A 57671-nucleotide genomic window follows, 5' to 3' on the forward strand; every position below is an offset into this window, starting at 1 on the left:
CACCTACGGGTGCTTTTTTTGTGCCTGTAAAACCCCTATGGCCTAAGGTTTATCGTGCTATGCTGCCAGGTATCAACGGGTGCAGCTGGCACTGTTAAGTTACCTTAGGCGGAGTATCAGAATGAAATATCGTTATAGCCTTATTTGGCTGCTGATGCTTGGCTTGGCAGGATGTGCCAGCAAGCCGGAACCTGCTACTGTCGACAACGGTAGTCAGAAGGCCAGTGTCAGCGAAGTTGTTCAGGATGGCAGTGCTGACGAGAACAAAGCGAAGTCAAAGACTGAGCGCGAACAAGTTAGTGCGGCAAAGCAGTTATCTGCTGGCAAGACGACCCGGATCACCACCTCACAAGGCACTATCGATATTGAGCCAACCGTGGTGGATATGGAGCCGTTGGCTGAGGATGCAGAATCTGGAGCTGATCCCACCTCGCTGTATCATGATCCACTTGAAGGCTGGAACCGGGCGGTTTTCAGCTTTAACCATGTGTCTTATACCTATGCTTTAATTCCCTTGGCTAAAGGGTACGAGACCGTGCTGCCAGCACCGGTGCGTGATAAGGTCGGTAATGCCTTTGCTAATATTCGTGAGCCACTCAACCTGGTAAATAACACCCTTAGCGGCGAAATGAAAGGGGCTGGGGCGAATTTCAGCCGTTTTGTGATCAATTCCACCATTGGCATTTTTGGTTTGTTTGACCCGGCGACGGCCTGGTTTGATATCAATAAATCAAAACGAAGCATTGCCGATACACTTGGTCACTACAACGTTGGGCATGGTCCTTATATCGTGCTGCCTATCTTAGGCCAAAGCGATTTGCGTGGAGCCACCTCTGTGGTCGGTGAGGCGGTATTTCACCCGCTGAATCAGCTGGTTACTACGCCGGATATTTATTACCTGCAAGGGGTCAATATTATTAATACCTTCTCGGACCGTGCTGACCTTTATCAAACCTTGTATGAGCAGGCGGAAGACCCTTACATTTATTTTCGTAACCAGCATGTGCAAGGCATAAAACGGGATCAAGCTTTTGTTAAGCCAGACTAAGCAAAGCGGTATTACTCAATCTTTAGCAGCGGTCATCGTACGCTGCCGCTGGGCCATTATTGTGTTGTTTGTGCTGTTGATTGCACTACTCAGTGCATTTTTATCGCAGTTTCGCATTGATGCCTCTGCCGACACCCTGCTGGTTAAAAACAATCCTCTTTTTATAAAAAGCCAGCTGGCAAATCAGCGTTTTTCACCCGATGAATTTATCCTGGTCGCCTACCAGCCGAAAGATGGTGAGCTATTCTCAGAGCAAACCTTTGCCGATATCACGGCCTTAAGTGCCGACTTTGCCAGTTTAGAGCGGGTCAGCTCAGTCACCTCCATGTTAACGGTGCCATTGCTATCGGATGCCAGCGTGTTTACGTCTGGTACCGATGTCGCCAGCCTGACCTGGCAGCAACAGCAGTACTCACCTGCGCAGATGCGCCAGTTGTTGACCGACCACCCCATTTTTACTGATTTATTGCTGAATAAAGCACAAACTGCGGCCGGTATTCAGATTGTGTTTGCGCCTGATGACAAGCTTACCGAGCTGGAGCAACAGATACTGGCAATTCAGCAGATCACGTTAAGCCAGGAGCTTACTAAAAGTGAACAGGCTGAGCTTGATAAGCTGCAACAAAAGGCGGATCCGCTCAGGCAGCAACTGACCGAACAGCGCCAGCAGGAGATTGAGCAAATTGCTCAGTTTACCCGGCAGGTCAGCGAGCGGGCGGATACCTATACCGGTGGGGCCTATGTGGTGGGCCAGCACCTGATCACGATGATCAAAAGTGATTTAATCACCTTCGGTCTGGCGATAGCGATGATTATTGCGTTATTACTGCTGGTGATTTATCGCAGTTGGCGGTGGGTGTTTTTCCCGTTATTCAGTTGCGCAGTCAGCGTGCTGCTCACCTGTGGTTTGTTTGGGCTGCTGGATATTCGTACCACCGTTATTTCGGCCAATTTTATTGCGTTGCAACTTATTTTAACTCTGGCCGTGATGATCCATCTGTTGGGAGCTTACCGGGAGGTCGCCCGCGATAATCCAGACTTTACCCAGCAGCAGCGGGTAAGCGGTATGCTGGAGCAAAAGATTTCGCCGTGTTTCTATGCCACCCTAACGACATCCGTTGGCTTTGGCTCCCTTATTTTCAGCGGTATCCAGCCAGTGGCTGACTTTGGCTTTATGATGCTTATAGCTATGTTGATCACCATGAGTGTCAGCTTACTGTTATTTCCGGCACTGCTAAGTTTATTGAAAGCTCGCACGGAAACCTCTGAGTTTGGCTGGTTACAGCAAGGTTTGCAGCAAGCTGCGATGTTAGTTAAGCGTGCGCCTTACTTCATCATGCTCACGGTGATGCTGGTGTTTTGTGTTATGGCCACGGGCATCAGCCGGTTAAACGTAGAAAATAGTTTCATTCATTATTTTGCCAAAGACACTCTGGTGCACCAAGAGTTGGCGTTTATCGACCAGCACTTCGGCGGTTCTACTCCACTGGATATAGTCATTACACTGGACCCGGCAAAATCGAAGCCTGATTTGGTGATCAGTGCGGAGCAGCTTAATCAATTGCACCTGGCCCATGCAGCAGTGAACGCCTTTGAAGCAAGCGGTAGCGTTACCTCGTTGATAAACTTTACTACACTGGCCAGGCAGTTAAACCAGGATCGGCCACTTACCGAGTACGAGCTGGACACGATTTATAAACTGCTCAGTACTGAAGTCACCGAGCAACTGGTGGGCGCCTATTTAGCTGAGTCACCTGAACAGGTCAGAATCGCCACCCGTATTCAGGATACGACTGAGGATTTAAATCGTGAGCAGTTGATGCAGCAACTGAACTCTGATCTGCAAAGTGTTGGTTTAGCGGCTGAGGATTATCAGCTGACTAATTTATTTGTGCTGTATCAGGATATTTTATCCCGTTTAGTTGATTCACAGGTCATCACCCTGGGTCTGGTCTATCTGGTGCTAGGCTTGGTATTGCTGTTTATTTTCCGCTCGCTGAAAATTGCGCTGATTGCACTGGTACCCAATGTACTGACCACACTGGGGATTATCGGCTTAATTGGTTGGTTGAATATTCCGCTGGATTTAATGACCATTACCATTGCAGCCATCGCCATGGGCATAGCGGTGGATGATACCATTCACTTTCTTCATACCTATCTGCAGCAGCCAGCTGAGGATGCGATTAGTACCACTTTTCAGCATACCGGCCTGGCCATCGTCTATACCTCGGTGATTATTGCCACTGGCTTCGCAGTCTTTGGTTTTTCAGATTTTCTACCCAGTGTTTATTTTGGCATTCTGACAGCCGCGGCGATGTTAATGGCGTTATGTACCAATATCAGCATTTTACCGGCCATGTTGCAGCGTTTTGTGCTTGTAGCAAAGCAGCCAGATGCCGGCCAATAATGTGGATGCCCTTGCTGCTATACGTATGAGGGGGTAATCACTTCTTCGTTTTACTTTTTGCGCCAGTTTTCTTCTTGGTGGCTACTTTTTTCTTTTTCACCGGTACTTTGGCTTCTTTGTGCTTTGGCCGTAAGCCTTCGATAAAACGTCGTTTTAACTTTTGTTCGGTATAGCGTTCGATTTTGGCCAGTACCGCCATATCGTGGGCTTCGATCAGTGAAATTGCGATACCTTTTTTACCGGCCCGGCCGGTACGGCCAATACGGTGCACATAGATATCAGCGGTGCGGGGCAGATCGTAGTTAATCACGTGGCTAATATCATCGATATCCAGACCGCGCGCTGCGACGTCGGTGGCAATCAAAACCGGCGACTGACCTTGTTGAAAGCGAAAAATCGCTTGTTGGCGTTTATCCAGTGGCATGTCACCTTGCAGCCAGCAATTGCGAATGCCTGCGGTTTGCAGTTGACCTGTCAGTTGAGCCAGCCGCTCTTTCGTTTTAACAAAGACGATGGCTTTTTGCACATCTTCTTGTTTTAACAGATGAATCAATAACGCTAATTTGTGCTCGGTGTCATCAGCCAGATGAACCCACTGAGTGATTTTGCCGCGCTCACGCCGTGGTGGCTCGGCTTCAATGCGCTCTGGGTTGTTGAGTGAATGACCGGCAAAACGTTCCAGATTCGAGCCTTCTAAGGTGGCAGAAAACAGCATAGTTTGCTTTCGGAGCTTGGCTTCCAGCACGATGCGATTCATTTCACCAATAAAACCCATATCCAGCATACGATCGGCTTCATCGAGGATCAGCACTTCTACATGCTCGGCCTGAAAGGTTTCTTTATCCAGGTATTCGGTTAGGCGGCCCGGAGTCGCTACTAACAAATCATTGTTTTTGGTGAGCACTTCATCATGGCTGCCATAATTGATACCACCCGTGATCACCCCTGCATTTAAATCGGTAAACTGAATGAGTTTTTGAATTTCTTGATGCGTTTGATAGGCCAGCTCGCGAGTTGGCGTCATAATTAACACTCGGGCAAAACCAGGTGAGCGGCGAGGGAAGTCCAGCAAATACTGAATTGCGGGCAACAGAAACGCTAGCGTTTTACCAGTGCCAGTCGGTGCGCTTGCCATAATATCGCGCGCTTCTAAAGCGATGGGCAACACCAACTCCTGAATTTGAGTGGCTTGCTTGAAGTCGGCTTTTTGCAGGGCTCGTAACAGTGCTGGGTCTAAATCAAATTCATCAAATTGCATGGGACGCTCTATCGGTTTAATCACCCGGCTTGGAGTGACAAGTTCACTGCTGCCATTTACACTTCGCACTGGAGGTTGCCATGACAGCAGGGTTTCAATGTAAACAATTTTTTATCGCTCATCAGCATTGTGCGATGAAAGTCGGTACGGATGCCATGCTGCTTGGTGCCTGGGCTCAGCTGCCAACGCAAGGTGCTGTGTTGGATATCGGCTGTGGCAGCGGCATTCTTAGTTTGATGCTAGCACAGCGTAGTCATGGTCAACTTCGTATCGATGCACTGGATCTGGATGATGGCGCTGTACTGCAAACGCAGCTTAATGCGCAGGTTTCACCGTGGCCATCCGCCATTCGAGTACTGAAACAAGATATTCTAACCTATCAGCCGACAGAACGTTACTCTTTGCTGATCTCGAACCCGCCTTATTTTCATCAAGCCTTGCCTGCGGCAAACCCTGCCCGGCATCGAGCGCGCCATAGTGAGCAAATGCCTTGGCCGGATTTGTTGCAGCATGCCGCTCAGTTGATTGATGTCGAAGGGTCTTTTGATCTGGTTATCCCGTTTGAAGCCGCCTCTTCGCTGATATCGCTGGCTGCTGAGCACGGCTGGCAGCCGGTGCGAATGACTCAAGTACAAAGCAAAGCAGGCCGACCGCCGATCCGATGCTTGTTGAGTTTGCAGCGATTGTCATCGCAAACAGCTCTGAATGGTTCGGTCACTTCGTTGTGCATTACCGATGCTAATGGTGACTACACGGCGGACTACCGTCGTTTGTTGCATGATTTTTATCTGAAGTTTTAGAGCTGTTCTAATTCTGCCAGTAACTGAGCGACCCACTGTTGTAAGCGCTCATCAGTGAGTTCGTACTGGCTCTCGTCATCGAGTGCTAAGCCATAAAACCACTCGCCATCCTCGGTCAGTGCTTTGGAGGCTTCAAACTCATAGCCTTGATTGGGCCAGAAACCAATCCGGTCACAGCGGTTGTGAGCAATTGCATGGTGCAGCATGCCCAGTGCATCCTGAAACCATTCGGTGTAGCCGACTTGATCACCCATGCCATAGAGCGCTATAACGGTATCGTTAAGATCAAGCGCACTGATTTCAGGCCAGCGAGCCTCCCAGTCTTCTTGCAGTTCACCAAAGTCCCAGGTGGAAATGCCTAAGATCAGGATGTCATAATCTTGCATCCGTTCCAGTGGCGTATCTTTTAAATTGTGCAGTTGTACTAAATCAGCACCGAGTAGCTGCTGAATTTTTTCTGCCACCATTTCGGTATAGCAGGTACTGGAGCCATAAAAGAGCCCAATGTGCATGGCTAAACTCATCATTATTTCGAGGGCGAAGGGTTGGAATTGTAACAGATGCCTGACGGAGGAAAAAGCATCGCCTCACTGAGTTAAGCGGCAATGCGCTATGACATTGCTTTCAGTTCGCGGTAAGATAGCAACGTATTTGTGTAGAGAGACATTATGGCCGGCATTCCCCCAGCGGATCAGCAATTAATAGCACAGTTTCTGGACCAACTCTGGCTGGACTCTGGCGCGAGCAAGAATACGCTGATGGCCTATGGCACAGATCTTAAAAAGTTCGCCCTATTTTTGCATGCCAATCAAGCAGCTGACGAGACGTTACTGCCTGCGGATAGCCAAGCCATTGAATACTTTCTGGCCTGGCGTCAGGATAAAGCCTACAGTCCGCGTAGCACGTCCCGAATGTTGAGTAGCCTGCGCCGTTTCTATGGCTGGCTGCAACAGTCCGGGCAGCGGCCGGATCATCCGGTGCAGCATACCCATAATCCTAAAGCAGGGCGGGCTTTACCGAAAACCTTATCGGAAGCTGAGGTCGATGCGTTGCTGGCGGCTCCTGATTGCAATGAGGTTATTGGGCTGCGGGATAAAGTGATGCTGGAAGTGCTTTATGCGGCAGGTCTGCGGGTCAGCGAGTTGGTTGGTTTGACCCTGGGTCAGGTGAATCTGCGGCAGGGAGTGCTGATGGTGCAAGGTAAAGGCGGTAAGCAACGGCTGGTGCCGATTGGTGAAGAAGCGCAGGACTGGCTGCAGCGCTATCTGCAGTATGGTCGGGCCGACTTGCTGCATCGTCCTTTGGATGTGGTATTTCCAAGTAGTCGCGGCCAGCCAATGACCCGGCAAACCTTCTGGCATCGTATTAAGTTCTACGCTAAGGTTGCCGGTATTCAGAGCCAGTTGTCGCCTCATACCTTGCGACATGCTTTTGCCACGCACTTGCTGAACCATGGTGCCGACTTACGAGTTGTACAAATGTTGCTAGGTCATAGTGATCTGTCAACGACGCAAATTTATACGCATATAGCGCAGGCTCGATTAAAAAGCTTGCATCAACAACATCATCCCAGGGGCTAAGCTGGGCGAGAAGGAAATGACGACATGACACTGTTAAGACTACGACTAATCCCATTGCTTGCTGCATGTGTGCTATCTATTGGAGGCCTGCAGGCAGAAACTGCATCTGATTTTGACGAGGCAGTGATTACTCAGCAGCTGACGCAACTGGGATTGCAGGTCAATAGCGTCTCTGCATCGCCGGTGAAAGGATTGGCACAAGTATTCACCAACCGTGGCTTGTTTTTTATTAGTAATGACGGTGCTTATTTCTTTGAAGGGAGTGTGTTTGATATCCAGAATCGTCAACTGGTCAATGAGCAGCAAATGCGGCCATTTCGTCAGCAGGAACTGGAACTGCACAAGGATTATATTGAGTACAAGGCCAAAGACGAACAGCATGTGGTGACTATTTTTACGGACCCGAGTTGTGGTTATTGCCGCCGTTTACACAATGATATGAAAGATTACAATAACGCAGGGATCACGGTGCGGTATCTGGCCTTTCCTCGTGGTGGCTTGCAGTCTGAAACCAATGATGAGTTGGAAGCAATCTGGTGCGCGCGTGATAAAAACAGCTCGATGGACCGTGCCAAGGCAGGCCGTTCGGTCAGTTCGATAGATTGCCGTAACCCGGTAGCCAATCATTACGCCTTGGGGCAGTCGTTTGGTGTCACGGGCACACCAGCCATCGTATTGCCTAGTGGGCAGTTAATCCCTGGCTATCAGCCAGCGAATGCGTTACTTCAGCAGCTGAATAATTAATCGGATGGAAACCACCTTACGCCAACGCGATGTTCCCGATGCGCAATTGCCTGCAGCGATACACCCAGTGTTGCAGCGTTTGTATGCCAGTCGGGGCATTCAGTCTGAACTGCAATTAGCCCGTTCTGCAGCGCATTTATTGCCTTGGCAGCAATTGAAAGGGATCGACAGCGCTGCTGAGTTGTTGGTGACTGCGTTGCATGAGCAGCAACATATTGTCATCGTAGGTGATTTTGATGCGGATGGTGCGACCAGCACCGCCGTATTGATGGCTGGCCTGAGAGCCTTTGGTTTTAAGCATCTGGAGTATTTGGTGCCGAACCGTTTTGAATACGGCTATGGCCTGACTCCGGAAATCGCCGAATTGGCGGTGGCGCAAGGCGCTGAGTTGATCATTACTGTCGACAACGGCATTTCTGCCATTGAAGGCGTTGCTTTTGCTAAAGCGGCGGGTGTACGGGTATTGGTGACTGACCACCATCTGGCTGGTAATGAGTTGCCTGCCGCCGATGCCATTGTCAACCCAAATCAACCTGGGTGTCCTTTCCCTAGTAAGGCGTTAGCGGGTGTGGGCGTAGCGTTTTATTTGCTATTGGCGCTTCGAGCCTACCTGCGCGAACAAGAGTATTTTACCCAGCAAGATCGAGCCATGCCTAATTTGGCTGAGTTGTTGGATTTAGTGGCACTCGGCACCGTTGCCGATGTGGTGCCCCTCGATAGCAATAATCGTATCTTGGTGCATCAGGGCTTGCAGCGGATCCGCAGTGGCAAGTGCCGGCCGGGTATTCAGGCTTTAATTGATGTAGCCAACCGCTCTGCCAGCCGGTTAACCGCAAGTGACTTTGGCTTTGCTTTGGCGCCGCGCTTAAATGCGGCCGGCCGGCTGGATGATATGGCGCTGGGGATCAGCTGTTTGTTGGCCACAGATTTATCTTTTGGACGGGAAATCGCTGCTCGGTTGGATGAACTTAATGTCGAGCGTCGTGCTATAGAGCAGAGTATGCAGGTTGAAGCACAGCGGTTTTTGCGGGATTTAAGCTTAGACCCTGCAGAGTTGCCTAGTTGTTTATGCTTGTATCAGGCGGATTGGCACCAAGGGGTGATCGGTATTTTGGCAGGTCGGCTAAAAGAACAGTTTCACCGGCCTGTTATTGTATTTGCTCAGGGGGATGCTGGTGAGCTAAAAGGCTCAGCGCGTTCGATCCCTGGTTTGCATATTCGAGATTTGCTGGAAGAAATTTCCAGCCAGTACCCCGGCTTAGTCAAAAAGTTCGGTGGCCATGCCATGGCTGCGGGATTAACCATTGATGAAGACCGGCTGGATACCTTTCAACTGGCATTGGATTTTATCGCAAAGCGCCGAATCAGCGCCGATTTACTGATGGCCGAGCTTCTGACCGATGGTGAGTTGCCGGCGGATTGCTTTGCTTTGGAGTTTGCTGAATTACTACAGCAATCAGGGCCTTGGGGGCAGGCTTTCCCTGAGCCAGTGTTTGAAGGCGAGTTTAAGTTAGTGCAACAAAAAATGCTGGCCGATAAACATTTAAAATTGATGCTGCAACACCCCAATGGTCAGTTGTTTGATGCGATTTGGTTTAATGCCGATCGCAAAAGCTGGCCGGATGTTAACATTCAGCAGGTCAAGCTGGCGTATCAGCTGGATATTAATGAATTTCGTCAGCAGCAAAACCTGCAATTATTGGTGCGATACATGGTAGCCGTATAAACGGCGAAAACTACTGCCCCTTGGCGTGGAAATTTGCTACAATCCACGCCAATTTTTGATGCAGTGCAAGGTTCGAGTTATCCATGTTTGAAGTCAATCCAGTTCATCAGAGTATTAAAGATGTTACCGAGCGCACTGCGGTGCTTCGGGGGTATCTTTGACTACGATACCAAGCAAGAACGGTTAGAAGAAGTTTCCCGCGAATTAGAAGATCCTGCCATCTGGAACACGCCAGACAAAGCACAAGCTCTCGGTAAAGAGCGCTCAGCTCTGGAGTTGGTGGTTGGTACTATCGACAAGCTGGAGCAAGGGGTCGAAGATGTGGCTGGCTTGGTTGAGCTCGCGGTCGAAGCGGAAGATGAAGAAACCTTTGATGAGGCGAAAACCGAGCTAAATGGGTTGGTGCAGCAACTGGAAAAACTGGAGTTTCGCCGCATGTTTTCTGGTTCGCACGATGCGTCCGATTGCTACCTGGATATTCAGTCGGGTTCGGGCGGCACTGAGGCGCAGGATTGGGCCAGCATGTTGATGCGAATGTATTTGCGCTGGGGTGAAGATAAAGGCTTTAAACCAGAGCTATACGAAGTGACTGATGGCGATGTCGCTGGCATTAAAGGCTGTACCATCAAGTTTAGTGGCGAATACGCCTATGGTTGGCTGCGCACCGAAACCGGCGTGCATCGCCTGGTTCGCAAAAGCCCGTTCGATTCCGGTAATCGACGTCATACCTCCTTTGCTTCGGTGTTTGTGGCGCCAGAAGTCGACGATGATATTGAGATCGAGATCAATCCGGCAGATCTACGGATCGACACCTATCGCGCTTCAGGCGCGGGTGGTCAACACGTCAACCGAACTGATTCAGCCATTCGTATCACCCATTTACCGACCAATACCGTGGTGCAATGTCAGAATGACCGTTCACAGCATAAAAACCGAGATAATGCATTTAAGCAATTACGTGCCAAGCTGTATGAGCTGGAGTTGCAAAAGCAAAATGCTGAGAAACAAGCGCTGGAAGATACCAAATCGGATATCGGCTGGGGCAGTCAGATCCGTTCTTATGTATTGGATGATTCGCGTATTAAAGACTTGCGCACCGGCATTGAAACCCGCAATACCCAAGCGGTGCTGGATGGCAATCTGGACAAATTTATTGAGGCCAGCTTAAAAGCTGGATTGTAATTGACGACACGGCATGGAGGCCGTGTCACGACAGCAACTAATCAACTTTATCGCAGGAATACTGAGCATGTCAGAGCAGAATACCCCAGAGCAAGCCGTACCAGACGTCAATAAACTGATCGCTGAGCGAAAAAGTAAGCTGGCCGCCTTGCGTGAGCAGGGGCAGCCTTTTCCGAACGATTTTCGTCGTGACAGCTTGTCTAGTGATGTGCTGGCAAAATACGATGCGCTGAGTAAAGAAGAGCTGGAAGCCAAGGCCGTTAAGGTTAGCCTGGCTGGGCGAATGATGACCCGCCGTATCATGGGTAAGGCTAGCTTTGCCACCATCATGGATATGGGCGGTAAAGTGCAGGTGTATGTAGCACGCGATAGCCTGGCTGAAGGCTTTTACAACGAGCAATTTAAAAAGTGGGATCTGGGTGATATCGTTGGGCTCACGGGGACGTTATTTAAAACTCAAACGGGCGAGTTGACGGTTTGGGCCAGCGACATTCGCTTGTTGACCAAGGCACTGCGTCCATTGCCAGATAAGTTCCATGGTTTGAGCGATCAGGAAGCCTGCTATCGTCAGCGTTACCTTGACCTTATTGCCAATGAGCAGTCGCGCAAGACTTTCCTGATCCGCAGCAAAGCGGTGGCTTATATCCGCCAGTTTTTTGCCACGCGGGATTTTCTCGAGGTGGAAACTCCGATGCTGCAAACCATTCCTGGTGGCGCTTCGGCTCGTCCTTTTATGACGCACCACAATGCGCTTGACCTGCAAATGTACTTGCGTATTGCGCCTGAGTTGTATTTAAAGCGTCTGGTGGTTGGTGGTTTTGAAAAAGTATTTGAAATCAACCGCAACTTCCGCAATGAAGGATTATCGACCCGGCATAACCCGGAATTCACCATGCTGGAGTTCTACTGGGCCTATGCCGATTACCGCGACTTGATGGATCTCACTGAAGAGTTGTTCCGAGGTCTGGCGCTTAGTGTGCTTGGCCAAACTGAGGTACCTTATCAAGGTGAGGTGTACGACTTTGGCCAGCCTTTTGCCCGTTTATCGGTGACGGATGCCATTTTAAAGTACAACCCTACGGTGACCGCTGAGCAACTGGCGACCCGGGAAGCAGCGGTTATCGTAGCGAAAGGTTTAGGCATTGAAATCAAAGACAGCTATGGTCATGGCCGGGTGTTGATTGAAATCTTTGAAGAGACCGCAGAACACCAGTTAAAGCAACCAACCTTTATTACTGAGTATCCGGCTGAAGTATCACCGCTGGCGCGTCGTAACGATGACAACCCGGAAATCACTGACCGTTTCGAGTTCTTTATCGGTGGTCGTGAGTTAGCCAATGGCTTTAGCGAGCTGAATGATGCCGAAGATCAGGCTGAGCGTTTTCGTGAACAAGTGAAACAAAAAGATGCCGGTGATGACGAGGCCATGTTTTACGATGATGATTTCGTCACTGCCCTTGAGCATGGCTTACCGCCGACGGCAGGGCAGGGTATTGGTATCGATCGCTTGGTGATGTTACTGGCAGATACACCATCGATCCGTGATGTCATCCTGTTTCCGCATATGCGACCGGAAGGCAAGTAAGCACTGAACCTAAAAAAACCAGCAATCAGCTGGTTTTTTTAGGGGCAATTGATATGGCCTTTTTTAGCTTGAGCGGCCAATCGATAGTTCAGCCAGCTGGTGCAAAGCCTCTTTGTAGGGAGAGTCTGGCAAAATAGCTAACGCTTGCTTGGCTTTATCTGCTTCTTGTTCTGCTTTATTTCTGCTGTAATCAAAAGCACCAGTTTCATGCATGGCAGCCATAATGGCATCGAGATGTTGCAGACCATTGTTTTCAGTGATGGCTTGGCGGATTAACGCTTGTTGCTCGTTAGTGCCATGTTTCAGGGCATGGATCAGAGGCAGAGTGGGTTTGCCTTCGGCTAGATCATCGCCAATATTCTTGCCAAGCTCCGCACTATCCGCCTGATAATCAAGTACATCATCAATTAACTGAAAAGCTGTGCCTAAATGCACGCCATAAGCTTTCATAGCGTCGATTACTTCTACGGACTGATCAGCCAGAATAGCAGCCAGTTGAGTCGCTGCTTCAAAGAGTTTGGCTGTTTTGCAGTAGATCACCTGCATATAATTCTCTTCAGAAGTGTCGGCATCATGCACATTCATCAGCTGGAGTACTTCACCTTCAGCAATTTTGTTGGTGGCATCGGCTAAAATTTCCATTACTTCCATGCGTTCGAGCGACACCATCAGCTGAAATGCACGGGTATATAGGAAATCACCAACCAGCACACTGGCCTGGTTGCCAAATACGGCATTGGCTGTTTCTTTACCACGGCGCAAGGTGGATTCGTCGACCACATCATCATGCAACAGGGTCGCGGTATGGATAAACTCGATAATGGTGGCCAGGGTAATATGTTGCTGGCCTTGGTAGCCAACCGCTCTGGCTGCAAGAGTGGTGAGGAGTGGGCGCAGCCGCTTACCACCACTATTGACAATATAGATGCCTAGTTGATTGATTAAAGCAACATCCGATGTCAGCTGTGAAAATATATGTTGGTTGACTGCAGTCATGTCATCCTGACTTAACTGCCGGATCTGCTCTGGTAACATCAAAAAGCCATTACGAATAAGGTGGTATGGTGGCGCAATTCTACACCAAGGTAGGGTGCTTCTAAAAGCAAAACGGGATCCTTTTACCATCGGGTTGATCTTTTTCTAATTTGTACTTGCGGGGCTAGGGGAAATTGCGTACAATTCGCGCCCTGTGAATTGAATTAACACGCCTCTTTATTATGCACAGGCGTGCTTTGTACGGAGTTAATTATGTACGCGGTTTTCCAAAGTGGTGGTAAACAGCACCGTGTGACTGAAGGTCAGACTCTGCGTCTGGAGAAACTGGATTTAGAAACCGGCGCCACAGTCGAGTTTTTGCCTTTGATGGTTGCTAATGGTGAAGAAATCAGCATTGGTACCCCAGTAGTCGAAGGTAGCAAAGTGGTTGCGGAAGTGGTCAGTCATGGCCGTCACGATAAAATCAAAATCGTGAAGTTCCGTCGTCGTAAGCATTCACGTAAGCAGATGGGCCACCGCCAGTGGTTCACTGAAGTGAAAATTACCAGCATCAGCGCGTAAACGAGGAGTACTAAACCATGGCAAGTAAAAAAGGTGTAGGTAGTACCCGTAACGGACGCGACTCAGAAGCGAAACGCCTTGGTGTGAAACGCTTCGGTGGTGAATCTGTATTAGCGGGTAACATCATTGTTCGTCAACGTGGAACCAAATTCCACGCAGGTAACAACGTAGGTATGGGTCGTGATCATACTTTGTTTGCCTTGACTGACGGCAAAGTACAGTTTGAAGTGAAAGGTGAACACAACCGTAAATACATTAGTATTGTCGGCGAGTAAGCTTCAACTCTGTATCAAAACCCCGCCTTGTTGCGGGGTTTTTTGTATCTATAGCGTTTCCTCTTCAGCAGTTAGGTACCCTGGCCAGCACTAAGCAGCTGAGCTGACTGCCGTTTCGGGCCGTTTGGGTATATACTGAGTCTTAGTTTGTTGCAGGTGTGACAGGCGGCATTGTTTTAATCAGGTATTCATACATGAAATTTGTAGATGAAGCCGAGATCCGGGTTGAAGCCGGTGACGGTGGTAACGGAATAATCAGCTTTTTACGTGAAAAATTTATTGCCAAAGGTGGCCCAAATGGCGGCGATGGTGGGGATGGTGGTGATGTCTATCTGATCGCAGACACCAATCTGAACACCTTGGTCGATTATCAGTTTGAGCGCTTTCACCGGGCTGAACGTGGCCAGAATGGTATGAGTAAAAACTGTACCGGCAAGCAGGGTGAAGATCTTGAACTACGGGTACCAGTTGGTACAAGAGCCATTGATGTGGATACCAATGAAGTAATTGGTGATTTGACCGCGGCTGGACAGCGCTTACGGGTTGCTAAAGGCGGCTGGCATGGCTTGGGCAATGCCCGCTTTACCAGCAGCACCAATCGGGCTCCGCGCAAGAAAACCAATGGCACTCCGGGTGAAATTCGTAACTTGCGACTAGAGCTGATGTTGTTGGCGGATGTTGGCTTGTTGGGTTTGCCAAATGCAGGTAAATCAACGCTCATCCGTGCGGTATCGGCAGCTAAGCCAAAGGTGGCTGATTATCCATTTACTACTTTAGTCCCTAATCTTGGTGTGGTGCGTGTTGAATCCTACCGCTCCTTTGTGATTGCGGACATTCCCGGTTTGATTTCCGGTGCTTCAGAAGGAGCAGGCTTAGGCATTCAGTTCTTACGTCACCTTGAGCGTTGTCGCTTGTTATTGCATCTAGTGGATGTCTTGCCGGCGGACGGTTCTGACCCGGCCGAGAATGCGCAAGTGATCGTACAAGAACTGGAAAAATACAATCAAAAACTGGCTGCTAAGCCACGCTGGCTAGTGTTTAATAAATCTGATCTGGTGCTGGAGGATGAGCTGGAAGAGACCATTGCGCAAGTGACGGCCGCATTAGATTGGCAAGGTCCCGTCTTTACCATTGCTGCAGCCAGCAGCACCGGAACGGCTGATCTCGCTAAAGCGGTACTTGAGTATCTGGATCAGTTGCCAAAAGAAGATGCACAGGCCGATATTGCCAACCCAGAGCAGTTCAAGTGGCACGATGATGAGCCAACTAAGCCTATACCTCGTCGGCGCCCTGATGAAGACGAGAATGACGACGATGATGATGAAGACGATGATGATTATGATGTTGAAGTTATTTATCAGCGTTGAGGTGGTATTGGCATGAAGATATCTATGATTGCCGCCATGGCGGCCAACCGCGTTATTGGGCTTGATAATCAAATGCCTTGGCATCTGCCAGCCGATTTGCAGCATTTTAAACGTCTGACCAGCGGTAAAACGGTATTGATGGGACGCAAAACCTATCAATCGATAGGAAAAGCCTTACCCAACCGCCGTAATCTGGTGATTAGCCGTCAGCCAGAACCCGAGCAGAGCGATGCTGAATGGTTTGATAGTCTGGACGCTGCTTTAGCTCAGGTGACGCCAGATGAAGAATTAATGGTGATGGGTGGCGCTGATATTTATCGCCAATGTCTAGCAAAGGCACAGCGTTTGTACCTGACCTTTATTGATGCCGATGTGGAAGGTGATACCTGGTTTCCTGATTATGAAACTGAAGCCGATTGGCAGTTGGTTGATGAAGCAAAGCACCTACCTGATGAGAAAAATCCATATAATTATCGCTTTGTTACATTAGAGCGAGTGGCAAGTCAGTAGATTATTTGCGCAGGGTGCAACATATTGCTACTATGATTTAATAGCGTTATTGATTAAGGAGAAGTAGATGAAGTTGTTACCTTCAATTGTCTGTGGGGCTGTTGTCGCCGGAGCGCTTTTGCTGGCTCCACCAGCTGTTGCAGATCAGCAGTTAGCTGCTTCCATGTGTGACTACGTTGCTGCCGATGACCGAAATCGTTTTCGTAAAGTATTAAGTGATTACCGTTTACGGTTGCGTAATATTTATGATGGCGTTATTTGCAATGGGGAAAGCTTGGTACGCCATGCTTTTCGAAGTGGAGCCAATGATGTTGGTGAGTTTATTATCCGTCAGTTACCAGGCTCACAGTTAGCTGATTCGGGTGATGTAGAATGGGCTCAAGCCAATGGTTTTGCAGAGACTGATTTATTTGCTTCATTACAAGATCGCGCTGGTAGCTAGTTTATTTCAGACATAAAAAAATCCGCCAAATGGCGGATTTTTTTATGTCTTTCATGCAGCTGGATGATGCACTACACTTTAAACTGATCGACCGATTGGCGAAGCTCTTCTGCCAAACGAGCGACTTCGTGGCTCGAATCGGAGGTTTGCTCTGCGCCAGAAGCTGTTTCTTCTGCGATAGAGACGATGGATTCAAGCAGTTGACTAATATCATTAGCAACCTGATTCTGTTCTTCAGCGGCATGAGCAATTTGCTCGCTCATATCACGAGCTTGATGGACAGCATGGGTAATAGAATCGAGAGCTTTGTCTTGAATATCGGTTTGCGCGACACAGTTCTCGGCTTGTTTCTTACCTTTTTTCATCGCTTCAACCGCATTTTGAGCGCCTTTTTGCAGCACTTCTATCATGGATTGAATTTCCTGGGTTGAATCTTGCGTTTTACTGGCCAAAGAGCGAACCTCATCGGCAACTACAGCAAAACCCCGGCCTTGCTCACCGGCACGGGCGGCTTCGATAGCAGCATTGAGTGCCAACAGGTTGGTTTGCTCGGCAATGCCCCGGATTACATCCAAAATGCTGCCAATAGACGCACTGTCTTGATTTAGCTTATTAATGACGATGGATGCTTGTTCAACTTCATTGGACAAGTCGGTAATAATACCTTTATTGGTTTGCGAAATGCCCTTCACACGCTCTGCTTCGCTATCTGCATTCTTAATCTCAGCCAGTGCATCACCTGCACTTTGCATAACACCCTGTGAGGTGCTGCTCATCTCGGTGGTGGCGGTGGCTGCCTGAGTCACTTGAGATTTCTGCTCTTTAATAGCACCACTGGTTTGTACGGTGATGGCCGACGTTTGCTCGGAAGCTGCAGCGAGTTGAGTTGAGCGGGAAATAATGCCCTTAATCAGTTGCTGCAGGCTATCAATAACCTTGTTGCAGTTCCTTGCCAAATCGGCAAATTCATCAGAGCCCGAAGCATCAAGTTTACGCGTTAAATCTCCGGAGGCGACCACACCCAAAATTTCATTTACTTTATGCAGTGGCAGCGTAATGCTTCGCACGGTCCAGATGGTGATGATGATAGCGAGTACTATGGAAATAAGCATCACTATAAAATTAAAGGTAACAGCATTACTGACATTAGCAGTTGCACCTTGCTGGATCTGATTAGCTGCGCTGCGTGCTTGCTCTAATAAGGCGGCTAACTGACTCAGGCCAGCATTGGCAAGTTGCTCTGTTTGCTCGAGCAAACTGGTTGCATCTGCAATAGCCTTCAGATGCTGCTCCTTTAGACGGGTCAGACCATTAGTACCAGACAATAACTGCTCGATTTCAGCAACCTTTTCTGCCAGATCGGATACTAGATCCACACTGCCACCCGCTTGCTGCTGAATAGTTGCAAACTGTTCAGTTAATTCGTTTAACCGGAAGTTTAATTCGTTGCTTACGGTACCTACTGTCGATGCGTTTTCAGTTCGAATAAGATCTAATGCGGTACTTACTAATGTATTTACCCCCATTTCAATCTGGGTTGCAGCTTGATATGCCTCAGGAAATCGATTTCGGACATCACGTACATCTGTAAAATCGAGAATATACATTGCTGCATCATCAGCTGCCATTTCTAAATCTGACATCTGGCTGTTCAATTGATCACGTAACGTGAGTCGTGTGGTGAGCTCAGAAAAAAGCTGATTGGTGACAGGTAAGAAATCACCATAGGTTGTGGTGACTTGATTGAACGAGTCACGCAATTGAGGCTCTTGTTGCAAGGCAGCTTGCAATGCTTGAGCTGCCTTATCAAAGGCGTCTCTTTCTTGACTAAATTGTGTCTGTAAGCTCTGGATTTCGGAGACTTCATTGGCATAGTAAGCTTGCAATGCAATTTTACTCATAATAATGAATTCATTTTGCAATGCTGCGCTGTTCTCCAGTGCAGGGATGGATACATCATTCACCTGAGTGGTGGAATTGTTGATGCTGTTGAGACTCAGGTATGCAGAAATACCTAAGATTAAAAGCAACAAAGAAATGATGCCGAAGCCACCAATCACCCTAAGCGCTACCGTTAACTTCATAAAGACTCCCGATGGACTGGTCAAGAAGGTATATATAAATAGTGAGTTGAATCAACTACTAGTGTAGCCAAATTCATGCTAAATACCAACGCGTAATAGGACATGACCATGGTTTATCGCTTAATCTTGGCCATTATTTCTGGTATCCGCTTACACTATACCGCTGTTTGGTTTGAATACAATAGGCGGTTAACTGATTGCCCCAGACACATCCGGTATCCAATGCTTCAACTTTTGGGTGCGGACAGTTGCCATTGAGCGCTGCCCAATGACCGACCAGTAAAGTCGTTTCGCTGTTTCGCGGCCAAAAATCATACCACGGCAACAAAGCGCCATGGTGTTGTGGTGCCCCTTTATTGGTGAGTTCTAATGCTCCATCTGCACGACACAGTCGCATTCGAGTTAATGCATTAATGGTGAAACGCCATTGCTCCGCTGGGGATTGAGCATCTTGCCAGCGCGCTGGTTCATTGCCATACATCTCGCGGCACAACTGCTCTGGATTTCTTTTTAGGAGAGAAGAGATACACTCTGCATGTTGCATGGCTTCTGACCTGCTCCACCCTGGTGGAATACCCGCATGCACCATCAATACAGTTTCCGTTGGGCTATGAATGAGCGGTTGTTGGCAGAGCCACTCAATGAAGCTGGCGTAATCAGGGTGGCTTTGTAACACTTGCAATTGATCGGTTGCTTTAACCCGGCCATAACCATAAAAACTGGCAATCAGGTTTAAGTCATGGTTGCCAAGAACTGTGATGGCGGTGGCCCCGAGGCTGCGGATAAAATGCAGGGTCTCAAGTGATTTTGGGCCTCGTGCGATCAAGTCACCGCAAAGCCATAATTGATCATCTGCTTGATTGAATTTAATTTTCTCCAGCAGGAGCTGCAATTCATCATAGCAACCCTGAATATCGCCTATTGCGTAGGTAGCCATCAGAGTGATTTAATTTAAAATATTAGGAATAGCAAGCCGGAACAGTGGGATATCCACTTTAAACTCCTGTGGCTGATCAGCCTGGGTGCTGCTTTTCATCACATAATGGCCCTGCATGGTGCCAACTGGCGTATCTAATACGGCGCCACTGGTGTAGCTGAAGTGTTCATTGGGAGCTAATGTTGGTTTTTCACCAACGACACCCTCACCATCAACTTCAACTTGCTGGCCATTAGCATCGCTAATTAACCAGTGTCGTCGAAGCAGCTGAACGGTATGCTCCCCTTTATTGTGAATGCGAATGGTATAAGCAAAGACATATCTGTTTTGCTCAGGATCCGATTGAGCACTGACATAAAACGTTTCGGTTTCAATTTCAATCGCTGTTGACATGGTCATGAATTTTGGTCCTGTTGCGTTTTTAGCCACTGAGCAATACGGATAAAGTCGGTGACTGACAATTGTTCTGCCCGCTGTCCCGGATCGAGCTGCAAAGCGAGCAACTGCTCTGCTGTCGCAATATTGGCTAAGCAATTACGCAAGGTTTTCCTTCGCTGATTGAACGCTTCTAAACAGACGTGATTCAAAAGGTGGACAGGGACGACTTCATGTTCTGGTCGCTGTTTTGGAATTAACCGAACCACTGCTGAGTCTACTTTTGGAGCCGGTTTGAAAGCGCCGGGACCGACTTCTACAACAGGCATTGCATCGCAATAATACTGCGTCATCACACTCAGACGACCAAAGGTTTTGCTGCCAGGCCCGGCAGTCATACGCTGCACTACTTCTTTTTGCAGCATAAAGTGCATATTCTCGATGTGAGCGCAGTAACGAAATAAATGAAACAAAAGTGGTGTGGAAATATTGTACGGCAAATTACCAAATAGTTTAAGTTTTTGGCCGGGTTTGACCAGTTGGCCAAAATCATACTTCATGGCATCGGTTTGAATGATGGTGAGCTTGTTGGCCATCGTTGGGTGCTGCTGCAGTCGGGCTGCGAGATCGCGGTCTAGCTCTATCACCGTTAGATGATCCGTCAGCTCAGCGACTGGCTCCGTGATAGCACCGAGCCCGGGCCCGATTTCAATGAGGTTTTCGCCTGGTTGCGGGCGTATGGCCTTGACGATGCGTCCTATCACCACAGGATCGTGTAAAAAATTCTGGCCAAAACGTTTTCTGGCTTTATGTTCTGCTGGGGAGTGGGCCTTCATGTTAAGGTTTCCGTTGAGGCATGCTGGTGACTTTGCAGAGTTGGATCGCTTGTTCAACTGCATGCAATAAACTGCCTGGGTCGGCTTGGCCGGTACCGGCAAGATCCAATGCAGTGCCGTGATCGACTGAAGTACGTATGAGTGGCAACCCGAGGCTGATATTGACGGATTTACCAAAACCCATGTGTTTCAGTACAGGTAGCCCCTGATCATGGTACATCGCTAATACAGCGTCGGCATCATTTAGGTATTTGGGTTGAAACAAGGTATCGGCAGGCAGTGGGCCAATCAGATCCATACCCTGAGCGCGTAATGCATCCATGGTTGGTATCATCACATCAAGTTCTTCCCGGCCCAGATGGCCATTCTCACCAGCATGGGGGTTGAGGCCGCAGACGTATATACGTGGTTGGGCGATACCAAACTTATGCTGCAAGTCTTGATGCAGTACTTGCAACACCACTTGCAGTCGTTCGGCAGTAATTGCTTTAGCGACATAAGCCAAAGGAATATGGGTGGTTGCCAGAGCTACCCGTAAGCCTTCCGTTGCCAACATCATCACCACATGGCTACTATTGCATTGGTGGGCAAAAAACTCGGTGTGTCCGCTAAAAGGGATACCCGCCTGATTAATAATGCCCTTATGGACCGGACCGGTGACAATAGCGTCAAATTTGCCCGCAATAGTGTGCTCGCCAGCGAAACGTAATGTCTCAACCACATAAGGCCCATTGGCTTCATTCAGTTGGCCAGACAATACTGCCTCGGCGGTGCTGAAGTGAGCGAGGGTTAACGTACCTGCTCGTTGTGGCTGAGCCGGCTGCGTTGGTTGGTAAGGCAAAAGCTTAATGTGCAGACCTAACTGCCGGGCGCGTTGCTGGAGCATTTCGCCATCTCCGCACACGACCAACTCAACGGGCCAATCCTGACGGGCCAGTTGCAGAATCAAATCTGGGCCGATACCCGCAGGCTCGCCTGGCGTTATGCCTATGCGCAGTGTCATCAATTACTCCACAACTTCCACATAGGCTTCATCACGTAATTCACGGAGGAAATTGCTGGTTTCTTCGTTAAATCGACGATTGAATATCATGCGATAAATTTGCTCGCGCTGATTTTCTGCCGTTGCATCCACGGAGCGCCGATCAAGCAATTGCACAATATGCCAGCCGTGCTGAGTTCTGAATGGTTCACTCAGCTCATCGATATCCAGACGCCGCAGCGTATCACGGAATTCTGGTACATAAATTTCAGGGTCGGCCCATCCCAGATCACCACCATTGTTGCGTGAGCCTGGATCTTCGGAATGTTCTTTCGCAAAGGCGGCAAAATCAGCATTACCATTACGGAACTCGCGGCCAAATCGGGCCAGCGTTTCTCGAGCACGCTCTTCACTTAGGATAATCGAGGGGCGAATAAGTACGTGACGCGCTCTGACTTCCTGAATTTCAGTGACATTTTCTCCCCGAATATCAAAGATGGTCAGAATGTGAAAGCCTGCACCTGAGCGTAACGGGCCAATCAAATCACCGCGACGTTTATCCCGGATTGCTTCTGCAAACAAGGTCGGCATTTCATTGATGTTCATCCATCCCATATCACCGCCTTCCAGCGCACGGCTGCCTGATGACGAGGTTAAGGCTTGCTGGCGGAAGTCACTGCCTTCTTTCAGCAGTTTCAACACGGCTTCAGCACGATCTCGAGCACTGTCGATATCATCCGTTGTCGCCTGACTAGGTAAGCCAATCAAAATGTGGCCAATATTGTATTGCTCATTCGTGGCGCCTTGCTCCTGCATAACACGCAACAAGCTCTCTACCTCTTGCGGGCTGATATAAATACGACGTTGAACACTATTTCGTAATACTTCATTGGTGGTGATTTCTTCTCGTAACCGTTCACGGAAAGTCTGGTAGCTGCCTTCTTCAGCAACGACTTGTTGACGGAACTGCTCCAGCGTCATGCCTTCACCTGAAGCAATGCTTTGAATGGTTTGATCCAACTGAGAGTCACTGATTTGAAGGCCCATCCGGTCAGCCATTTGCATTTGCAAGCTGGTGTTAATTAGACGATCTAATGCCTGTACCCGCAAGACATCATCTGATGGCAAACTTTGCCCCTGAGCAACAGCATTTCGTTTGACTCGTTTTACAACCTCTTCGACCTCAGATTTTAAAACCACACCACTATCAACGATAGCGGCAATGCGATCGACTTCTTGTTCGTTAGCAAAGGCCGTTGGTAAGCTTTGTAACAACATGCAGCTGAGAATAATACACGAAAATAACTTCATAAATTCCTACACTAATTATTTAATAAATATGGACGTCGATAGCTGAAGATGCCATTTGATAACATGTCTGTGACGGCAAAACCAGCTTTATCGCCAAAGCCTTTTAGGACAAATTGTAATGAAATTCCGTTGTCGAAGGTACTCGGAATATTCAAATCTGTAGGGTTGCGGGTCAGATCCGTCGCGATTTGTCTGCGCGCAACCAGTCGAATGGCCCAGCAACAGGATTCGTACTGAATGCCAAAATGAGCTTCCATCATCTGACTATGGTTCAAGTCGTAATAATAGCTGCCGAACAGTTGCCAGTGATCCGCGACAGGTTGCGTACCAAGCAGACCGATTTGGCTTATTTCGTAATCTGAGACCGCTTGGCTGTAACGATGGTTCAATTGAAACAGTGTTTTATCACTGCCACGATAATCGAGTGTGACGTTACTTTTGATTAAGTTGCGGTTATCGCTATCGTATTGCACCCCGGCACTGACAAACCAGCGACGATGCCATTGCCACATAGACTCCGCCGCCAACATTGATTCAATATCCGTTAGGCTTTGCTGAAACGGGTCTTGCAACTCGGTGGGGGAGGTAATAAAAAATATTTGCCCCAGACTAAAACGAAACTGCTCTCTATCGTTCGCATCGTAAATGCGGCTGGTCGCACCCAATGTCAGCTGGTTTGCTTCATTGATTCTGTCCAGCCCAGAAAAACGATTTTCCCGGAATAAACCAAAGTAATCATCTTGCAAGCGTGTGGTATCAAACAGTCCAATCTCTGATTGTGAGCGGTGGGGAATGTACAAATACTGCAGTTGAGGCTCGAAGGTTTGTACCTTCAGCTCCCCTTGCTGTTCCAATGAGCGTTCAAAGTTTAATTGGCCTCGCAGGCGAAGCTTTGGCATGGTGCGTTGTATAGTTTGCGTTTGGTCCTGTTGAAGCTGATCACTATTTTGCTGATAACGTGTATGCATCAGGCTGGCCTCAGCCATAAACTCCATCGCCGGCGAGATGAAGGGCAAGCGAACGGTTGGTTCAATATGAGCTCTATGAGCTGAATGGATGAGCGCCTGATCATTGCGGAAATAAGCATACTGAGCTTGCCAGTCAAACTCCAGCCCTGCTAGCAAAGGAATAGGTTCTGCGGAGCGTACATCGACCACAGGCAAGGCGGCATAGGCTTTATCATAATTACCTAATACGGTGAAGTCTTGCAGTTGCAGGCTGGCGAATACATCGTCGCCATAGTAAGTGATGTTGCCTTGCTTGAGTAACTGGGTATCACTCTGGTTCATGTAATCTGAACCCAGATCGGTAAGGTAAGCATCATCACTGATGTCAGTTACATCCAAGGTGCCTCGCCAGCGAGGGGTGAAATCACTGCGTTGGTTGTAATGACCAAGGTAGCGCTGAGTCAGCTCTGGTCTTTCACGATCTTTTTGCATGTACTCTAGATGGAGCAAGCCTTGATGATCTTCGGTCAGGTAACGAAACTCGGATTTAAGTTGATAGCCTCGATTGGTCATTACTCGAGGGGTCAATGTTAGATCATAGTTTTCTGCCAGATTGAAATAGTAAGGCAGCTCCAGGTCAACGCCGAGCCGCTGCGAACTACCGACGTTTGGCAGTAACAAGCCGGATTTACGCTCTTCAGTAATAGGAAACGACAAATAGGGCAAATACAGCACCGGTATATCACGTACTTTGAATACGGTATGCCAGGCTTGTCCCCATCCTTCATCTGCATTGAGTTTGATTTCATTCGCATGCAATGCCCAGCTATTATCCCCAATGGGACAAGCGGTGAAGCTGGCGTCACTAAGCTGTAGTGAGGTTTCTGACGCCAGTAAGATATCGGCAGCGCCTCGTCCAGACTGCGTGGCTAATTGATAATCCGCCTGAGAGAGCTCGACACGATTTTGTTGAAGGTTGGCTACGAACTTTTGGCTGCGGACAGCCAGAGCGGGACTGAAGTAGCTAATGCCACCATCGGCCAGAATAATTTGTTCTGACTGACTAAAGCTTGCTTGAGGTGCTTGCAATAGCGTATCGCTATAGCTGACCTGAACATTGCCAAAAAATCTGGCTTGCTGGTTATTGTTCAGCTCAAGACCATCCGCATCAATAAAAACCTGCGAGCCATCTTGATCCAGCTCAGTCAGTGCAACGGGGTAAGGCGTGGTTGGATAGCAATTATCAATCATTGCATTATCTGCAACAATATTGGCAGTGGCTGCGACAGCATTGGCAGTAGCCATCAGGCACACAAAAGCAAAATTGGTCAACCGAAACGTCATGCGCCTTATAAACCTTGAAAATTGTACTGTTAATGAGGATTTATAATAAACGGCTATGATAAAGCAATTTGCCGGCTGCCGCTACGCTGTTATGGCCGGTAATGCTGGATCTTTCCCCTTATCGGTGCTGGTGCCAGCCGTTTTGACTGTTATAATGGCCGCTCGATTCTTGGGGTGAACCAGAGTTTGTTGACAGCTCTGATGAATTTGCCAGATTAACTGCTGGAGCGTGTTTGGGTGTGGGGTAAAATTCTCGGCGCTTTATTTGGGCTGGCAATACTAAGGCTACCCGGACTATTCATTGGTTTGTTGTTAGGGCATTGGTTCGACCAAGCTTTGCGGCAACGCTTTGAGCGCCGGGGTGGATTTCAGGGACTGTTTCATAGTCATAAAGAAGCTCAAGGCGTTTTTATGTATAGCACCTTTGCTGTGATGGGCCATTTGGCGAAATCTACGGGTGTGGTGACACAGGCGCATATTCGTCAAGCACAACACTTTATGACTCAGCTGGGCTTAACAGTGCAGCAGCAAAAAGAAGCCCAGAACGCATTCCGTGATGGCAAAGCCTCAGCGTTTCCCTGGCAGCAACAGCTGGCTGATTTAAAAATGGCCTACCTCAACCGCCCGGATGTGCTGATGCTGTTTATGGAGATTCAGATGAGTATTGCCTTAGTCGATGGGCAGTTGACCAGGCAACAGCGGCAGATCCTAACTCGGATCGCTGAGTTATTGGATTTTTCACCACTGCAGTTTGAACAGATACTGGGCCGTTATGAAGCCGAAGCACGTTTTCAACACCGGCGGCATCATGGTAGCCATTCTGCACAAAGGCCACAACGTAGCTTGGCTGATGCCTATGCCTTGCTTGGTACACAAGAAGGTTGTACCGATCAACAGTTAAAGAAAGCGTACAAACGGCAAATGGCACAACATCACCCAGACAAGTTAGTCGCTCAGGGCATGCCACCCGAGATGCAGGAGCTGGCTAACCAAAAAACACAAGAAATCCAAGCCGCATATGAGTTGATCAAGCAGCAGCGCGGACTTTGAATACAACTCTCTTTCGCTTCGTAAGCTCAAAACGAATATTAGCAAAGGTTACCTATATATGCAGTTAGATTATGCCTGGTTTCAGCGTCTACAACAGATCGAGCAGAGCCGCTACTTCCAGGGTTTTGTTATTGCCGTTATTGTGATTGCTGCCTTGACGGTCGGCGCCAAAACGTATCGCTTACCCTTGTGGGTCGAGCAAGGCATCGGTGTCCTCGACATTGCCATCACGTTTTTTTTCCTATTTGAAATCACCATCCGCTTTTTATCGGCTGAACAGAAAAAACGCTTTTTTCACGATGGCTGGAATGTGTTTGATACCTTTATTGTGGTCGCCAGCTTAGTCCCGTTACCGGATAGCGAAATGGTGGTGATTGGACGCCTGCTTCGTGTGTTGCGAGTCCTACGTTTGGTCTCCATTGTACCTGAGCTTCGCTTTCTGATTAATGCGCTACTCAAAGCAATCCCCAAAATGGGCTACATTGCTTTGCTGATGTTTATTATTTTTTATATCTTTGCAGCGGTTGGCTCTATCTTTTTTGCCAAAATCGATGAGTTTCTCTGGGGAGACATCGCCATCTCTATGTTGACTTTGTTTCGGGTGGCGACCTTTGAGGATTGGACCGATGTAATGTACGACACCATGGAAGTATATCCACTGAGCTGGATTTACTACATTGTGTTTATCTTTTTAACCACCTTTATCTTTCTCAATATGATGGTCGGTGTCATTCTGGAGATCATGACCAATGAAACACGTAAAGAAGACCATCAGCAACAAGAAGAGCATCATGATGAGCTGCTGCATCAATTGCAATTGCTGCAGCAGCAAGTCGCCAGATTAAATAACCGTATGGATCAACAGCAGGATAAAACAGACGATTCTTGAACTGGCTCAGTTGCTGCCGGGAGCAAGTAATTATCAAAAGTGAAGACTTCGACCTGATCCAGATTGACCTTACGATAGCCTTGTGCTTCATCCAGAATTTCCACCTGACTGGTCAATTCGGTAATAGAGCAATTATAGGTCGGCAAAATTTCTGCTAAGTAGCGAGCCATCGATCGTAACTGAGCGCTGGCTGCCAGTCGCTTCGTTTCGGCTTCGTCTTTACAAACGTGAGCGCTTTCAACCAATACCATGGTGGTGCCAATCAACGAAACTGGTTCCTCTATCAGAGGTGGAGGAGGAGGTGCTTGGTGAACGATCGGCGGTGGGGAGGAGCACGCTTGCAGTAACCCGAGGGTGATTAATGACAGTACTACACGGTTTTTAGTGGTCATAGTAAATTCCGAAGTCAGAAAGTTGATCATGGCCTGTTATCGATTGATTATAACCCCAAATAACTCAGCCAGCCATAGACTTCCTTCATCATTAGGTATTGTGTAGTCTCGAGCTCGGCATAACCGGTTAATAAGCGTTGGCGGTACAGTAAGTTTGCATTTTTCCGACTCCATCGCTGACGCTCAAGTAAGGTACTCTCAATGTGACGATGATCCAGTAGATGCGCTATATCCAACGTTGGGATAGCCAGAGCGCCAATACGTTGGGCCAGCTCGCGATTTGACACTGGATCAGCCTCATAACTACTGACTAAGATAAGCGCATCTACAGGTCTGGACATACTGTGCCAGTCAAACTGAGTGAGTAAATTGGCACTCGAACCTTGCGCCAAAATGACGACATGACCTGCGGGCATATCATCATAATCTAATAACTGATTAAACCGTTGTTGTAAGGCTTCGCTTTTGCTTTCGTCATCATGCGCTAAGGTGGGGGGCATCATGGCAATGGTATGCCAACCTAAGTCGTTAAATTGCTGTCGTAAGAAGTTCAGTTGCCGTGGAGTAGCTGGGTGCAAAGAGCTATCAGGAATGAGGATTAGCGTGCCTTTTTCAAAGGCAGTCATTGCCGGGCGATGCAAAATAGTGAAGTTATCTTGTTCGCTATCAAGATGCTGAAACTCCCACTCTGGTAATTGCCGCTGCAAATCGAGCATTAATTGCTGCTCGCTGGCATATGCCTGACCAGAAAAGAGAGAAATGAGTAGTAGAAAGAAAAACGTGGTGGCATGGTGCCAAAAGCGATGCATGGGGACCCCTTTTCTATCCTCTTAATTCTAGGGTATCGGCCATGATTTCCAAAGCTGAAAAAAATAAAGCCGCATAGCGCGGCTTTATTGCAGAACAGACGTTGAATTAACGCATGACTGGTTCTTTGATCGTCGCAGTTACCAGCGCTTCAATACGTTGGTTGGCACGATGTGCTTCACGACTGGTACCTTCCATCCGCGGGTTGTTGAAACCATAACCTTTGGTGGTGATACGTGAAGATTCGATACCATGGGTGTTGATCAATAAATCAGCAACGGCCTTGGCGCGGCGCTCAGATAAACCCATGTTGTAATCGGCAGCACCAATGCGTGATGCATGGCCTTCGATTTCTACACGAGCGCTTGGGTAACGTTTCAGATAATCAGCCAGACGGGCAACATCAGCACGTTGCTCACGCGATACTTCAGCTGAATCAAAACCAAACAGAACACGGATTTCTGCACTGCCAACACGCTGCTCAGTCTCGGAGTAGATAGTACAACCATCAGCATCTACACGATGGCCACGAGGCGTATTTGGACACTTATCACGGCTATCAGGTACACCATCACCATCGCTGTCAGTTACGGCAGGAGCAGGCGTTGCTGCTGGCGCTGGAGCTGGTGCCGGAGCTGGTGCTGCGGCAGAAGCTGCACCGAAGTAGTAGCTTAAACCAACCTTAATGCCTGCATCGGCCCAAGAGGTATCTTTATTCAGACCTTGATAGCGATTTGCTTCAGCAAAGAAAGAGACACTCTCATTGATAAAGGCACGGTAACCAATACCAACGTTGACAGAGTTTGTATGATTCATATCATGATGTTTCAAACCAGCCAGAACGTAGACACCGCTATTATCAAGATGATAAAGCGCGTCAATACCAAAACGATTACCAGTAATGCGGTCACCTTCAAGCTTGTTTTTCAAGCGTTGACGCGCAAATTCAGCACGAATAGCCCAGTTTTCATCAATCCGGTAACCAACATCAAAGCCAATACCTTCGCCGCGGGTCAAGTAATCCCAATCAACACTGCGGGTCTTTTTACGATCTGGCATATAGTATTCGGCGAAAATAGAGCCAAACACGCGATCCTGCAATTCTGCAGCAGTAGGGGTGTTGGCGGCAGCCGTCCCTGACATCAGAGGTAAAGCGGCAAGCACAGCCAAAGTACAAATTTTACGTTTCATCCATTTCTCCTTAGGTGAAGTCCAACAGACCCAATTTTATCGTGAAACTGTTTATTTAACAAATTAAACCAATAAATAAAGGGGTCAAAAGCTGAAAACACTGTATTTATTTTCGCTGAGTCTGATCATAGAGCATAAAACTGAACGCTGGGTTAACAACCGGTGAGGATTGGGTTTATTCTAAGCTTTATTGTGATCGTATGCATTGAACGATTCAAAACGGGCATTTAGAAAAAAATTGTATCGGTAACTCTGAACCTGGGTGGTTTAGTTGAAGCCACTCCGCATGCAGTAATAATCGTTCGGCAGGCTTATCATGCTCATGTCTATAAAATTTATCGCCAAGTATAGCATGTCCGAGCCACTGCATATGAACTCTTAGCTGGTGTGATCGACCGGTAACCGGGAATAGCAGCACGCGGCTTTCAATAGCCGAGTGGTGTATGCGATGAAAATTAGTCAGCGCTTTTTTTCCTGAGAGGAAGCAAACCTTTTGTTTAGGCCGGTTAGGCCAATCACAAATCAGTGGCACACTGACGCTACCATGTGCCGCCTGCAACCTGCCAGCGACAACCGCCTGATAGCGTTTGTGGATCTCGCGCTCAGAGAATTGTCGGTTTAAGATGCGTTGTGCCTGAGGATGCATGGCCATCACCATGAGGCCTGATGTTGCCATATCAAGCCGGTGGACGACACGTGCATCAGGCCAGACTCTTTGAACCCGTGAGCTCAGACTATCATGATGCTCAGCTGCCTTACCCGGCACACTGAGCAAGCCACTTGGCTTATTCAATACCACGATATCATTATCCTGATACAGGATATCCAGGTAAGGACGTTGAGGCGGTTGATAGTCTATGAGCATAGTGTGTTATGGCTTATCATGACTCACCACAATAAGGCGAACTGCGTCGAGTTTTAATCGTGCTTTATCGATATAGCTTGTCAGATCTATTTGTTGCTGCCTTAAATGTTCAATCTCTTCTGGCCTGACTGCTGGGTTGACCGCCTGTAATTGCTGCAAACGCTGAATCTCTTCCTGCAAAGCTTGTTGCATGCGTTGTTTGGCGTGCTGCTTCACCGTAGGAAGCTGTTGCAAGGCATGTTGTTCTGCTTGCTGCAGTACCGGATCTAGTTGACTTCGTAATGCTTTGACAATTTTGACCGAAGCCTGTTTGGCAACGGGTTCCAATTGTTTTTCGAGCTGCTCAGCAGGAACGGATTGTGCTAAATTTCGCCCTTGAGCCTCCAACAACAATCGCAGTGGTGTCACTGGTAAATAACGACCAAGTTGCAGCACAGGTGGAGCACTGGCTTCGACCAAATAAATCAGCTCAAGGAACCAACTGCCGGCAGGTAAAGCCGGATTAGGTAACAGGGCAACGGTGTTGTTGCCGCGTTGCTCTTGCGTTAGTAAATCCAGAGTGTGTAACACCATGGGGTGATCCCAGCTCAGAAATTGAATATCTTCTTGTGCCAGAGCAGTGGCGCGATCAAAGGTCACACTGATCCCTTCATCATCAAGGCCAGGGTAATGGCTTATCTCCATATGCTCTGAGGTTTTCAGAATTAAGCAGGTATCGCTGCGCTCTTCTTGCGTGATCCCCAGCTGATCCCAGCATTGGATCATAAAGCTGGCCAGGTGGTGCTGGCGATCCAATTGTTGTAATTGCTCACTAAGTTGCTGAGCATTCTGGCCACCCGACGAATGAATTTCCAACAGCTGATCGCGGCCCTGCTCGAGCTGTTCCAATAGATGTTGGTGGCTGTGCTGACTTTGCTGGATTAAGCTTTGCAAGCCTGCATCCGACCACTCAGGCTTGAGTAGAAGTTCGGTCAATGCAGGCGCATACTGTTGATACAGCGCGGCTCCGGTTTGACAGGTTTGCTCTAAGGCATTGAGTGCTTGATGGTACCATTGCAACAAATATTCCTGCGTATGTTGCCGAAAGTACATAACATGTAACTGGATCTCTTGCTGTTGGCCAATACGGTCCAGTCGACCGATCCGTTGTTCCAGTAAATCGGGGTTCAAAGGCAAATCAAACAGCACCAGATGATGCGCAAATTGAAAGTTACGGCCTTCACTACCAATTTCGGAGCACAGTAGAATTTGAGCGCTGTAATCTTGTTGGGCAAAATAAGCGGCGGCTTTGTCTCGCTCCAGAATACTCATTTGCTCATGGAATACGGCGGCGCGGATCCCTTCACGCTGCATCAATGCTTTTTCAAGCTCGATAGCGGTTTGCGCATGGGCACAAATCAATAAGAATTTTTCTGTCTTGTGTTGTTTGAGTAAAGCAATCAAAGCAGGGATGCGCGGATCAATATCCACCCATGCTTGCTCAGGGGCGCCTTGTTGATAGAGCCGCTCCGGTGTCAGTAACTGACCAGCAATCTCTGAATGCAATGACGGTTTTATAGTGGCTTGCTTGATCGTGTCGGCGCTGCGCTGATAAAGCTCTGGACTTTGCAGCGGGATCAAGTTGGCATGCCGTTTTGGGAATCCCTGAATGGTTCTGCGGCTATTGCGAAACAGGATCCTGCCGGTACCGTGTCGATCAAGTAAGGGTTGCAGCAATTGCTGAGCCGCTTGCTGCTGTTCAATATCTGTTGTTTTACTCTGTTGTAAAGTATCCAAAGCCGGAGTCAGTTGCTCATCTTGCAACAGATCCATCAAAGCCTGACGATTGGTCGGGCTTAGCGGTTGCTCATGCAGCACCGCTTTGGCTAGAGCAGCAATATGTTGATACTGCTGCTCTTGTTGCACGAAGTCCTGATAATCGTAAAAGCGATCTGGGTCGAGTAGTTGCAAACGAGCGAAATGACTTCGATGCCCCAGCTGGTCAGGGGTTGCAGTTAATAAAATAATGCCTGGGATGGTCTCAGCCAGCGCAGAAATACACTGATAAGCCGTGCTAGGTTCTGTTTCACTCCACTCCAGATGGTGAGCCTCATCAACCACCATCAGATCCCAACCTGCCTCAACAGCCAGTTGTCGCCAGCTGGATTCAGTACTTAAAAACTCCAAACTACACAGCACCAGTTGCTCGGATTCAAATGGATTTTGTTGATCCAGTGCACTTTGCTGGCAGCGCTCTTGATCAAAAATAGCGACTGGTAAATTAAAGCGCCGCAGCATCTCGACCAGCCACTGATGTTGCAGCGATTCTGGCACCACGATCAGCACACGTTGTGCCAGACCACAAATCAGCTGTTGATGAATGATAAGTGCTGCTTCAATGGTTTTACCAAGGCCAACTTCATCGGCTAGCATCACGCGCGGAGCATGGCGTTTGGCGACTTCTTCGGCAATAAAGAGCTGGTGCGGGATCAGGTCGATACGGCCGCCACTTAGACCTCGCAAAGGGTTTTGTTGCAACCGATGCAGTCTTTGTAGGCTTTGGTACCGTAGGCTAAAGGCATCCAGTCGGTCAATTTGCCCTGAATACATCCGATCTTGCGGTTGGCTGAAACTGAGGAAATGATCCAAAAAAGTTTCCCGCAGTGTGGTGGGTTGGCCCGAAGAAACATCAATACCGCGATAGATCACCAAACCGTCTTCTTCATGAACGTCAGTGACATCTAACTCCTGCTCTTCTGCACTACGAATGCGATCGCCTGCGACAAAGCGGATCCGGGTTAATGGTGCTTGCTGTTTTGCATAGCAGCGTTGCTCGCCGCTAGCCGGAAATAAAAGGCTGACACTACGGCCATCGATGGCAATAACGGTACCTAAACCTAAGTCAGATTCACTGTCGCTGATCCAGCGTTGACCCAAAGCAAAAGACATGAAGATTCCTGTGACGGTAAGGGGGCGTCATGGTACAGGGAAATGGTTTTTTCTGCATCCTCAAAATTTCAGTGATGGCCTGTCATATCGTGGTCATGAAGCCGACATATACTCGTCTTGAACTGTTTGCTCAATTATTCAGCAATTCTTAAGAAAAAATGCTTTCGATACCACCAAGTTACACTATGCTTAGTGAAAGATGATCTGTTCTCTACTGATTCTCACTACCGCCTCCAAGGAGCTGCGTATGGCGCGAAAAAGAAGTAAGAAAGTCTATGTCCTCGATACCAATATTCTTTTGCATGAACCCTTTGCATTCTTAAACTTTCAGGAACACGATGTCGTGATCCCGATGACGGTTTTGGAGGAGTTAGACCACATCAAAGACCGCAACAAAGATGTCAGCCGGGATGCTCGGGTGGCTATTCGGGCTTTGGAAGACTCGTTGCGTGATGCATCGCCAGAGCAGATGCTGCATGGAGTCGCCTTACCGCAGCACGGTGAGATGAAGGTGTCTGGACATTTGTTCATTATCAATGATCATCACCTAAAAGATGAATTACCTGGTTTACCAGGGGGGGAGAACGATCACCTGATCATCAATACTGCCTTGTATTTGCAGCGTGAGCGTAGTCCGCAAAAAGTGATCCTTGTTACCAAAGATATCAATATGCGGTTGAAAGCCAAAGGCGCAGGCTTAAAACTGGTTGAGGATTATCGTACCGATCAATTGATTGATGATGTACGCTTTTTGTACAAAGGTTATTACCGTTTCAGTGGTGAATTCTGGTCACAGGTCAAAGATTGTCAGACCGAACAAAAAGACCGGGATATCTACCATTTACTCGAGCGTCGGTTGTTACCGGATGCTTACATTAATGAGTTTCTCATTGATGAGGCAGAATCCTTTGCCGGTCAAGTGGTCGCCATTGATGAGCAACAAATTCAGGTGCGGGATTTGGGTTATGAGCGCATCATGCATCGCCATGCCTGGGGCATTACGCCGAAAAATATTTATCAGGCCATGGCGATGGAGGCATTACTCGATCCTCAGATGGACCTGGTGATTCTGACCGGACCAGCAGGCTGTGGTAAAACCTTGATTGCTTTGGCGGCTGCGCTGGAGCTTGTGATTGAAAAGGGGCTATATGACAAAGTCATCGTGACGCGAAATACGCCAGAGATCGCGGAGTCTATTGGGTTCTTACCAGGTACAGAAGAGGAAAAAATGGCGCCTTGGCTAGCAGCGATTACTGATTCGCTGGAAGTGCTGCATAAAACCGATGAGCACCCACATGCCAGTGTCGGTTACATTATGGATAAAGCCAACATCCAGTTTAAGTCGGTGAATTTCATGCGTGGCCGTAGCATCCAGAATGCAATTGTCATTCTGGATGAGTGTCAAAACTTAAGTGCCGCTCAGCTCAAAACCATTATTACCCGTTGCGGAGAAGGCACCAAGCTGATTTGCTCGGGTAACCTTAGCCAGATAGATAGCAACTATCTGACGGCGGTGACCTCGGGGTTAACCTATATTGTTGAACGTTTTAAAAATTTCCAGGGCAGCGCCACCATTAATCTCAATGGAGTAGTGCGCAGCCGTTTGGCCTCTTTTGCTGAGGAAAACTTATAGCAATCGGTAGTTGACCACACCGGGTTGTAGGTAGATCCGATAACGAGAAGAGACTTGCCCGACTGGCTGCAAAGCCGGTCCGGTTGGGTCTGCCAGTACGTAGCTTTGGCCTTCCAGCTCCAGTTGTACATCAGCATCTGAGGGTTGCATACCGATGGCTAGCACTGCATGGTTGGGCAAGTAAACGATGGCCAAGCGAACATCGGGTAGCAGCAACTTGAGTAATGCTGCCATCAATACGGCTTTGCTATCGCAGTCGCCTTGGTGTTGTTGGATCACGCGAAGTGGTGGGCTAAACCCTTCGCCGCCACTGGCTGATCGGTCGTCAAGCCGCTGGTATGGGATCCGTTGGATCCAATCCAGTAAAAATTGACTGAGTTCTCTGGTCGTGGTGTAAGGAAATTTTTGTTGCAACGACATGGCAATCGGCATCAGGTCAGGCATGCTCTGCTGCATAATACGCCGATGATCCACCATGATCACCGTTCGCCTTGGGCTAAGTTGCCATTCCGTATGATAAATTTGTTCCAGGTAACGTTGTCGGGCCTGCTGCATAACCGCCTGCAATTGCTGGCGAATTTGTTGCGCTGCAGCTTGATCGGGAGCGTTGATTTGGTATTCGATTGGTGTGGTTCCTGTAATAAGCTGGAACTGCAACGAGGGTTGTGCAGCAGCTTGCTGCATCAAAGCTTGACGCATATAAGTATCAGCTAACTTTGCCGAGTAGCGCCGAAAGCCAGTTAGATGCTGCTGCATGCTTTGCCGCGGAATGCTAAAACTAAACTGCTGCAGCTGATCGTTGTGCTGCCATTGATAGTGATAATGCAGCTGATCGTCACTCTGACTTCGTTGCAATTGTATGGTTGCTGTTGCTTGCAATGGACACAGCAACAGCAACAAGCTGGTTAACCAGCCTGAGTAGAGGAGGATACGTGCATTCTTCTTCGCCATAGCAGCAAGCTTAGCCCGAGCAGCGCAAAAATACCAAAGCTTCCGCCTGAAGTCGTAATTACTTCGACTCGTTGCCTATCGCGCTGAATATCTTCCAAGGGTAATAAATCCAATATGGGCTCGTCGTAACCAGATAGTTCTGCCAGCAACCACCCTGAAGTGGCATCGTAAATTCGTATAATTAAGGTGTAATAGTCGGTGGGATAATTGGCCTCCAGAGTGGTGTCTATAGCGAACCAATCGTCCCGGCTTTGGCCATACAAAGTAAAGATAGAGCTGGTATGGAATAGCTGTTCGGGTCGGTTGCCCCGTTGCAGGCTAAATTCAGCAAACACGGCTTTGCTGCTGCGGTTGGTGTCTGCATCAAACTCAAGATACAGTTGGTGGTAAAAGCCATTATCATTGACATCACCACTGAGCTCCAGCTCAATACTGTGAAACCAAACATCGGTGCTGAAACTCTGACTGCTCACCAGCTCGGCGGAATCACGCGGCTGACTTTTGGGTTCAATAGCGCCATAAAACTCTTCCGTCTGAACCACGGGCGCTTGCTCTGCCAAGACGATGCTGGTAAACAGCAGGCTGGCGATAAGAAAAATTTTCATTGGCTATTCCTTCATGCAACACTTCAGTACAATGATAGGTATAGACGGCAAGGCATGAATCTATGCTGAACTAGCGGAGTGGATGAGTTGTTACGATTGAGCCGAAGGATCCAAGTAACCGAAGCGAATAATGCGATTGAGTGTCTGGCCACCGCTGTACCTGAATTGTCGAAAAGCCGCTTGAAAGATGCCATGTCGAAAGGCGCAGTGTATCTGGTTAAAGGCAAGAAACAAAAGCGGATACGTCGCGCGCAAACCATGTTGCATCCGGGGCAGTGCCTGCAACTGCATTATGATGAGCAGATCATGCAACGTAGCGCTCCGATGGCGGAATTGTTATTGGATATGCGCAGCTATTCCGTGTGGTGGAAGCCTGCAGGCTTGTTGGCTCAGGGCAGCCAGTGGGGCGATCATTTATCGTTGTTGCGTCAGGTCGAGCTTACCACTGGGCGGCCTGTATTTCTGGTGCATCGGTTGGATCGAGAGGCCAGTGGCTTGATGATGATTGCCCATCAGGCGAAAGCTGCAGCTGCCTTAAGCCAGCAATTTTCCGGCAGTGAGATGACCAAACATTATGTGGTACAGATCGCCGGTCAGTTACCTGTTGCACTGCTTCAGCAAGGCTGTATTCAAACACCGCTGGATGGTAAGCCCTGTCATACGCGCTTTCAATTACTCCGTTACGATGAGTCCGTCAAACGAAGTTGGTTGCAGGTTGAGCTATTATCAGGACGTAAACATCAAATCCGTCGGCACTTCTCTGCAAGTGGCTATCCTGTGATGGGCGATCCGCAGTACGGTAACGCGGTCTCATCGTCTGAGGGGATGGCATTGCAAGCAGTGTTGCTCGGTTGGCAATGCCCACAAAGTAAGCAACTGAAAACACTGAGCCTACCTGACCGCTTTTCCATTTATTCGTCTGATGTGAGTCCCTACTCTTCCGGACCCTGAACTGGGGTTTCCAGCAGTTCTCGCAGCTGAGGATTGAGTGATTGATCTTGTTGCCACAGCTCGATGCTGCCTAGTTGCAAGGCATTTAAAATATCCTGACGAATATTTTCTGTCATCCATTCACAGGGTTGTGGTTCCAAAACCTTTAATTGCAGGTAAATATGCTCATCAGATGGATTAATCTGTTCGGCCAGATACCAGCTTAACCACACGGCTTCGCGCAATGCTTGAATGTGTTGTTTTTGCCAACCGTTACCCAGCAATTCCTGTAAAGGCAAGATCAGTGTTTGCAACTGGGGTTGTGGCTTCAATAGCACCCGTTGCTGTGCCAGTTGACACAGCACTTTGCTTTGTAACGAGGCCAGCTCATTCGGTTCGCACCTGAGTCCAAGCCAAAGTACATCACTGTGGATAGCGAGTTGAACAATCTGTGGCAACTTCAAACTGTGGAGTAAACTAATCAACACTCGCCGCAACTGGATTTCACCGTGCTGTTGTTTGTAATATTGGCATCCACGCAGGGTGACAGCCATGAGATACAGTGGCTTTTTGTGGCGCTGTTCAGCAACAAGTTTGTCACTGAACTGGATCCATTGCCGAGAAAAAATCATTTGTGATGGCAGGATTGGTCGAGCTCGAAGTTTGAGTAAAGCCCAAGCTAAACCAAGGGTCAGCACCACGCTGAGTAGGGTCAACCACTGCAGTGGCGAGTCAGCGAATGAATCGGTTGCATCCAGTGTTGTTGTTTCACTTTGCTGGTGCGGTTGCGTCATCTGTAAGTAGTCCAACTTAAGGTTATGTTGCTCACGCAAGTCATCAAAGCGAAGTTTTAGTACTTGTTGGCTGAAATCATAAGCGCTGACCCAATCCTCCTGCCAGGAGGCTAGTTCGGCAGCGAGTTCGGCATAACGGTAACGGAGAAAAAGAAATTGGTTACTATCATCTATATCGATATGTATCCGGGCGAATATAGACTGAGCTAATTCGTGCTGTTGCTGAGCATGATACAGCTCGGCCATAGCCAATAAAACCTGACTTTGCATTGGATGACTATTGATTTGTGAAAACATACTGTGCGATTGCTCAAAATGGTAGGCTGCAGCCGCCATATTTTGTTGCGATAGGTGCCACTGACCCAGATAAAAAGTGGCCTCAGCAATGCTATACACGTCATCGACTTGATGACCAAGGATCAAAGCCTGCTGAATAGAGTCATAAGTATTCTCATTGGTTAGGTTTTGTTGCAGCTCAATATTCGCAATTTTTAACAAAACATTGACATAAGCGCGCTGTTGAGATGTGTAGTCCAAACCATCTTTAGCCAAAGTAAAATGATGCAAAGCCAGCTCATACAATCCCATTTTTTGGTAACCGAGGCCAAATCGCATATCAATCAAAGGGAAGGCATGTTCCGCTTTTAGTTCGGTAGCAAGACGCTTAGCATGGCTGAAATGACTAAATGCATCATTGATTTTATCCATTTGCAGGTGTAAACGGCCTAACAAATAATGAGCATTTAATTTCTGTGCAGGGTGCTGAGCAAGCTCAAGACTTTTATGGGCATACTGTACAGCTTGAGCGTAATCGCCATCCTGATTAAAAGCCTGCGCTAAACTCTCATAGACTTCTGCACGCTCCAGCTGACTCTCATTTTGAGGGAGTTTATCCAGCCAGTTTTCCGCGGTCAGTAGCGCTTCAATGCCCAGTTGCGTGTTGCGATAAAGACGGCCAACGATTTCTGCTTTAGTGCGATACAGCTGCGTTTGATACATCGGTTTATCGTCGAGCAAACGTGCAAGTTGAATAGCCTTTTCGATGCTATCAAGCGCGCTTTCTTTCTGATTTAATTGCAGGTACGCATAACTGACCTCCAACCAATGCAGACTGGAGTGCTGCTCCGGGCGCTGCAAAGCAGCCTCCAGAAACTGCTCTGGATTTTGTTGGATCAGTTGACGTCGAAGTTCTGGTTCTGCTAGTAGCGAAAAGCTAAGACAAGTCAGGACAAGATAAATACAGGCCAAGAATATTCTCATGATGGCGTCATGCTTGTTTCGTAAATCAAATACAGTTGACTGCTATTCTGCGCGACTTTATTCACGCTGTACAGTGTTATGCCCATACGAACCTTGCATCTTGAGATCACGCAGGTACATGCCTGAGTAACCATTGCTTTAAGTCATTAGCCACTTGCTGCACTAATCGATTGCGGGCTTCTGTCGTCGCCCACGCAACATGGGGGCTTAGAAGCAGACGCGGGTGTGAGGTAAGCAGCGCTGTATGGTTTGGCGGTGGTGGCTCGGTATCCAGCACATCCAAAGCGGCTGCATACAAGGTCTCGTCCATCAAAGCGCTCAACACGGCCTGCGTATCCACTAAAGCACCTCTGGCCGTATTAATGAGGATAGCTGTATTTTTCATCATGGCCAGTTGTTTGCGCCCAATCAGGTGATGATTATCATCGGTCAATGGGCAGTGTAAAGAAATGACATCAGCGCTTGCTAGTGCCTGTTCAAAAGGAACCCGGCCAGAGCGGCAGCTTGCCTTGGGTCGCTCGGCCACAATGACCTGCATGCCAAAAGCTCTGGCTAGCTGTGCAGTCGCCTGACCTAAAGTACCATGACCGATGATACAGAGCGTTTTTCCTGCCAGCTCAATCATCGGGTAGTCCAGCAAACAAAAATGTGAGCTTTTGCTCCAGCGGCCTTGTTGGATGGCTTGCTGGTAAGCCAGACATTGATTGGTCAGTTGCAGCAGTAAAGCAAACACATGCTGAGCCACCGATGCGGTGGCGTAGTGTTCAGCGTTCTGTACTTTAATACCAGCCTGCTGCGCTGCGACCAGATCAATGTTATTCAACCCGGTTGCCGTCACAGCGATGTACTTCAATTGTGGCAACTGCTGTAGGGTGTCGGCGTTAAGTTCGGTTTTGTTGACAATAGCAATGGTGGCGTTCTGCAAGCGCTCCACAATCTGTTCCAGCCTGGTTTCTGGGAAGAGCTCAAGTTCCACCTGCAACTGATGCAGTGGGTTAAGGTCGGCATTGCCAACGGAGCCTGCATCCAAAAAAACAGCCTGAGGTCTGGTCATGATAACTCCAAAAAAGGGTGGTGAAGATGCTGTTGATCCTACCTGCTCTTCAGAACGTAAGCTATGTTTGAAGGAGCGAGTGAAGCGCTATCCTGACAGAGGCAGGCAATTATGCACAAGGTCTTGGTCGATTTTCTGTATTCCAGTGGTGACGGGTACGGCATTTTTAATACAGATGATCAATTGGTGTATGCCAATCCTGCTCTTGGAGATATTTTTTCTATTCCAATTGAGCAGCTGGTCGGCATGGGCTTCGATGCCATTATTCGTTATTGCCATCAGCAGCACAAGGGACTGAAAATTGAAACGGATGATCTGGAAAACTGGTTGCTGTATGCTGCGCAACGCAGGCGAAGCGTGCCTTTTCGTATTTTTGAAGCCGATACCATGGATGGACGTTGGTTCCTGATGTCTGAGCAATGCAATGCCGAGGGTGCTATTTTATTGCACGCCAAAGAAATTACCGTGCAAAAGCAATTGCAGCAAGCTTTGCAAGTGGCTGAGCAACAGCTACGGCATCTCGCTAATACCGACGAATTAACTAAAATAGCCAACCGCCGCTCTTTTACTGAACAAGCAGAGCGGGTGCTATTGCATCAAGATAGAACCGATGCTACCTGCAGTATGTTGATGCTGGATATCGATCACTTCAAGCAACTTAATGATGAGCATGGCCATCTGGCTGGTGATTTGGCATTGCAATTTCTCACCCGGCAAATAAAGCAACACTTACGTGAGTACGACTTATTTGCTCGTTACGGTGGAGAAGAGTTTGTAGTATTGCTCACCGATATTCCTGCTGAAGAAGCCTTGCAAGTAGCGGAACGGATCCATCGACAACTGGCTGAAAACCCCTTTCAGTTTAAAGCGCACAAGATGGCCATTGAAGTGTCAATTGGTGTTGCTGAGCACAAGCAAAGTGAAAGCCTGGCCGTTTTGTTGCAGCGATCAGATCAGGCACTGTATCAAGCCAAGGCGCAGGGCCGAAATTGCAGTGTTGTGGCTAAGCCAATCGTTGTATAATGCAGTTTTCTCAGTGACGAGTTCATAATGTTTCCAGCAAAACTGCAACCCTTAGTATTCGCCTTTATTATGTCCGGCTTTATGGCCTTTTTGATGTCCGGTATCTTAACACTACTCAATCTGGGTTGGTTTAGTGGTTTTCTGTCAGCATGGTTGCAGGCTTATGTGGTGGCGCACGCTTGCGCCTTTCCATTGGTGCTGGTGTTTGCCCCTTTGAGTCGTAAACTGACGACTAAACTGGTGAAAACGAACTAGCTTTTAGCAAGTCATCAACCACTAGCGCTCGACAACCTCTGAATACATTGGTGCCAGCAGAGCCAACAGCCGGTTTTGTGCCGAGTAGGGTATATCACGTTGTTGCATCACCGTGATTAAATGATTGACCAGCCGGTCAAAGTCACGAGTGGTCAGGTTCAACCCAGTATGGCTTTCTTCCATGGTCGCGCCTGAATATACACAGGGCCCACCAGATAACTCACAGAGTTGCTCGGCCAGTAAATCACGAAAGCGTGGAATATCAGTATCGCGGAAGTGATTGACAATCAGCGGGTCGTGCTCAATCTGATGCAGTAAGCCGTCAGTAATCGCAGCAATACCTGATTCGCCTCCCAGCTGTTGATACAGCGAAGGGGTAGGTTGACTGCTGCAAGCCAGTAAGCCAGAGCCACAGAACAGCAACACCATAAGTTTCCAAAGTTTCATCACCAACTTCCTTCTAATGAGAGGTACCAACCTTGTTGCGAACTCAACCCAGCGATGCTGCCTAGATCGGTATAGGCGGCGGTCACCGACAAGTTTCGATTGATAAACCAAGCAACAAAAATATCTCGCCAATGCTGTTCATCGGCAAAAGCCAGTTGGTTGGGTTTTTGTTTAAACTCCACGCCAACCGCCAGGTGATGAGTCAGCAGTAAAGCGGCGGAGCTTTCGAACATCAACTTGTAGCCATTGCTGTCATCGCTACCAAAACCGAGTAAACCGGTTTGATTGGCCTTTGTCGCTCTTACGGTGGCATTGAGTAACAGGTTGCGGCCGGCTATGGCATCCAACCAGACTTTACTGGCTGCCAGATACAGATCGACGCCATCGCGTGAGCGTGCGCCGACGGCTGCAGGTAAATCAAAATCAAGGTGACGTTTGTACTGGGCACCAATACTGATCTGTGGCATGGCAGTATACAGTAGCTCGCCAGTCAGGCGGTATTTCACACCCACAATGTCTTGCCGAAGTTGGCCACCGATGGTGTCTAACTTGAATTGCTGACGGGCATAAGAAAGCTCCCAACGATTGTTGAGGCCAACACCTACACCAGCGGAGTTCAGGGTGAAGTCATCGACACTGACCCGGCTGATAAAGCTATTGGCCGACCATTCGTCGGTACTATGGTAGCCATTGATCACGGCCCAGGGCACAATACCACCACCAGCACTGCCTTCTATGCTGGTGACGCCACCAGTGCCGATAACACGGCTGTTGGCCAATACGGCACTACTGCTAAACAGCAGAAGTAAAAGTAGAAACTTCATGATTAAGACTCCATCACTTGAAATTTTTCATGCTGCTGCGGAAATGCCCCCAGCCACTCGATAAACAAGTCTGCTGACAATGGTTTAGAAAAATAGTAGCCCTGAACGGTATCACAACCAAATTGTTGTAAACAGCGAAGCCCTGCCTGGTTTTCAAGCCCCTCTGCAGTGACTTTAAATTGCAGACCATGGGCTAACTCAGTGGCTGCTTTGACAATCAATGCATCTTTGGCATTGTGTTCGATATCCCGGATAAAAGCCCGGTCAATTTTCACTTCATGCACAGGCAATTGCTTTAGGTAAGCGAGCGAAGAATGCCCGGTACCAAAGTCATCGATGGCCAGCTCAATGCCTAAATCACTCAGCTGTTGCAAAATCGCAATAACGCGAGTCGGGTCTTGCATCACAGCCCCTTCAGTCACCTCTAAACCGATGGCATTGGCTGGGACCTGATAGTGAAGCAATAACTGCTCGATGCGTCTGGGCAAGCTGGTGTCTGTCAGATCAAAGGGCGATAAATTGATGGCCAGTCGAAGCGGTCGATGTGAAGCCCACTCGGCCGCTTGGGCAATGACACGATCCAGCATCCAGTTGGTGATCAGGTGGATATGACCGGAGTGCTCTGCCAGAGCAATAAATTCATCCGGTGGAATAAAACCAAGCTCCGGGTGATGCCAGCGGATCAGGGCTTCCGCAGCGTGACAACTTTGTGTTTCTAACGACACTTTAGGCTGATAACAAATACTAAGTTGATTGTGTTGCAACGCTGCTGGCAATTGCTGGATGATAGTCATTTCGCGAAAGTGACTCTCATCCTGACCCGACTGATAGCTGGCAATGCCATCAACTGCTTGCTTGGCATGAGCGCTGGCAATATCGACCCGACGAAATAAGGTATTCACCGGAAGTGGATGTTGTTGAAAAGCCTGAAAGGCGTAATAACCAATACTCAGTCTTAAGGTGATACTGGTCTGTTGGAGTGCGTAAGGTGCGGTCAGGCTGGCTAAGGCGGTGATCATGCAGTTAGGTTGCTCCGGCCATACCAGCAAGAATTCATCACTGCCTAATCGTGCTGTCAGTTCTGGTTTCGGCTTCAGCTGCTGCAAGCGGTTGGCAAGTTGTTGCAATAAAGCATCACCGGTGTCGAAACCAAAGGCATCGTTGATATGACGAAACTGGCGAATATTCAGCAAAATCAACAGGCCTGAGTGCTGCTGAGCAAATTCGGCGACCTGACGTTCCGCCGCCCGGCGGTTGTATAAATCCGTAAGCTCATCATGTTCGGCATTGTAAATCAGGCTCTGCTCGCGCTCAGATAAGCTTTGTTGCATTTGACTCAAGGTGTTGCTGAGCACACCGACCTCCCCATAGGCTTGCGGCAGACTCTCGGGGTTTTGGCCTTTGCCTAATTCTGTGGCAAAACGAGTCAATCGTTGCAAGGGCCTTGTAATACTGCGTGCCATCCAAAAAGCAACGAATAAAGCCAATAGTAAAGCCACACCAAAAATAAGCAGTAGTTGTTCGCGCATGTGCTGGTAACTTTGCTGCCAGCGGCTATTCGGCAGATGCAACAAGGCCCATAACTGTGCGCTGCCATCTTGCAGATCATTGGCACCTAGCGGGCGAGTCATGGACAGATAACTTGCATCATCACTACTGACCGGTTCGGTTTGAGCGGGAGCATACTGCTCAGCAGCGAGCTGTATTTGTGGTTTGCTTTGTGGCGAGAGTGTGGAGCTAAGCCACTCGATATCCGCAGGCTTAGCCAGGTGTTGCTGCACCATCGTGAAACTAATATCCAGCCCGGTAATACGTTTCAGTTGCATAGCAAGCTCGGTATCCAGCATAAAACCCATGCCGACCCAAGCGATCACGGATGGCGCACGAACCGGCACCAACACCAATTGATAAGCCTGATCGCCAATCAGCTGAATGGTGCTGTGCGAACGAGCCGATTGCCATTGAGATTCAGATAAAATACCAGTTAAGCGACTTTTATCCAGCTCGGGTCGGGTACTGGTTATAAATTCACCTTGTGGGCTTAACAAGATCACCAGTTGAGCCTCAATACGACTGCCATGGTTTTCCAGTACTGACTGAATAGTCGCGGATTCAGACGTCGCCACAGCGCGGCGAAAGCCAAAGTCCGCAGCCAGTACCTGCACCGATTGGCTTAACTGACTGGAGCGATCACTCAGCAGTTGTTCAAACACGTTGGTGGCAACACTGAGAACTTGCCGGGCTTGTTGCTGACTATCTTCTTTCATGGCTTGCAAGCTGGCCATGGCGGTAGCCAATGCCATCAGGCTGAGCAACAGCGTGACGACAAGCAGCAGTCGACTGCGCAATGAAGAAAACATCATGCCGGCCTTCAGCTGCCAAACCCTCGTTGAGGCGTGGGTTGTTTCGGCCGGTGTGTAACATCAACTCGGAAACTGCTAGCCTTATTGTGCTCTGTCAGGCGAAATTGTTTTGGCGGCAAGCTGTGTTGCTGAAATGGATGCCAGATGGTCAGCTGATAGTCACCTGCAGGTAAATGTGTAAAATGCGCCTGCCCCTGCTCATCAGTGACAGCAACCAGAGGGCTCTCACTAACATATACATAAGCTTCCATGTAATCATGGATATTGCAGCCTAAGGCGACTATGCCCGCGGTATCAAACTCAATGGGTTCTTCTGGCCGGTCATGATACAACTGGATTTCGAACACCTTAGCAGCAGAAAACGAGTACACATGATGTCGGGTGCGATCAAAATTAGGGAAGTCAATCAAAGTACCCACCTGCACAGCGGACACAAAAGGTACGAAATTCAGACTTTGTTGTTTGATGGTTGCTTGTTGGGTTGAACCGGTATGTGATTGAGTGGTGTCCAGACTCACCAACTCGACCACAGCATCATCAAGTGGTTCACCATGCTGATCCATGATCGTGAATTGCCAAACCTCAGCAGTTGCATTCCACGCGGCTACACTGCAAAGTAAACATAGTGTGGTGAAAATGATAGATAATGTCATAGCAAACAGCCTCAGATGACTTGATGACACAAAACATAGGTTTTTGTATCTGTACTAACCTTAGCAAGGTGTTGAGCCGGACTCAAATACAATCGACCAGAAGCCAGGATTTGCGATGAGACTAACAACGAGTGATCAAAAGTGGGTACTCATCTGGGGCCTGCTATACTTTTGGGCTACCAGCTTGCACGCAGAGCAGGCTGAGGTCAGCAGCCCTTGTAGCAAAGTCGTGGATCGGCCTTGTGTGGCGTTGGTGCTTGGCGGGGGCGGTGCCCGGGGCGGAGCTCATCTTGGGGTGATCCGTTATCTCGAAGAGCAACAGATCCCGGTGGATATAGTCATTGGCACCAGTATCGGTGCTTTTGTCGGTGGTTTGTATGCCAGCGGCAACAGCCCGGAGCAGATTGAGCATATTTTGACAGAGTTGCCCTGGAGTCAGGGGTTTCAAGACCGGGTGCAGCGGCATGAAAAGCCAGCACGACGCAAGCAGCAACAAGATGCCTATCCCATACAGTTGGAGTTAGGCATCCGACTGGATGGAGTGCATTTACCCAAAGGCGTATTGCATGGTCAGGCTATGGCCGAGTTGCTGCAGCGTGCATATGGCGTTCAGGCCAATCAGCTGGACTTTGATGAACTAGCCATCCCGTTTCGGGCTGTGGCGGCCGATTTGGTCAGCGGCGAGGCCGTGGTACTGGCCGAAGGTAGTTTATTGCAAGCGGTACAGGCTTCGATGTCTATTCCGGGGGTCGTCAGCCCGATGGAGGTGGATCAGCGCATTCTGGTGGATGGCGGCGTTGCTAATAACCTGCCGGTAGATGTGGCTAAAGCATTGGGGGCGGAGCGAGTTATTGCGGTTAGTATTGATGCGCCATTGCTGCAAAAAGAAGATCTAACGGATGCTTTTAGCGTGTCGGAGCAATTGACCAACTTTCTGGTGCGACGAGGACTGGCAGTGCAGCTGGCGCTGCTAAATGAGCAGGATATCTTGCTGCAGCCAGAGCTGGGTGGTATTGGCACCCTGGATTTTGAACAACTCATGCATGGTGCCGACATCGGTTATCAGACTGCCACCTCAGCGACAGCACTGCAATCGCTGGCTGTACCAGCTTCCGATTACCATCTATGGTTATTGGCGCACCGTTTGCCGGCGGCACCTGAGCAACGTATCGACAGGATTGTGCTGCAGAATCAATCGGCGCTGGACGACCACTTATTGTTGACACGTTTAGGCATTCAGGCTGGCGATCCATACGATAGCCAGTTGGTTGAGCAGGGCGTTCGACGACTCTATGGCTTGGATGTTTTCGAGCGGGTTTCGCAACAACTCACTGTTTTAGAAGACGATAGCACTGAATTGCAGGTGCAGGTGCAAGAGAAAAGCTGGGGGCCGGGCTATCTGAATTTTCGTCTGCGATTTGAAGAAGACTTTCAAAACATGCACCATTATCAGTTAGCGGCTAGTTATCTGTATACCAACTTATCGCCGCTGGGGGCGGAGTGGTACTCGGAGCTTGCTATTGGCAGCGACAAACTGTTTAGCAGTGAACTGTATTGGCCGTTGTTGAGCCCGGCTACTTTTGTCAGTGGCACGCTATCGGTGTTCAGTGAGCGTCAGGCTCTGGAGGATAGCAGCCGGCGTTCGCTGGGCAATTTAAATCACAGCGAGTTCAATGCTACTGCCCTTGCTGGCTGGCATCCCAGCGATCATTTCACGCTGGCCAGCGGCTGGACGCGAAGAGCCGGTCGTTACCGGGCACCGGGTTCATTAGCGGAAGAACAGGCCGGCTTGCGTATTACTTATCAGCGGCAGGGTCCTCTCTTGCAAGGGCGATGGGATACGCTGGATAATATTAATTTTCCAGGTCGAGGCATTCGGCTCAGCAGCGAAGTGCAATGGTTGCAAGATCGTTCAGGTGGTGAGCGCGGCAATAGTCGTACCTTAAGCCTGGATCTACTGGCGGCGAAAAGTTGGCAGGCACATCGGTTGCATACCCGCTGGCGCTGGCAGCGTTACCGCAACAATGACCCTGAACTTATCCTTGAGCAGTTTAGCTTAGGGGGCTTTCTGAATTTATCCGGCTATCCGCATCAATATCTGTACGGTAGCACGGTTAGCTTTGGTAGTTTGGTGTATCAATATCAGCTATCGCAGCCGCAGATGTCGTTTTTAAACATGCCTTGGTTTGTTGGTGGTTCCATCGAGCGGGGGCGGGTGCAGGATGACCTGCTGAACTTGAACCAGACCCAGCAAACCGATACCTGGCTGTGGGCTGGTAGCTTGTTTCTTGGCTGGGACAGCCCGTTAGGCCCACTGTTTTTTGGTTATGGCCGCGCCGAGAGTGATGCTCGCAGCCAGATTGACTCCTGGTATTTGTCGCTGGGGCATAATTTTTAGTACGACATCTACTCAAGTACAAAAGATACTCGAAGTATCAAAGGTACTAGCCCCAGCTTTGTTGCTTAATCACTGTGGCGTTCAAACCACTCTAAGATGCGCTTCAGGCGTTCAACCAGATTCACCGGGGTTCCACTACGCGACAGACTGTGGCTTTCGCCTTTAAACACCACCATTTCGGTAGGTACTTCATTGGCTTTTAGGGCATAAAACCACTCTTCTCCCTGACCAATCGGCGTGATGTGATCATCGGTGCTATGAATGATCAAGGTTGGAGTGCTCACTTGATTGGCATATTTTAAGGGCGAACGGTTCCAGTACAAATCGAAATTCTGCCAAATCGTACCAGCAAACTCGCGGCGCATCGAGTTGGGTGGGTATTGCTGAGTGCCAGCTTCCGATATCCAGTTACTGACGCTGCGCTGCGTGACCGCCGCTTTGAACCGATCGGTCTGGCTGGTGATCCAGTTGGTCAAAAAGCCACCGTGGCTACCGCCGGTAATATACAGGCGTGATGTATCCAGCCAATTGTGCTGTTGCAACACATGATCCAGCACCGCTATGTTATCGCGGTAATCAACACCACCATAATCGGCATGCACCGAGTTTTGATGGGCAAAGCCATAGCCCGTGCTGCCGCGATAGTTGGTAAAAACCACGGCATAGCCCGCAGCGGCCATCATTTGGAACTCGTGAAACCACTGGTGACCCCACATGCCGCCCGGGCCGCCTTTAATATTCAACACCAGCGGGTACGATTGGCCTGCTTGCCAGCCAACCGGTTTAAGCAAAAAGCCCTGACTTCGTCCTTGCTCGTGCTCAAACCAAAACGACTGCAACGGTTGTAGCGTCAGCCCGGCCAACAACCCTTGATTGAACTGAGTTAGCTGCTGTGGCGCTTTATTGCCATCCTGATACCAGATTTCTGGCAAGTTTTGCTCGTCTTGCCACAGGTAGCTCAGGCGCTTGCCATTGTCAGCTACGGTGACATTGGAAGCACTACCTTGTTCGCTTAAGCGGATACGGCTGTTATCACGGCGTACATCCAGCTCAAACAAGGGGCGCGCACCCAGATGATCGGCTCCGAGCAAAATTCGCTCGTTGGTTAACCAGTGCATACTGCTGGCATTGCGATCCCAATCCCGAGCGACCGGTTTATTACTGCCATCTCGTAGCTGATGAACTATAAGTTGCTGTGGCTCAAAGTAATCAGCCTGATACTGATACAGTAGCTGGCGGCCATCCGGCGACCACTGCGGCGAGCTGGCTTGGCCTGAAAGGGTATCGAGCCGGGTGGTTGAACCATCACTGAGTTGATACAGATACAAATCCTGTTGCATGCTGCCTTCCAGCGCATTGCTGCTGCGATCCGAGGCAAAAACGATCTGCTTGCCATCAGGAGAAAATTGCGCTGAATGATCATGCCAGCGGGCATCGCCGGTCAGTTGGGTTAGCTGCTTCGTGTCGATGTCCAGTAACCAGAGGCCGGAACGGCGTTCATTCAGATAACCGCTACCATCACTTTTATACAAGGCATGGCGGATCACCACTACATCGGCTTCGGCCTCGTCGCTTTTGGTCTTTTCTTTGGTTGGATCGGTAACGTCTGGGTCGACGGATAAGGTCAGCAGCAATTGCTTGCCATCGGGTGACCAGCTGAAATCACGAATGCCAGCTTGCTTTAATTCTGTTAAGGCACGTGCTTCACCACCAGCCATCGGCAGTAGATACAGTTGCTGACCTTCTCCCCGGCCAGAAATAAAGGCCAGCTGGCGGCCATCGGGCGACCAGCGCGGGCTGCGATCGCCGTTACTAAAACTCAGCTGGCGCGGTTGGCTTTTGCCATCGGTTGCTACCAGCCAGAGGTTGCTGTGGCGCGTGCGTTTATCATCATCGATGGTGCTATGCACAAAAGCGACACTGCGGCCATCTGGTGCCAACTGCGGGTCAGCAACAAACACAAATTGATAATAATCCTCTGGTTGCATGCCTCTGGTCTCTGCAAAAGAAACCGAACAGCACAACAGCATGGTACAAGCAAATAGACGCATCAGCATAAAACCGACCTTTCGTTCAATATAGTAAGCCCTGATTGAAACTGAACAATGGACGGACTGCAAGCGAAAACCGATGAACATGCTTTAATCAGCGAAAGATCATCACCAGCAACTGGACCACCAACACAATAGCCACCAGCGGAAAAATAAAGCGGGTGATTTTATTCAGTTCTTCATTGGAGTGACGTTTGCCAAACTTTTCCAATACTGTTACCAGCAGAAAGAGTGCAAGAAATAGTACGGCGAGAATGATCACGATAGTGGGCATAGTGGTAAACCTAAGCATATAGATGAATAGAACGGACAGTCTAATACAAATTACCTCGCCCGATAAGATGAGTTTCTTTCGCAATTAATTACTCTGGCCTCTTGTTGCCAGGTAAAAAATACGTCAGCATAGCTGTATATAACATCAGGGGTTATGCCGTCGAATGAACGAATTGACGTTATGGGCACTGGGTGCTGCCATAGCAGCAAGCCTGCTGACATTGTGTATCGTGTATCTCATCCTGCTGCCGAAACGGCAGCGCGGGCACTATCAATTACAGCATGCATCCGAGCAGTTGGAGCAGGTGGCGGAGCAGCTGCAGCTTTGCCAGCAGGAGCTAAAAGCGCAAACGGAATTGGCGGGGCGAAGCCGGGAGCTGTTGCAGGTGCGCCAGACTGAGCTGCGGGAGCGGGATGCGCAACTTAGCGAGCTGAAGCAATCTGTGTTGCAACAAAAAACTGAGCAACAACAGCAACAGGCAGACTACCTGGCTATCAAAGAGCAGTACGATCGGCTGTACAGCACTCTGGAAGCGAAGGAGCAAAGTTTTGTAGAGCAGCTGGCCTTATTGAAAGACAGCCGAGAGCAGCTAAAAAAAGAGTTTGAGTTGCTGGCACAAGAAATCCTCGAACGAAAGGGCAAGGTTTTTAGCGATCTTAGCCAGCAAAACATCCAGCAATTACTTTCACCACTGCAGAGCGATATGAAAGGCTTCCGTGATAAAATGGAGCGTATTCACAGTGAAGAGTTGCAACAGCGTAGCTCGTTGAAAACTGAATTGCTGAACCTACAGCAGCTGAATATTCGCATTACTGATCAGGCTGAACAGCTCACTAAAGCACTGCAAGGGCAAAAAAAAGTGCAGGGCAATTGGGGAGAGCTGATGCTGGAGAACGTGCTGGATAATTCCGGCCTGCGAGCCGATATCGATTACAAACGCGAGGTCAGCTTCACCACGGCGGATGGCCGCCGCCGGCCAGATGCCATTATTTATTTGCCACAACAGAAGCATATGGTGATCGATGCCAAAACTTCGCTGGCCGCTTACACCCGCTTTGTGAATGCAGAAGATGAACTGGAAAGGCAGCAAGCTTTAGCTGAACATTGCCAGGCGGTGAATGATCGGATCAACGAATTAGCTGACAAAAGTTATTACCAGCTCGAGGGTCTGCATTCACCTGAAGTGGTATTTATGTTTGTGCCTATTGAATCTGCCTATGTGGAAGCATTGAAATTTGACAACAGTTTGTATCAGCGGGCATTGGAACGAAATGTGTTAGTCGCAACACCGACCACACTGTTAACCAGCCTGAACATTGTCCGGCAATTGTGGCGCTTTGAAGACCAAAGCAAGCACACTGCTGAACTGGCCAACCGGGCGGAGAAATTCTACAGCAAACTGAAGTTATTTTTAGATAGCATGCAGGGCGTGGGTAAGCAGCTGGATAAAGCCAAAGACAGTTATGAGAAAGCCTTTGGACAGCTGTACAGCGGCCGCGGTAATTTGATTAAACAGGCTGCTGAATTTAAAGAGCTTGGGGTAGCGGTGAAAAGTGAGATCGATGCTGAGCTGGTCGATAAAGCGCGACTGGAATTGCATACAGCCGTTTCTTCAACGCCAGATCATGACCAAGCGACGTAAGCAGCATCTTAAGTTAGCTTGGGGATGTATCAGATGCTGCTCTTTCAGACGCTTTTAGTGATAACACATAGCGAAAAGCATAATGGCTAATACAGCCAGATTTCCGGCGGTGAAAATTCCGAACTCAATACGAGCTTCCATCTTTTGTTCAGCGTTCAGTGACTTTGGCAGAAAGCAGGCGTAGAAAAAGCAGCTTAAACCCAAAGTAAGACTTAGCACAGTCAAGGCAAACAACAACGACGACAACACCAGCTCCATAACTATTCCTCTAAATAAGCTGCTTGGCAGATAAAACGCTGCGTATTCTACGGGATCTTGTCAGCTTTTGCATGAAAAGCCGTTCAACAGGCCGCAACAAAGGGTGGAACACCTTGACTTTTGGTTAGGTTAAGCCAGAATCTTCATAGGAATAATTAAAATTAGCTTTTAAAAACATATATTTAAAATCATTTAAGAATGAAATATTCTAGAATAATAAAATATTCAGCATAATTTATTTCAAATTGACTCGATCTTTGCTATGTTAAAACTGTTCGGAAAACGAACACCTTATATAAGAAAAAATCCAGGTGACCAGTTAGGAGAGATGCAAGTGAAATTAAAACGACTAATAGTGTGCTTAGCCATGGCCGGGCTGGGATCACAAGCGGTAGCAGAAGATGCTGCCCAAACTACCGATGAGGCCACTGAAAAGGTTGAACGTATTGAGGTAACTGGCTCCAGTATTAAACGCCACAATATGGAAGGCGCCCTGCCTCTGACTGTTATCTCTAAATCAGATATTGATTCAGCTGGTATCACCAATGTTGATCAGCTGATGCTTAACCTGAATATAGGTGCTAACTCCAATGACAACCTGGCCAGTAATGCCGGTATTGTTGGTGGGGAAGAGCGTGGTAATAATGGAGCATCCAGTGCCAACTTACGAGGGCAGGGGCGTGACTCAACACTCGTACTGTTAAATGGACGCCGGGTGGCAACTCACGGTATTCAAGGCCGTGCCGTTGATTTGAATTCCATTCCTTTTGAAGCCATTGAACGAGTCGAAGTACTGCGGGATGGTGCTTCTGCCGTCTATGGTACCGATGCGATTGGCGGTGTTATTAACTTTATTCTTAAGAAAAACTATGACGGTGTGCAGGCATCTACCTTCATAGACCATACCCAGGATGGTGGTGGTAATATTTACCGGTTCAATGTGTTAGGCGGGACCGGCGATTTATACAACGATGGCTATAACCTGATGGCTAGTCTGTCGTACAGCAAAGCTGAAATTTTACGTGGTACCGATCGTGATTTCACCAACACTTTCCAGCCAGAGCGTGGTTTATCACCGGATACCCGTGGTACGCCGTTTGCTTCAATAAATAACCGTTTTTCTGATCCAGATAACCCTGCTAGCTCCCATTATAATATTATTGGTGGCGGCCTTGTCGATCCGGAAACTGGTTTGTCTCAGACCGTCCTGAATATTCTGGCGCTGCCAGGCCAAGCTGGCTGTGCTGCCGGTGGTGATGGTATGGGTGTGGATACCGGCGCGCTGTGGAATCGTTCCAATGAAATTTTCAGCTGTGCCTGGGATTACCCGCGAGCATCTGTATTGCAGCAACCAGTTGAAAATTTGAACCTGGTGTCCAGAGGGTCTTTCATGCTGGACAGTGGTGATGAAGCCTTTATTGAAGTGGTTGGCTCTCATGTCACCAGTAATAAAGTGTTTGAACCAAACCAAATCACACCGTGGGCAATTGGTGCTGAGGGTTTTTACCCCAGTACTGGAGAGTCTTATGATTTTATCGCCAATGCGTTGGCCGATCATTATGGGGAAGACCAGATAAACCGTGGCGCTCCTATTGCTTATCGTTGGCGCTGTGTAGATTGTGGCCCCCGTGAAATTGAAACGACCACCAAGGCCTACCGGTTTTTAGCTGGTTTACAAGGGATGTTGTTTGATGATGAGTGGGATTACAAACTAGGGATCTCTTATGCGTCCAGTGAAGCCGAGTCAGAACTGGGCACGGGCTATCACTTTACCGGCTTGCTGGCTGAAGGGCTTGGTAGTGGTGATATCAATCCATTTTTGTTAGCTGGTCAGTCTCAGAGCAGTGCTGGTATGGCGGCTCTGGAGCGTGCTTCTGCTGAGGGTACTATTCTTTTTGGCGGTAAAACCACTATGCTGCAAGTCGATGGTTTGATTAGTGGTAGCACGGGCTGGGAATTAGCAGGCGGTGAAGTCATGGTCGCTGGTGGCTTTGATTTCAGACGTGAAGGCTATGAATTCCAGGGCGACAGACGTGCAGCCAATGATCGGCCAACCATTTATGGTGCTCCGTTCGATGATGCCAATGCACTTGACGATGTCAGCCGAAACATTAAAGCCGTATTTGTGGAAGCTCTGATCCCACTGACTTATGACCTTGAATTGAACCTGGCGGTTCGTCATGACCGTTATGATGGTTTTGGTGGCACGACCAATCCAAAGGTATCATTGAAATACGACATAACAGACGATTTGATGTTGCGTGCCGCATACAGTACAGGGTTTCGGGTGCCGTCGTTCAACCAATTGTATAATGGTGTAACCGTCTTGCCCTATACGGGACTTGATTTTGCTGACCCAGCCATTTGTCCGGGTGGTCAGGTTAACCCTGATAATCCGAGCTGTGCTGAGCCGTTGCAGCCAAGCATGGTGTTTGGCGGTAAAGAGAATCTGGGACCAGAGGAATCCGATCAGGCAAATATTGGTTTGGTATGGTCACCGGTTGATAGTGCTACTTTCACAATGGATTACTGGGAAATCAATAAAGAGGGGACTATTCAAACCCTCAGCTTTGATGAGCTGATTGATAACTTTGAGTTGTTTGAAGACAACTTTATCCGTGACGGCAGTGGTAACCTGATTAGTGTAGACAGACGCTGGGTGAATGCCGGTGAACGCAAAACGTCAGGTGTGGAAGTCAATGCCATGTTTAATGGCGAGCTGTACGATGGTCGTTGGGGCTTGTCTTTCAATGGTAGCTACCTGATTGAGGATCGGAAGCGGATCCTGCCAAATGCAGAGTTTGGTGACAATCTGGTAGGGACTCACAGCCGTGGTAACATTCCACTGCGCTGGAAGCACACCGTGTCATTTAACTGGAGCCGTGGTGACTGGACTCATAATTTAATCCAGATGTTCCGTGATAGTTATTTAGACGAATTACCACCTGGTATTGCTTCAGGTAATACGCGTCCTGATAACTGGAACCCTGTGGTGACAAGCTACACCACTTACAACTACAGTGTGACGTACAAAGGTCTGGATCAATTGGATTTAACCTTCGGTATCAAGAACCTGTTTGACAGGGATCCGCCATTTACCGCTCACCAGAACGACTTCTCACCTGGTGCTGCGTTTGACCCACGGGTTGCTGACCCACGCGGGCGGGCGTTTACCTTGCTGGCGAAGTATACGTTCTGAGGACTATGTCAGACGTGAGCCTAGTGGTATGGTAATACCTCAATAAATAAGCGGCCTCAGGGCCGCTTATTTTATGGTGTGAGGAAGTAATTGTCGGCTTAGCCGACAGATGTTCATAATGTATCCTGGCCTATCAAACAGGAGCCTGATTGTGGCAACAACAAATAGTAACGCAATTCAACGTATCTGTATTCTTGGGGGTGGAACCGCAGGTTGGATGACTGCAGCTGCGCTTTCGAAAGTACTTGGCGATCGATCTATCCAGATTGAACTGGTTGAATCCGAGAGTATCGGCACTGTTTCTGTGGGCGAGGCGACCATCCCCCAAATCCGGGCGTTTAATCATCTGCTCGGATTGGACGAGATGGACTTCATGCGCCATACCCAGGGGACATTTAAGCTGGGTATTGAATTTATAGACTGGCACAAACCAGGCACAGCATATTTGCATCCATTTGGCCCTTATGGTGCAAATATGGCAGGGGTGCCTTTTCATCATTATTGGTTAAAAGATGGCCGCCAGCACCCACTGGAAAGCTATTGCCTTGAAGCCATGGCAGCACGTGCAGGTAAGTTTATACCTGCCGTAGAACGATCAGGCGCTCCGGCAAAACAGGTCAATTATGCGTTCCATTTTGATGCGGTTGCCTATGCAGCTTATTTACGTAAGTTTGCTGAGCAGCGAGGGGTGAAACGAAGCGAAGGACGTATGCAACATGCCGTACTTCATCCTGTTACTGGTTTCGTTCAGGCGCTCATCCTGCAAAATGGCCAGAAAATTGAAGCGGATCTATTCATTGACTGCTCAGGATTCAAAGGCCTGATTATTGAAAAGGCGCTGCACTCAGGCTTTGAAGACTGGAGCCACTGGTTGCCTTGTGATCGCGCTATAGCTCAGCCCTGTGCTTTAACCGAGCCGGCAAAACCCTATACACAATCCATTGCGCAATCAGCTGGCTGGCAATGGCGGATCCCGTTGCAGAATCGGGTGGGTAATGGCCATGTGTACAGTAGCCATTATGTGGATGACGACAAGGCATTGCAGGTGTTGCATAACACAATGCTTGCTAAGCCTGAAGCCGAACCTAACTATCTGCGCTGGCAGACGGGCCGAAGGCGTGAACCATGGAAGAAAAATTGTATTGCTATCGGGCTGTCGGCAGGTTTTCTGGAGCCACTTGAATCAACCGGGATACAATTGATTCAATCTGCTATCTCTCGTTTACTAAGCCTGTTTCCTGATAAAAGTTTTGCAGAAGAAACCATTGATACCTTTAATCGCTACAGTGCATTTGAAATGGAGCGGATCCGGGACTTTATTATTTTGCACTACAAAGTAAATGAGCGCGATGATTCTGATTTCTGGCGGTATTGTCGGAGCATGAAAGTACCGGATAGTCTCGAAGATAAAATTAAACTGTATCAACGAAGTGGCAGGATATTTCGTGAAAATAATGAACTGTTTAGTGATATCAGCTGGTTATCTGTTTTAAATGGTCAGGGCATAATACCGGAAAGCTATCATCCACTGGCTGATCAGTTACCAGACGATAAACTGCAAATGCAATTGTCTTCTTTGCAAAAGCAAGTGCAGGATACCGTGGCGGTGATGCCAGCTCAGGCTGATTTTATTGC

The 57671-nt window shown here is 48.6% G+C and carries 48 protein-coding genes (1 of these 48 running past the window's edge); 23 read left to right on the forward strand and 25 right to left on the reverse strand.

The window, feature by feature from the left end:
• Positions 1–121: 121 nt before the first annotated feature.
• Positions 122–1048: an MlaA family lipoprotein gene (locus tag Q3O60_RS07720; protein ID WP_305893337.1), complete on the forward strand. Its 927-nt coding sequence runs from the start codon at positions 122–124 to the stop codon at positions 1046–1048.
• Positions 1032–3458: an efflux RND transporter permease subunit gene (locus Q3O60_RS07725; RefSeq protein ID WP_305893338.1), complete on the forward strand. Its 2427-nt coding sequence runs from the start codon at positions 1032–1034 to the stop codon at positions 3456–3458. The genes Q3O60_RS07720 and Q3O60_RS07725 overlap by 17 nt, the downstream gene beginning before the upstream one ends.
• Before the next feature lie 37 nt (positions 3459–3495).
• Here Q3O60_RS07725 and srmB read toward each other — a convergent pair whose 3' ends face one another.
• Positions 3496–4716 carry an ATP-dependent RNA helicase SrmB gene (gene srmB, locus Q3O60_RS07730; RefSeq protein ID WP_305893465.1) on the reverse strand — a complete coding sequence of 407 codons (1221 nt, stop codon included), beginning with the start codon at positions 4714–4716 and terminating at the stop codon, positions 3496–3498.
• Positions 4717–4796: 80 nt separating this feature from the next.
• Here srmB and Q3O60_RS07735 point away from each other — a divergent pair, with 80 nt between their 5' ends.
• Positions 4797–5516 carry a tRNA1(Val) (adenine(37)-N6)-methyltransferase gene (locus tag Q3O60_RS07735; protein ID WP_305893339.1) on the forward strand — a complete coding sequence of 240 codons (720 nt, stop codon included), beginning with the start codon at positions 4797–4799 and terminating at the stop codon, positions 5514–5516.
• Here the strand turns inward: Q3O60_RS07735 and fldB are convergent.
• Complete coding sequence (gene fldB / locus Q3O60_RS07740; protein ID WP_305893340.1) at positions 5513–6028, reverse strand: flavodoxin FldB; 516 nt, start codon at positions 6026–6028, stop codon at positions 5513–5515. The genes Q3O60_RS07735 and fldB overlap by 4 nt on opposite strands.
• Before the next feature lie 156 nt (positions 6029–6184).
• Between fldB and xerD the strand changes: the two genes are divergently transcribed.
• The 5 genes from xerD (at position 6185) to lysS (ending at position 12333) form a co-directional block, all read left to right on the forward strand.
• Positions 6185–7096 (forward strand): site-specific tyrosine recombinase XerD, encoded by a 912-nt coding sequence (gene xerD / locus Q3O60_RS07745; RefSeq protein WP_305893341.1) that lies wholly within the window; start codon positions 6185–6187, stop codon positions 7094–7096.
• Between the two features lie 24 nt (positions 7097–7120).
• Positions 7121–7840, forward strand: coding sequence for a bifunctional protein-disulfide isomerase/oxidoreductase DsbC (gene dsbC / locus Q3O60_RS07750; protein ID WP_305893342.1), 720 nt, complete (start codon positions 7121–7123; stop codon positions 7838–7840).
• 4 nt (positions 7841–7844) lie between these two features.
• Positions 7845–9566, forward strand: coding sequence for a single-stranded-DNA-specific exonuclease RecJ (gene recJ / locus Q3O60_RS07755; protein WP_305893343.1), 1722 nt, complete (start codon positions 7845–7847; stop codon positions 9564–9566).
• A gap of 83 nt (positions 9567–9649) precedes the next feature.
• Positions 9650–10748 (forward strand): peptide chain release factor 2 gene (gene prfB / locus Q3O60_RS07760; protein WP_305893344.1). Its coding sequence is split into 2 segments (ribosomal slippage): positions 9650–9724 and positions 9726–10748, totalling 1098 coding nucleotides; the frame shifts between segments, so codons are not numbered across the junction.
• 67 nt (positions 10749–10815) lie between these two features.
• On the forward strand, positions 10816–12333 hold the full coding sequence (gene lysS, locus Q3O60_RS07765; protein WP_305893345.1) for a lysine--tRNA ligase: 1518 nt from the start codon (positions 10816–10818) through the stop codon (positions 12331–12333).
• A gap of 63 nt (positions 12334–12396) precedes the next feature.
• Here the strand turns inward: lysS and ispB are convergent, their stop codons facing one another.
• Positions 12397–13368 carry an octaprenyl diphosphate synthase gene (gene ispB / locus Q3O60_RS07770; RefSeq protein ID WP_305893346.1) on the reverse strand — a complete coding sequence of 324 codons (972 nt, stop codon included), beginning with the start codon at positions 13366–13368 and terminating at the stop codon, positions 12397–12399.
• A 213-nt stretch (positions 13369–13581) separates the two neighbouring features.
• Between ispB and rplU the strand changes: the two genes are divergently transcribed.
• The 5 genes from rplU to Q3O60_RS07795 all read left to right on the forward strand — a co-directional run bounded on the left by rplU (position 13582) and on the right by Q3O60_RS07795 (position 16484).
• Positions 13582–13890, forward strand: coding sequence for a 50S ribosomal protein L21 (rplU, locus tag Q3O60_RS07775; protein ID WP_305893347.1), 309 nt, complete (start codon positions 13582–13584; stop codon positions 13888–13890).
• Positions 13891–13907: 17 nt separating this feature from the next.
• Positions 13908–14165, forward strand: a complete 258-nt coding sequence (gene rpmA / locus Q3O60_RS07780) for a 50S ribosomal protein L27 (RefSeq protein WP_305893348.1) — start codon at positions 13908–13910, stop codon at positions 14163–14165.
• A 194-nt stretch (positions 14166–14359) separates the two neighbouring features.
• A complete protein-coding gene (gene cgtA, locus Q3O60_RS07785) occupies positions 14360–15532 on the forward strand; it encodes an Obg family GTPase CgtA (RefSeq protein WP_305893349.1) in 1173 nt (390 codons plus the stop codon).
• A gap of 12 nt (positions 15533–15544) precedes the next feature.
• Positions 15545–16042: a type 3 dihydrofolate reductase gene (gene folA, locus Q3O60_RS07790; protein ID WP_305893350.1), complete on the forward strand. Its 498-nt coding sequence runs from the start codon at positions 15545–15547 to the stop codon at positions 16040–16042.
• A gap of 67 nt (positions 16043–16109) precedes the next feature.
• A complete protein-coding gene (locus Q3O60_RS07795; protein WP_305893351.1) occupies positions 16110–16484 on the forward strand; it encodes a DUF3718 domain-containing protein in 375 nt (124 codons plus the stop codon).
• A gap of 71 nt (positions 16485–16555) precedes the next feature.
• Here Q3O60_RS07795 and Q3O60_RS07800 read toward each other — a convergent pair whose 3' ends face one another.
• The 7 genes from Q3O60_RS07800 to Q3O60_RS07830 all read right to left on the reverse strand — a co-directional run bounded on the left by Q3O60_RS07800 (position 16556) and on the right by Q3O60_RS07830 (position 25300).
• The gene (locus tag Q3O60_RS07800) at positions 16556–18568 is read right to left on the reverse strand and encodes a methyl-accepting chemotaxis protein (RefSeq protein WP_305893352.1); all 2013 of its coding nucleotides are present in this window, start codon (positions 18566–18568) and stop codon (positions 16556–16558) included.
• 133 nt (positions 18569–18701) lie between these two features.
• Positions 18702–19505, reverse strand: coding sequence for a symmetrical bis(5'-nucleosyl)-tetraphosphatase (locus Q3O60_RS07805; RefSeq protein ID WP_305893353.1), 804 nt, complete (start codon positions 19503–19505; stop codon positions 18702–18704).
• A 9-nt stretch (positions 19506–19514) separates the two neighbouring features.
• On the reverse strand, positions 19515–19904 hold the full coding sequence (gene apaG, locus Q3O60_RS07810) for a Co2+/Mg2+ efflux facilitator ApaG/CorD (RefSeq protein ID WP_305893354.1): 390 nt from the start codon (positions 19902–19904) through the stop codon (positions 19515–19517).
• Positions 19901–20716, reverse strand: coding sequence for a 16S rRNA (adenine(1518)-N(6)/adenine(1519)-N(6))-dimethyltransferase RsmA (rsmA, locus tag Q3O60_RS07815; RefSeq protein WP_305893355.1), 816 nt, complete (start codon positions 20714–20716; stop codon positions 19901–19903). Before rsmA ends, apaG begins: the two co-directional genes overlap by 4 nt.
• 1 nt (position 20717) lies before the next feature.
• Complete coding sequence (pdxA, locus tag Q3O60_RS07820) at positions 20718–21719, reverse strand: 4-hydroxythreonine-4-phosphate dehydrogenase PdxA (RefSeq protein WP_305893356.1); 1002 nt, start codon at positions 21717–21719, stop codon at positions 20718–20720.
• Positions 21720–21722: 3 nt separating this feature from the next.
• Complete coding sequence (gene surA / locus Q3O60_RS07825; protein ID WP_305893357.1) at positions 21723–23009, reverse strand: peptidylprolyl isomerase SurA; 1287 nt, start codon at positions 23007–23009, stop codon at positions 21723–21725.
• 11 nt (positions 23010–23020) lie between these two features.
• Positions 23021–25300, reverse strand: coding sequence for an LPS-assembly protein LptD (locus Q3O60_RS07830; protein WP_305893358.1), 2280 nt, complete (start codon positions 25298–25300; stop codon positions 23021–23023).
• Between the two features lie 237 nt (positions 25301–25537).
• Here Q3O60_RS07830 and djlA point away from each other — a divergent pair, with 237 nt between their 5' ends.
• Positions 25538–26350, forward strand: coding sequence for a co-chaperone DjlA (gene djlA / locus Q3O60_RS07835; protein WP_305893359.1), 813 nt, complete (start codon positions 25538–25540; stop codon positions 26348–26350).
• Positions 26351–26408: 58 nt separating this feature from the next.
• Complete coding sequence (locus tag Q3O60_RS07840; RefSeq protein ID WP_305893360.1) at positions 26409–27239, forward strand: ion transporter; 831 nt, start codon at positions 26409–26411, stop codon at positions 27237–27239.
• On the opposite strand, the gene Q3O60_RS07845 is transcribed toward Q3O60_RS07840, so the two are convergent.
• The 5 genes from Q3O60_RS07845 to rapA form a co-directional block, all read right to left on the reverse strand.
• A complete protein-coding gene (locus tag Q3O60_RS07845) occupies positions 27209–27631 on the reverse strand; it encodes a hypothetical protein (RefSeq protein ID WP_305893361.1) in 423 nt (140 codons plus the stop codon). The genes Q3O60_RS07840 and Q3O60_RS07845 overlap by 31 nt on opposite strands.
• Before the next feature lie 47 nt (positions 27632–27678).
• Positions 27679–28440, reverse strand: a complete 762-nt coding sequence (locus Q3O60_RS07850) for a DUF3530 family protein (protein ID WP_305893362.1) — start codon at positions 28438–28440, stop codon at positions 27679–27681.
• Positions 28441–28546: 106 nt separating this feature from the next.
• Positions 28547–29629, reverse strand: a complete 1083-nt coding sequence (locus Q3O60_RS07855) for an OmpA family protein (RefSeq protein WP_305893363.1) — start codon at positions 29627–29629, stop codon at positions 28547–28549.
• A gap of 214 nt (positions 29630–29843) precedes the next feature.
• Positions 29844–30494: a pseudouridine synthase gene (locus tag Q3O60_RS07860; RefSeq protein ID WP_305893364.1), complete on the reverse strand. Its 651-nt coding sequence runs from the start codon at positions 30492–30494 to the stop codon at positions 29844–29846.
• 6 nt (positions 30495–30500) lie between these two features.
• The gene (gene rapA, locus Q3O60_RS07865) at positions 30501–33422 is read right to left on the reverse strand and encodes an RNA polymerase-associated protein RapA (protein WP_305893365.1); all 2922 of its coding nucleotides are present in this window, start codon (positions 33420–33422) and stop codon (positions 30501–30503) included.
• A 247-nt stretch (positions 33423–33669) separates the two neighbouring features.
• Between rapA and Q3O60_RS07870 the strand changes: the two genes are divergently transcribed.
• A complete protein-coding gene (locus Q3O60_RS07870) occupies positions 33670–35055 on the forward strand; it encodes a PhoH family protein (RefSeq protein WP_305893366.1) in 1386 nt (461 codons plus the stop codon).
• Here the strand turns inward: Q3O60_RS07870 and Q3O60_RS07875 are convergent.
• Positions 35050–36006, reverse strand: coding sequence for a hypothetical protein (locus tag Q3O60_RS07875; protein WP_305893367.1), 957 nt, complete (start codon positions 36004–36006; stop codon positions 35050–35052). The genes Q3O60_RS07870 and Q3O60_RS07875 overlap by 6 nt on opposite strands.
• Positions 35961–36611: a choice-of-anchor H family protein gene (locus Q3O60_RS07880; RefSeq protein ID WP_305893368.1), complete on the reverse strand. Its 651-nt coding sequence runs from the start codon at positions 36609–36611 to the stop codon at positions 35961–35963. Before Q3O60_RS07880 ends, Q3O60_RS07875 begins: the two co-directional genes overlap by 46 nt.
• A gap of 96 nt (positions 36612–36707) precedes the next feature.
• Between Q3O60_RS07880 and Q3O60_RS07885 the strand changes: the two genes are divergently transcribed.
• The gene (locus Q3O60_RS07885; RefSeq protein WP_305893369.1) at positions 36708–37562 is read left to right on the forward strand and encodes a pseudouridine synthase; all 855 of its coding nucleotides are present in this window, start codon (positions 36708–36710) and stop codon (positions 37560–37562) included.
• On the opposite strand, the gene Q3O60_RS07890 is transcribed toward Q3O60_RS07885, so the two are convergent.
• Positions 37544–39595 (reverse strand): tetratricopeptide repeat protein, encoded by a 2052-nt coding sequence (locus Q3O60_RS07890; RefSeq protein WP_305893370.1) that lies wholly within the window; start codon positions 39593–39595, stop codon positions 37544–37546. The two genes, Q3O60_RS07885 and Q3O60_RS07890, sit on opposite strands and share 19 nt — an antisense overlap.
• A 106-nt stretch (positions 39596–39701) precedes the next feature.
• Positions 39702–40649 (reverse strand): D-2-hydroxyacid dehydrogenase, encoded by a 948-nt coding sequence (locus tag Q3O60_RS07895; RefSeq protein WP_305893371.1) that lies wholly within the window; start codon positions 40647–40649, stop codon positions 39702–39704.
• 111 nt (positions 40650–40760) lie between these two features.
• Between Q3O60_RS07895 and Q3O60_RS07900 the strand changes: the two genes are divergently transcribed.
• Together Q3O60_RS07900 and Q3O60_RS07905 are read left to right on the forward strand one after the other, a co-directional pair.
• Positions 40761–41672, forward strand: coding sequence for a GGDEF domain-containing protein (locus Q3O60_RS07900; RefSeq protein ID WP_305893372.1), 912 nt, complete (start codon positions 40761–40763; stop codon positions 41670–41672).
• Between the two features lie 27 nt (positions 41673–41699).
• A complete protein-coding gene (locus Q3O60_RS07905; protein WP_305893373.1) occupies positions 41700–41927 on the forward strand; it encodes a DUF2798 domain-containing protein in 228 nt (75 codons plus the stop codon).
• Positions 41928–41948: 21 nt separating this feature from the next.
• On the opposite strand, the gene Q3O60_RS07910 is transcribed toward Q3O60_RS07905, so the two are convergent.
• From Q3O60_RS07910 to Q3O60_RS07925, 4 genes are read right to left on the reverse strand one after another with little or no spacing between them, the layout of a single operon-like run.
• Complete coding sequence (locus Q3O60_RS07910) at positions 41949–42374, reverse strand: group I truncated hemoglobin (RefSeq protein ID WP_305893374.1); 426 nt, start codon at positions 42372–42374, stop codon at positions 41949–41951.
• Positions 42374–43198: a DUF3034 family protein gene (locus tag Q3O60_RS07915; protein ID WP_305893375.1), complete on the reverse strand. Its 825-nt coding sequence runs from the start codon at positions 43196–43198 to the stop codon at positions 42374–42376. Before Q3O60_RS07915 ends, Q3O60_RS07910 begins: the two co-directional genes overlap by 1 nt.
• Positions 43199–43200: 2 nt before the next feature.
• Complete coding sequence (locus tag Q3O60_RS07920) at positions 43201–45561, reverse strand: putative bifunctional diguanylate cyclase/phosphodiesterase (protein ID WP_305893376.1); 2361 nt, start codon at positions 45559–45561, stop codon at positions 43201–43203.
• Positions 45562–45569: 8 nt separating this feature from the next.
• Complete coding sequence (locus Q3O60_RS07925; protein WP_305893377.1) at positions 45570–46214, reverse strand: methylamine utilization protein; 645 nt, start codon at positions 46212–46214, stop codon at positions 45570–45572.
• A gap of 115 nt (positions 46215–46329) precedes the next feature.
• On the opposite strand from Q3O60_RS07925, the gene Q3O60_RS07930 reads away from it, so the two are divergent.
• Positions 46330–48612 carry a patatin-like phospholipase family protein gene (locus Q3O60_RS07930; RefSeq protein ID WP_305893378.1) on the forward strand — a complete coding sequence of 761 codons (2283 nt, stop codon included), beginning with the start codon at positions 46330–46332 and terminating at the stop codon, positions 48610–48612.
• 65 nt (positions 48613–48677) lie between these two features.
• On the opposite strand, the gene Q3O60_RS07935 is transcribed toward Q3O60_RS07930, so the two are convergent.
• Positions 48678–50669, reverse strand: coding sequence for a S9 family peptidase (locus tag Q3O60_RS07935; protein ID WP_305893379.1), 1992 nt, complete (start codon positions 50667–50669; stop codon positions 48678–48680).
• Positions 50670–50757: 88 nt separating this feature from the next.
• Positions 50758–50937: a hypothetical protein gene (locus Q3O60_RS07940; protein WP_305893380.1), complete on the reverse strand. Its 180-nt coding sequence runs from the start codon at positions 50935–50937 to the stop codon at positions 50758–50760.
• A gap of 163 nt (positions 50938–51100) precedes the next feature.
• On the opposite strand from Q3O60_RS07940, the gene Q3O60_RS07945 reads away from it, so the two are divergent.
• The 3 genes from Q3O60_RS07945 to Q3O60_RS07955 form a co-directional block, all read left to right on the forward strand.
• Positions 51101–52579, forward strand: coding sequence for a DNA recombination protein RmuC (locus Q3O60_RS07945; RefSeq protein ID WP_305893381.1), 1479 nt, complete (start codon positions 51101–51103; stop codon positions 52577–52579).
• A gap of 586 nt (positions 52580–53165) precedes the next feature.
• Complete coding sequence (locus Q3O60_RS07950; protein WP_369812649.1) at positions 53166–56036, forward strand: TonB-dependent receptor domain-containing protein; 2871 nt, start codon at positions 53166–53168, stop codon at positions 56034–56036.
• A gap of 151 nt (positions 56037–56187) precedes the next feature.
• A protein-coding gene (locus tag Q3O60_RS07955; RefSeq protein WP_305893383.1) for a tryptophan halogenase family protein crosses the window boundary here: on the forward strand, positions 56188–57671 show its 5' portion. 28 nt of this gene lie beyond the right edge of the window; only the first 1484 of its 1512 coding nucleotides appear in the window; the start codon lies at positions 56188–56190; the stop codon falls past the right edge of the window.

Source organism: Alkalimonas collagenimarina (assembly GCF_030717845.1).
In the GTDB taxonomy this organism is placed as follows: Bacteria; Pseudomonadota; Gammaproteobacteria; order Enterobacterales; family Alteromonadaceae; genus Alkalimonas; species Alkalimonas collagenimarina.

Bases quoted from the DNA above. Each gene is read 5' to 3' on its own strand.
- Q3O60_RS07720 (WP_305893337.1), top strand. From the start codon at position 122: ATGAAATATCGTTATAGCCTTATTTGGCTGCTGATGCTTGGCTTGGCA.
- srmB (WP_305893465.1), bottom strand. From the start codon at position 4,716: ATGCAATTTGATGAATTTGATTTAGACCCAGCACTGTTACGAGCCCTG.
- Q3O60_RS07735 (WP_305893339.1), top strand. From the start codon at position 4,797: ATGACAGCAGGGTTTCAATGTAAACAATTTTTTATCGCTCATCAGCAT.
- fldB (WP_305893340.1), bottom strand. From the start codon at position 6,028: ATGCACATTGGGCTCTTTTATGGCTCCAGTACCTGCTATACCGAAATG.
- xerD (WP_305893341.1), top strand. From the start codon at position 6,185: ATGGCCGGCATTCCCCCAGCGGATCAGCAATTAATAGCACAGTTTCTG.
- dsbC (WP_305893342.1), top strand. From the start codon at position 7,121: ATGACACTGTTAAGACTACGACTAATCCCATTGCTTGCTGCATGTGTG.
- recJ (WP_305893343.1), top strand. From the start codon at position 7,845: ATGGAAACCACCTTACGCCAACGCGATGTTCCCGATGCGCAATTGCCT.
- lysS (WP_305893345.1), top strand. From the start codon at position 10,816: ATGTCAGAGCAGAATACCCCAGAGCAAGCCGTACCAGACGTCAATAAA.
- ispB (WP_305893346.1), bottom strand. From the start codon at position 13,368: ATGTTACCAGAGCAGATCCGGCAGTTAAGTCAGGATGACATGACTGCA.
- rplU (WP_305893347.1), top strand. From the start codon at position 13,582: ATGTACGCGGTTTTCCAAAGTGGTGGTAAACAGCACCGTGTGACTGAA.
- rpmA (WP_305893348.1), top strand. From the start codon at position 13,908: ATGGCAAGTAAAAAAGGTGTAGGTAGTACCCGTAACGGACGCGACTCA.
- cgtA (WP_305893349.1), top strand. From the start codon at position 14,360: ATGAAATTTGTAGATGAAGCCGAGATCCGGGTTGAAGCCGGTGACGGT.
- folA (WP_305893350.1), top strand. From the start codon at position 15,545: ATGAAGATATCTATGATTGCCGCCATGGCGGCCAACCGCGTTATTGGG.
- Q3O60_RS07795 (WP_305893351.1), top strand. From the start codon at position 16,110: ATGAAGTTGTTACCTTCAATTGTCTGTGGGGCTGTTGTCGCCGGAGCG.
- Q3O60_RS07800 (WP_305893352.1), bottom strand. From the start codon at position 18,568: ATGAAGTTAACGGTAGCGCTTAGGGTGATTGGTGGCTTCGGCATCATT.
- Q3O60_RS07805 (WP_305893353.1), bottom strand. From the start codon at position 19,505: ATGGCTACCTACGCAATAGGCGATATTCAGGGTTGCTATGATGAATTG.
- apaG (WP_305893354.1), bottom strand. From the start codon at position 19,904: ATGACCATGTCAACAGCGATTGAAATTGAAACCGAAACGTTTTATGTC.
- rsmA (WP_305893355.1), bottom strand. From the start codon at position 20,716: ATGAAGGCCCACTCCCCAGCAGAACATAAAGCCAGAAAACGTTTTGGC.
- pdxA (WP_305893356.1), bottom strand. From the start codon at position 21,719: ATGACACTGCGCATAGGCATAACGCCAGGCGAGCCTGCGGGTATCGGC.
- surA (WP_305893357.1), bottom strand. From the start codon at position 23,009: ATGAAGTTATTTTCGTGTATTATTCTCAGCTGCATGTTGTTACAAAGC.
- Q3O60_RS07830 (WP_305893358.1), bottom strand. From the start codon at position 25,300: ATGACGTTTCGGTTGACCAATTTTGCTTTTGTGTGCCTGATGGCTACT.
- Q3O60_RS07840 (WP_305893360.1), top strand. From the start codon at position 26,409: ATGCAGTTAGATTATGCCTGGTTTCAGCGTCTACAACAGATCGAGCAG.
- Q3O60_RS07845 (WP_305893361.1), bottom strand. From the start codon at position 27,631: ATGACCACTAAAAACCGTGTAGTACTGTCATTAATCACCCTCGGGTTA.
- Q3O60_RS07850 (WP_305893362.1), bottom strand. From the start codon at position 28,440: ATGCATCGCTTTTGGCACCATGCCACCACGTTTTTCTTTCTACTACTC.
- Q3O60_RS07855 (WP_305893363.1), bottom strand. From the start codon at position 29,629: ATGAAACGTAAAATTTGTACTTTGGCTGTGCTTGCCGCTTTACCTCTG.
- Q3O60_RS07860 (WP_305893364.1), bottom strand. From the start codon at position 30,494: ATGCTCATAGACTATCAACCGCCTCAACGTCCTTACCTGGATATCCTG.
- rapA (WP_305893365.1), bottom strand. From the start codon at position 33,422: ATGTCTTTTGCTTTGGGTCAACGCTGGATCAGCGACAGTGAATCTGAC.
- Q3O60_RS07870 (WP_305893366.1), top strand. From the start codon at position 33,670: ATGGCGCGAAAAAGAAGTAAGAAAGTCTATGTCCTCGATACCAATATT.
- Q3O60_RS07875 (WP_305893367.1), bottom strand. From the start codon at position 36,006: ATGGCGAAGAAGAATGCACGTATCCTCCTCTACTCAGGCTGGTTAACC.
- Q3O60_RS07880 (WP_305893368.1), bottom strand. From the start codon at position 36,611: ATGAAAATTTTTCTTATCGCCAGCCTGCTGTTTACCAGCATCGTCTTG.
- Q3O60_RS07890 (WP_305893370.1), bottom strand. From the start codon at position 39,595: ATGAGAATATTCTTGGCCTGTATTTATCTTGTCCTGACTTGTCTTAGC.
- Q3O60_RS07895 (WP_305893371.1), bottom strand. From the start codon at position 40,649: ATGACCAGACCTCAGGCTGTTTTTTTGGATGCAGGCTCCGTTGGCAAT.
- Q3O60_RS07900 (WP_305893372.1), top strand. From the start codon at position 40,761: ATGCACAAGGTCTTGGTCGATTTTCTGTATTCCAGTGGTGACGGGTAC.
- Q3O60_RS07905 (WP_305893373.1), top strand. From the start codon at position 41,700: ATGTTTCCAGCAAAACTGCAACCCTTAGTATTCGCCTTTATTATGTCC.
- Q3O60_RS07910 (WP_305893374.1), bottom strand. From the start codon at position 42,374: ATGAAACTTTGGAAACTTATGGTGTTGCTGTTCTGTGGCTCTGGCTTA.
- Q3O60_RS07915 (WP_305893375.1), bottom strand. From the start codon at position 43,198: ATGAAGTTTCTACTTTTACTTCTGCTGTTTAGCAGTAGTGCCGTATTG.
- Q3O60_RS07920 (WP_305893376.1), bottom strand. From the start codon at position 45,561: ATGATGTTTTCTTCATTGCGCAGTCGACTGCTGCTTGTCGTCACGCTG.
- Q3O60_RS07925 (WP_305893377.1), bottom strand. From the start codon at position 46,214: ATGACATTATCTATCATTTTCACCACACTATGTTTACTTTGCAGTGTA.
- Q3O60_RS07930 (WP_305893378.1), top strand. From the start codon at position 46,330: ATGAGACTAACAACGAGTGATCAAAAGTGGGTACTCATCTGGGGCCTG.
- Q3O60_RS07935 (WP_305893379.1), bottom strand. From the start codon at position 50,669: ATGCTGATGCGTCTATTTGCTTGTACCATGCTGTTGTGCTGTTCGGTT.
- Q3O60_RS07940 (WP_305893380.1), bottom strand. From the start codon at position 50,937: ATGCCCACTATCGTGATCATTCTCGCCGTACTATTTCTTGCACTCTTT.
- Q3O60_RS07945 (WP_305893381.1), top strand. From the start codon at position 51,101: ATGAACGAATTGACGTTATGGGCACTGGGTGCTGCCATAGCAGCAAGC.
- Q3O60_RS07950 (WP_369812649.1), top strand. From the start codon at position 53,166: ATGCAAGTGAAATTAAAACGACTAATAGTGTGCTTAGCCATGGCCGGG.